We start from the raw sequence: 43341 nt of genomic DNA, 5'->3' as shown, positions 1-43341 counted from the left end.
GGGGTGTTTTTAGGTTATGTTGTCGTTTTGTTTGTGGTTGATTAATTTATTTATTTGGGTGAATTCCTGTGACTTGCTGGGCACGTGCACCTGAGCCGGCAGGCGGAGAACCGTGAAGTTATCGCGGTTGTTATTGACGTAGAACACCAGCCGGGCGCCGGCGCGTTCGATGAATGCCTCCACCTCCGCGATGCCCTTGGTGAGGAACACCGGCAGCGGGGAATCAGGAAGCAGTTCGGCGGCCGTGGCTGGCCGGTGGACCAGAACCGCGACCCGGTGGCGCTCCGCCAGCTTGGCCATGGGAGCCAGCCACTGCCTGACCTGATAGGCGCTGTCCGGGCCGTCAGCGAAGTACAGGACGCAGTCGAACCGGTTACCGGCGTCCCTGTTGGCGTCGGCCAGCCGGGTTCGCACGCGGCGTTCCGTCAGCACGCTGTTGGCCTCGGTGATGATCCGGGCGGCGAGAGGCTGAAGGCGGGACGCGATGGACAACAGTGAATCCTGACGTCGGAGGGGTGGACCTACCTGAACAGCTTAGATCTTTCCCACACTGCGTCCTTTGGCATACCCGTCGTCCGTCATGGCGGTGCCTCGGTAGAGCCACAGGGCGCCGGCGCTGGTTGTGGCCAGAAGGTCCACCTTGTTGTCGGACGTGCTGTCGCCCGGCCCCAGGATTTGCCGGTACTGCTGCCAGCCGCCGATGCCGATTTTCCTTTCCGCGTTAAACCACGCGCCCGAAGCGGTCTTGGCCGCGCGTCCTTGGCGCAGCCAAAGGGAGCCATCGGACTTGCTTGCCACCACGTCCTCCGTACCGTTGCCGTCGTAGTCGCCGACGCCGACGATCTGCGAGTAATGCCAGCCCGTGTCGATACGTGTGCGGGAGCCGTGCTGGCCGTTGCCCGGGCCGGCGTACAGCCAAGCTGAGCCGTCAGAGCGGACGCCGAGCAGATCGTTCCTGCCGTCGCGGTTGACGTCGCCCGTGCCTACCAGTACCTCGAACTGGTTCCATCCGCTGGTCCCGATGTTCACCCTGCGCTTATAGCCTTCGTTGGAACCGCCGACGGTGCCAGTGCCGGCGTAGAACCACAGGGTCCCGTTCGTCTGACGAGCCACGAGGTCGTTCTTCCCGTCCCCGTTGTAGTCGCCGACTCCGAGGACGGAGCTGTAGATGTGCCAGCCGTGCCCGATGCGTTCCGGAGCGCCGTAGTCTCCCTTGCCGGTGCCCCGCAGCAGCCAGAGAGTACCGTCTGGCTTCCGACCAATGAGGTCGCTGCGCCCGTCGCCGGTGAAGTCGCCCGGTGTCACCACCATTTCAAATGGCTTCCAGATGCTGCTGACAAGCGTCCTAGGGATGTAGCCCTCGGAATCTACCATCTGGGTGCCTTTGTAGAAGGTCAGCGCTCCGTCGGGGCGGATGGCGATCACATCGTGCTTCTTGTCCCGGTCATTGTCCCAAGCCCCGAGGATTTCGGCGAAACCCGCCCATCCGTACCCGATCTTGCGGGGAGCCGCGAAGGTGCTCATGCCGGTATTGCCGGTTGCTGCGTGCAACCACAGGGTTCCGTCTGCCTTAGTTGCCAGGACGTCAACGCGCCCGTCGCCGGTGAAGTCACGGGGCGCGGTCAGCTTGGTCTGGCTGCCCCAACCTGTGGCGACTTGGGTACGGCTACCGTGCTGCCCATTGCCGGGCGCCTCGTAGAGCCACATCGTGCCGTCCGACCGCCGGGCCAGGAGGTCGTTGGTGCCGTCGCGGTTGAGGTCGCCGGGGCCGATGATGTGGGTGAAGCCGTTCCAGCCGCTGCTGCCGATCCGCACGCCTGCCTGGAAGTCGCCGTTACCCTTGCCCTTGTACAGCCACAGCGACCCGTCGGTCTGCCGGGCCAGCAGGTCGTTCAACTTGTCCCCGTTATAGTCCCCGGTCCCGATTAGGAGGTTGTAGATTTGCCAGCCGTCGCCGATTCGGGACGGCGACTTGTAGCCGCCCGAACCGTTGCCGGGGTAGAACCAGAGTGAGCCGTCCGTCCGTCGGGAAAGCAGGTCGCCGTTGCCGTCCCGGTTCAAGTCGCCCGGTGCGGCGTAGCGCTGGGTGCGATCCCACGTGATGGTCCGGTTGCGGGCGAAGTTTTGCAGTTCGGTGTAGGAACCCCGCCACACATTCGAGTCGCCCGAGTACGGGCCCGTCGAGCTGTACTGCCAAATGTCGTAGGAAGTCCAGCCGGCCGGCAGCCAGGGGGTGCCGGTGGTGTAGTGCGCGACGTGCAGCGGGTGGTTCTTGAAGGCCGTGCTGTTGCCGGTGCACTTGTTCCACCAGTCCGCGGTGGTGTAGATGGCCGGGAGGCGGCCGGTGCGGGCCTTGATGGTGTTCGAGAAGTCCTTGATCCAGTTGACCATGGCCGTCGGGGACATGCTGTAGCAGGTGTTGCCCAGTTCCGGATAGGGGTTGTACTCGATGTCCAGCAGGGGCGGCAGTGTCTTTCCATCGGCGGACCAGCCGCCGCCGTTGTTCACCATGTAGTCCGCCTGCGCCTTGCCCGACGAGACGTTGGGGATGGCGAAGTGGTACGCGCCCCGGATCATGCCGACGTTATAGGAGCCGGAGTACTGCGACGGGAACAAGGGGTTTTTGTACGACAAGGCCTCGGTCGACTTCACGTAAGCGAACCTGGCGCCGTAGTTCCACTCGGTTTTCCAGTTGACGTTGGGCTGGTGGCTGCTGACGTCCATGCCTTGGACGCCGCTGGGCTTCCATCTGGTGCGGCTGAACGACGGGAGCGCCGCGGGTGCCGCAACACTGGTGCGTTCGATGTCGAGGACTTCCAGTTGGGCGTCGAGTTCTGCCAGCACTTCCGGCTGTTCCAGTTCCCGCTCACGTTCCCGGCGCTGCTGGAGGCCTTGGCCCATGTCGGCGCCGTGTTCGCCCTGTAGGGTCTTCAGGAGTTCAAGGAGTTGCTCCTGGCTGAGCTCCTCGACCGGCACCTCGACGGATTCCGGTTCGTCTTCCGTCGGGGTCGTGTCGCCGGCTTCGGGGGATGGCTGGAGCGTGGCTTTTTCCGTGGCGACGGCGGGGGAGGAAGGTGGTGTGCCCTCAGAAGGCTGTTCGAGGCCCGGCGTCAGTCCGGTTTCGTCGTCGATCTGGGACTCATTGCCAAACGAGTCGCCGGACGCCGGATCTGAGGGCGAAGGCTGTGCTGTTCCCAGACCGGTGGCAGCGGGTGCCTGCAGCAGGGCACCGTCGGGTGTCGACGCTTGCGAGTCCGGCGCTGGCTGCTGCACGTCCTGTGCGGATGCACCGGGGGCCATCAGGAGGCCCACCGCCATCACGACGGCGGTTGCGCTGGCCAAACGAGCAGTGGCTCGCTGGTTTCGTTTGGAAAAGGCTGCGGGGCTGCGGAAGCTGGGCATGAAATGCTCCGGACAATAGGGCACGAACGGGCCGGGTCAAGAGAGCCGCAACCTCCGGTCAGCAAAGGCGAAGCGTCGGCTCAAGGGCGTGGGTTAAACGTTATCAGCCGCAGGGGCAGAAACGCTGAGCGAGAGGGTGCGTTTCCACGAAAGTCGACAACTGTTAGCCCGCTGTTACTGTGTGCTGCTGCCTCTCAGCGGCGCGCCGCCAGGCGGGCGGGAGCCCTGCGCCAGGAGTCGGCGGCGAGCGGCGGTTCAGTCTCGGAGTGCAGCCAGCCATTCTTGCATCTCGAGGATTCCCTCATGAGATGGGAGCCAGTTTCCATGCCAGATTAAGGGTGGTCCGCCGGGAGCGCAGCACCGAGACTTCAGTGCTGCTTTTTAGCGGACCGAATCGCTGTCTCAGCAATTAGTCTGGCTGCAGAAGACTCGTCGATTGCAGACATCATGCGGTCATGTCGTAGGGGCCCGCCAATCCGATTTTTCCCGGCGGATTCGCTCCATGTTCGCGGCCGGCACCCATCTGGGTGTGCATTTCGAAGTCGGCGTCTTGCCAATCTAGGTGCACCTGCTGGTCGGTCCAGCCGATTGCCTTCGCGTCGACTGTCGTCCTCCAGTCGGACTGGAACGTATGGTTCTCGGTTGTAGGGCGCTCTAGTGGCGGGGTGCTTGATAAAGCCGGGAACCCAACCTCTGGTGGGCAGCATGAGGATGGTGGCTTTTGGCGACGTCGACTTTGTTCACAGTCCATTATTCGACGGGTTCGAACACGGACGTGCCGGGGACTAGGCCCCGAACAGTGGCTTACGGCAGGGTGTCCAAGTCGGCCGTAAGGATGCCGCCCCACTGGCTTTCCCAGGCCTCGGGGTCGCCATATTCCTCGGCTGTCGGGCCGATGCCATGAGGTTGCGGGGACAGAAGGATTTTTAGCACCCCGCCGCGGAGGGCTGCCATGTCGTGCCCGGACGGCTCTGCATAGTGAAGGTCCACCCTGGCAAGCGCGATCTCCCGAGGTGCGCCCGGGGTGGACGCGTCGATGGCCCAGAACGTTCCGCGTTTGCCGTCCTTTATGGACCGCCACAACACGTACGTCCTCCCGGTACCAGAGCACACGATATCGGGGCGCCCTACTGTAGCGTCAGTAAGTGTGCCAGTGAGATCCATGCCGTGCGTTCCCGCTGTTACGAACTCGTGCCGCCATGCCGTACCGTCATGCCATAGGTGTTTGCAGTTGTGCGCGCCGGCGGCATCGTAAATAAGGAACGTAATGTGCGGCCGCCCGTCGGCATCAACGTCGCAAGCTGGCATGTTGAGCAGGCCGGAGCCTGAGGCTGCTGTGGGCAGTGCAATCGAAGACTTTGAGTCTGGGGTTAGGGGCGTCGGCAGTTCGTGTCCTGCAATGTCGTGCCAGGAGATCCCGCCGTCCGTCGAACGTACGTAGCACACATCGTGGTTCGTTTGTGGCGATGGGGTGGCCCGCCAGTTGTATGCGAGGTGCAAGCTCCCGTCCCGACCTGGTGCGATTCGGCTGCTATATGCAGATTCGGCTTGGGCACCGGAAAATAGGTGGCAGATGCGCGTCCATGTCTTGGTGGCGGAATCGTAGCGGTTTAGGTACGTTTCTCCCGATCCGGACGTCCCGTTGCGGTAGGAGAACAACAGCCCGTGTTTGGTCAGCACAAATTCGGGGTAGGTGACGTGGTTCTCTTCGGCTCCGACCATTTCTGCGGCAGTAAAGCCGTCGGCGATGCTGTGCGGATGATTGGACTTTGCGTAGAGCAGTTGCGATACGTGCATGTTTCCGGAGATGTGCACGTACCCGTCCCTGTCAACTGCCACCGCGTAATAGTTGTGGCCGTCCTGCGCCTGTGTGCCGAAAATACTGTCCATCGCAACAGGCTCTTCCCAATCGGGGTCGCCTACTGCGCGCCTGGTTATCACCGGCTTGGAGTCGTCGCGCACATAGACTACGTATTCGTGCCCGTTTGCCGTAAATACTTGAGGCCCTGAGTTAAACCCCCACCTGGATGATAGGGGCGTCGGGAGGGTTGTCAGTTTTACACCCGTCGCCGTCCCGGGGGCCCGCCGTTCGAGGGTTCGCGTAAATGACCCCGACACCAACATTGTCGCCCCTGCACCGCCGGCGGCAAGCCCAGCTAATAACAAGGTTCGGCGTGCAATCTTATTTTGAGGGGGCATGTGCTCATTGTCCCTTAACAAGAAATTGGCCCGCCCTCACGGTGGAGGGCGAGGCCAATTTAAATCGCTACTGCAGCGGTGCTTAGCCGGGGATTGGCCCATCGTTCGTAGCCCGGTGCTGTGGCTTGTCTAGGATGACCGGCACGACGTACTGCTTGGGTGTGGTGCCGAGCTCGATCCGGGACAGCAGCGCATTCACACGGGGGAGGGCCGCGATTCGTGCCAGCGCGCCGGCCGCCGGAGTGACGGTTGCGGCAAATCTTGTCGGGGCGTGCCTTGGGGGTGTCGGTCCAACGGTGGGCTATGACGGCAGCGCTGATGCCGATATCCCAAGGGGTTCGTCTCGGAGTCTTGCCACACCTCCGAGTCATGCCACACCTCGTAGCTGCAGGGGACCATGGCAATGCGCGAGTCGGAGTCGCTAAGCCGGTGGTAGGAGGCACAGCTAATGCGGCGGCTGATCCTCGATGCGCGTTCTCCGCGGAGTTGTCGGCGCCGGCGAGGTCCATGGCGCATTCTGCATGTGAATAATGATGGTGCCGGTGGGCTTGTACCCGGCGCGGGACGGGAAGCCGTACTGCGGCCACGCTGCGTTGGGATTGGGATTGTCCAGCAGGGTAGTAGCCGCTGGCCATGGTTCCTCCTAAGGGTGGGCATGAAAAAACCGCCCCGGTAGGAGGCGGTAGATCAGTGGGTGTGCGTGCTTCTATTCCACGTTGACGTAGGGCATGACCGGCGGTTCAACCGGGAGCCGCAGCACTTCTCAGCGGTGGGCGAGGTCGTCCCACGCCTCGGTGGCGGTGCGCCGTGCGGTGCGCAGCATGCCGATTGTGTGTGCAATCTTGGACGCGGATGCGGTTGCCGAGTTCTGCAACCCGGCCAAAAAGCTTCTGGGGTTCCTCGCGTTCGACGCCCAGCTCTCCGCGGAGCCGGTCGACGTCCTCGCACAAATCGTCCGCGACGGCCAGCGTCATCTGCTGTGACTGGTGGGCCGCAGCAATATCCGCGTCCCGTTTCTTGATGGGCGCTTTTTTGCGTGAGCCCATGTACCCCAGAACCCAGCGCCGCCAAGGACTCCGAGGATCCCGGTGATCAGGCCTACGGTGATTGCTTCAGTCACGTGCTCAAGGTCCCCCGTCTGCGTGTTTCGACTCGGCTACGGCGCGGCGGGTGTCGCGCTCGATGAGATTCAGCCATACGACCCGCAGCAGTGACGCGGCGGCGAAGATGATGGGCCACAGCCAAGCGAGGACACTGCCGGGAAGTGCCAGGCGACGGCGATGGCGTAGCAGGTGAGCCCGCCGGTGGTGCCAAGCCATCCGAGCCGTTTCAGCGCCCAGCCCTTGGAGACGGTGTCCCCAGTCCAATGCAGGCCGATGAGAGCGAGGACTCCCCCCATTGCCGATGAACCCGGAAATGATCACCATGATCGGCCACGGCATCCGTGACATCGACGCGGAGGGGTTGAACTCTGGGAACAGCAGAGACAACCCCATGAACGCACCAAAGACCGTCGCAAGCGCGGCTATCACATTGTCCGAAGGGTGAACCAAAACCCGGTCCCACCACGTCGGCGGATTCCGGGCAGGGGGTTGGCATATCGTCCCTTTCGGTGGTGCGTGTTGAAGCCCTGCGGGAACGGCGCAAAGTTCTTCAGTATTGGTTTATCGATGAATTGACTAAACTGGGGCGGTCATTGTCCAAACCCGGGGGATCCATGAGCTTGTCAGCTCCTTTCGAAACGAAGCCACGGCCGAGCAAAGTGTCGGTTGCCAAGAAGCCTTTCAGGGCTGACATTCAAGGGCTCCGGGCCTTCGCCGTTATGGCCGTTATCGCCGACCACTTACTAGGCTGGCCATCGGGTGGCTTCGTTGGCGTTGACATTTTCTTCGTGATCTCCGGATTCCTGATTACCGGACACTTGATGCGCGAGTGGGAGAAGAACGGGCGGATCAGCTTCGTGGACTTCTACAAGCGCCGGGCCAAGCGCATCCTGCCTGCCGCGGCCCTGGTGCTTGTCGTCACGGTTGCCGCGTCCTTCCTGCTGCTCAACAAGGCGCGGGCGTGGTCCATCTTCTGGGATGGGCTCTGGGCATCCCTCTTCGCCGGGAACTGGCGGTTCGCCGCAACAGGCACGGACTACTTCCAAGCGGATGGCCCGGTCTCACCGCTGCAACACTTCTGGTCGCTTGCGGTTGAGGAACAGTTCTACTTCGTTTGGCCGTGGGTCATGCTGCTCGCGCTCATCCTTGTGGCGCGGTCCAGGGCGGGTTGGGCGCGACCACGGATCGTAGCCGCGGGCCTCATTGGACTGATCAGTGCCGCCTCTTTTGTTTGGGCGATGTCGGAGACGGCCGAAGCACCTACGCTCGCGTACTTCTCAACGGTCTCGCGGGCTTGGGAGCTGGGGGTGGGCGCGATGCTGGCGCTTGCGACACCGCTGCTGCTACGAATCCCAAACACGGCACGCCCGTTGATGGCGTGGGCTGGTCTCGCCGGGATGACAGTCTCTCTATTCGCGATCAGCGCCGGCTCCTCTTTCCCCGCCCCAACCGCACTGCTCCCGGTCATCGCTACCGGCTTAGTTATCGCTGCCGGCACCGGAGGGGAACAGCGATTCCTAGCCCCGTTGACCAATCCTGTTGCGGGGTACATTGGCAACATCTCGTACAGCCTCTACCTGTGGCACTTCCCGGTCATTGTCCTGGCCGTGGCAGTCTGGCCCAAACCGGGGGCGCAGGCGTACGTGCTGCTATCAGCGGTGATGTTCCTAGCCTCAGCGACGTCATACCACTTCTGGGAAAACCCGATCCGCAACCACAAAGGTGGACGGCTGCCAAACCCAATCAAGGTCACAGCAGCAAGCGTTGCCGCCCTTGCTGTAATAGTGGGTGCCCTCGCCTTCCCGGGCAACCACTCATCGTCCGAGGCCACCGGAGAGCCGCTGGCAATGGCAGAACTGCAAGCCGAAATCACCGAAGCGCTGGACGCGCCGGAGTGGCCCGTGCTGAACCCATCCTTGGACGAGGCTATTAGCGGCATGCAAGTGCCCGATGACGTCCACGCCTGCGGCAAGGAAGACAATCTCGCCGATCCGACGTCTTGCACTTGGGGTTTCGGCGATAAGACCGCGGTGGTGGTTGGCGATTCGACCGCCCTCACCTACGTCGAAACCATCCGCGAAGCGCTCGTCCCTGCCGGCTGGCGAGTCAACACGCACGCAACCTACTCATGCGCCTTCGCCGACCTTTCCGCGACCGGGCAGCCTGTGACTAACAAGTGCCGGGCACGGAAGGAAGACGCAGTTGACTACATCCAGACTCAGCAGCCAGATGCGGTGTTCGTCATAAACACCTACCAGCCCCGGTCTCAGCCACTTCCTATTAGAGACTGGAGGTCGGCGCTTGAGTCGCAACTGGAACAAATCGCCGATAACGCCGGCGCACTCTACATCGCGTCCCCGCCACCCGCTGAAGCGAACGTTGCCTCCTGCTATACGCTTCTAAGCGCCCCTAGAGACTGCGTGACCCACACCCCTGCTCATTGGCAAAAGATGGCTGAAACGGAACAGCGGGTGGCCGAGAGTTTTGGAGGGAAGTTTATCCATACCGAGCAACTATTCTGCGTGGACGGAAGCTGCCCGGCGTTTGTGGACGGCACCCCAGTGAAGATGGATACCGTCCACATGTCGCCCGCGTACCAAGCGAAAATTGCCCCGGCGTTTGCGGAGCTACTGCACACCGCACAGGACTAATCAGGTCAGTGGCCCGAGTGCGCCTTCATCGTTCGGCGCAACAGTTCGCCCTTGATTGCCGTACCGAGCGTGTCCGCCACATGCTTCTGTCCGGCCTCGTTTGAATGCAAGCCGTCCGCACCCAACATGGCGGCCGGGTACCGCCGGGGGCAGGGTCCGCGACAATCACATGGTCGCCGAACTCCGCCTGGACAGTATCCGGGATGGTCCGCAGGTAGGTTAGCAACGGGCTTGTTGTGTGATGCTTCAGTGACTTGCACAGGCTTTACCAGTATGACGAGCGGCGGGGTGGAGGACTGAGGCAGAACGCAATCGCAGAACCCGAAACCGTTAGGGTCGCGGCTGAGGTATTGGTGCCCGACACCCTCACTGTTGGGGGGGGTCGTTCCTGTTACACGAGACACGACAGGGACGCGGCCTGCTGATGCCCGCGCATCGGTCTTACAGGCCTTGGTGTGTCTCTACTGTGCCGAGCAGGGTACCGCCCTCGCTGACGTTCCACTGGGCACCCTCGACGGTCTGGTCGAAGCCACTGAGCAGGTAGTTCACGCCTCCCCGGCAAGACCACGTCCACATTGGAGCTCGCGACGCCGGGGTTCATCGTCGCGCCTCCGAAGAATGACGCGCTGCCGCCGGAGACATAATCGAAACTCTGCTTACCCCAGCTCGGATTCGTCGAATAGGTGCAAGCGGCGGAGTTGTCCTCGATCCGAGACGCTCCGGAAAGCAGTGCGACGAGTGCCCGCGTTGATTGCAGGGCCGTGTCGCGGTTGCGTTGATCGTCCGGTTCGATCAGGTCGTTCAGCAGGTCGCCGACAATGGGCATGCCCTTGGTGTGCAGCCGTCGAAGAGTCAGGTGTAGAACGAATCCTGTGGGTAAGCGGTGGATTCACTTCTGGTTGCTCCAACGGCAGTGGCTCCGACTGGAAATATCCCTAGTCAGAGCGCCTTTTTGTTGTGCCCCGGACAGGAATCGAACCTGCGACCAAGAGATTAGAAGGCTCCTGCTCTATCCGCTGAGCTACCGAGGCTGATGGCCGTCTACTGTTCACTCGCTTGTCCACTCCCAATTCCGGAGTCTCCAAATGTGTCCAGTTAGTGCCCACTCTCGTGGACGCCAACGCGGCCGGTGCTTAGTCTAGCAATTCGTTCAAGGCCGGGCGCGATGGCGTCCACGGTCGTGCTTCCGTCGTCACCCAGGGCTGCGGCGCACTGCCACGGTAGAGATGGACGTACCGATCTGGGCGCGCACAGACTCCCGCAGCTGGGCGTTCGGCCGGCGCCCAGCCGCGGAAGGAACTTGCTACTGGCCGGTTCCGGCCTCGGCGCCACCATCGACCGTGGCGCCCTGCCCATCCAAACCCTGTTCCGGGATGTCTTCCGGTGCTGGTGTCTGGCTCGGCTCCGGTGTCTGGCTCGGTTGCGGGGCAGGCTCGGCGGACTGGCTTGTGTCCGGGGCAGGGGCAGGGGCCGGGGCCTGATCGGTGCCGTTCGATTCGCTATTTCCAGACTCTTCAGTTTCGGTTGAACTGTTCCCGCCGACCGAGGGATCGTCAGTGGTCGCAGCGTCGTCGGCGGCACCATCTCCAGTCTTCGCGGGCTCCTCGTCCTGCTTGACCGGCTTGTCCGTTCGCTCCTTGGCATCCTGGTCTCCGCCCAGGGTGCCAAGGGTCGTCTTGTGGGCGCTTGAGGCATGGTCGATACCCGTAGTCGAGGCGACCAGACTGGAGATCGGCTGGCTGGTGCCGAGCTCCACCGCGGTGATGCTGACCATCGCGATGGCGAAGGCCGCGGCGCTGGCTAGTCCAACCTTGACCCACGTCATCGGGGCGATGGGCTTTCGGGCGGGTTTAGGCTGCGGTTCGATCGCTTCCGACGGGGCGCTGGCGGCCACCTTTTCGACCTCCCGCAGGGCACCGATTCGAGCCTTAGGGATTTTCTTCATGGCCACGGTGGCGGCCGAACTCAGCGTCCGGGCATAGAGCGCGGCGCCAACGGTGGCGACGATGGAGCCAACTGCGGCGCCGATGAGCGTTCCGGCGACGCCGAGAAAGGACCCCACCAATGCGGAGGTTACCGCGGCCAGCGCCGAGCCAATAGTTTGGGTGCCACTTAGTCCGAGAAGCGGCTTGCGCTTGTCGTCGGCAGCGGAGTCGTCAGCCATTTGATACCTAATCCGGTCGGAGATTATTACGGATAGGTAACGATACCTGCCCGCGGACGGTTCCCGGCACGGCCGTTGTCTGATGGAGACGCTGCTCACACCCGCCCTCCACAAGGACACCGCCCGGCGCCGCGGTGCACATGCCGCGTGGACCGCTTCACCGCAGGTGCTGGAGCGGCGAGGCTCGATGGTGTCGGCAGGGCGCCGGCGCTACAGCGGACGGGAGAAGAGCATGAGCGACTACATTACGGTGCGCGGAACGGTCGGTACCGAGGTGCAGCAGCGGCGCACGCACGGAGGTGATGCCGTGGCGGAGTTCCGGCTGGCTTGCTCGGGGGACTGGCTGAACCGGGAGACCGGCGAGTGGGTCAAAGGGCAGACCAACTGGTACACCGTCCAGGCGTTCCGGGGCCTGGCGGAGAACCTGTGGCGCAGCCTGGCGAAGGGCGATCCGGTGGTGGTCAGCGGCAAGCTCAAGCTGCGGCAGTGGTCAACCGAGGACGGGCGGCGCGGCACCGCTCCCGAGATCGACGCCGACACAGTAGGCCACGACCTGCGGCGCGGCTCTGCCTCGTTCACCAAGATCGCTGTGCCGGCAGCGGCCTCGCGCGAAGCCGCTGAGACCGGGCAGGGCGGCGCCGACTACCGCGCGATGGCCCTGGCCGGTGCCGGCGCCGGGCAATCAACCGACGGAGAGTTCGGCCTCGAGCCAGGCCTGGGCGGCACCGGCGGCCACACCGACGAGGACCGGCAGGAGGAGACGCAACTGCCCCGGGCGAGTTGATCTGTTGCTCGGGTGTACGAGCCGCCGGGACAGGGGATGCGGTGCGGCAGAATATGTGATCGTGGCGCGCAGCGACTAGCCTTGAGAGCATGGCGGAATTCATTTATACGATGTTCAAGGCCCGCAAGGCCGTTGGCGACAAAGTCATTCTGGACGACGTAAGCATGTCGTTCTTCCCCGGCGCCAAGATCGGTGTCGTGGGCCCCAACGGTGCGGGCAAGTCCACGATCCTGAAAATCATGGCCGGCCTGGACACCCCCTCCAACGGCGAAGCCAGGCTCAGCCCCGGTTACACCGTCGGCATCCTGCTGCAGGAGCCGCCGCTGAACGAGGAGAAGACCGTCCTGGGCAACGTCCAGGAAGGCGTCGGCGAGATCTACGGCAAGATCCAGCGCTTCAACGAAATCTCGGAAGAGATGGCCAGCCCGGATGCCGACTACGACGCGCTGCTCGAGGAAATGGGCAAGCTGCAGGAGGCCATCGACGCGGCCGACGCCTGGGACATCGACTCCCAGCTGGAGCAGGCCATGGACGCGCTGCGCTGCCCGCCGGGCGACGCCGACGTCACAGTGCTCTCCGGCGGCGAGCGGCGCCGCGTGGCACTGTGCAAGCTGCTCCTGCAGAAGCCCGACCTGCTGCTGCTCGACGAGCCCACCAACCACCTCGACGCCGAAAGCGTGCTGTGGCTGGAGCAGCACCTGAAGTCCTACCCGGGTGCCGTCCTCGCCGTGACCCACGACCGGTACTTCCTCGACCATGTGGCCGAATGGATCGCCGAAGTGGACCGCGGCCACCTCTACCCGTACGAGGGCAACTATTCCACCTACCTGGAGAAGAAGCGCGCACGGCTCGAAGTCCAAGGCAAGAAGGATGCCAAGCAGGCCAAGCGCCTGACCGAGGAACTGGATTGGGTCCGGTCCAACGCCAAGGGCCGCCAGACCAAGTCCAAGGCCCGTCTGGCCCGCTACGAGGAAATGGCTGCCGAGGCCGAGCGCACCCGGAAGCTGGACTTCGAAGAGATCCAGATCCCGCCGGGACCGCGGCTTGGCCAGCTGGTCATCGAGGCCAAGGACCTGTTCAAGGGCTTCGGCGACCGCGAGCTGATCAAGGACCTGTCCTTCTCGCTGCCGCGCAACGGCATCGTCGGCGTGATCGGTCCCAACGGTGTCGGCAAGACGACCCTGTTCAAGACGATCGTCGGACTCGAACCGCTCGACGGCGGGGAGCTGAAGATCGGCGATTCCGTGAAGATCTCGTATGTGGACCAGTCCCGCGGCGGCATCGACCCGAACAAGACCCTGTGGGAGGTCGTCTCCGACGGGCTCGACCACATCCAGGTCGGCCAGGTCGAAATGCCGTCCCGTGCCTACGTCTCCGCGTTCGGCTTCAAGGGACCGGACCAGCAGAAGAAGGCCGGCGTGCTTTCCGGCGGTGAGCGCAACCGGCTGAACCTGGCCCTGACCCTGAAGCAGGGCGGCAACCTGCTGCTGCTCGATGAGCCAACCAACGACCTGGACGTCGAAACGCTCTCCAGCCTGGAAAACGCGCTGCTGGAATTCCCCGGCTGCGCCGTGGTGGTCTCGCACGACCGCTGGTTCCTGGACCGGGTGGCCACGCACATCCTGGCCTACGAGGGCACCGAGGAAGAGCCGGCGAACTGGTACTGGTTCGAGGGCAACTTCGACTCCTACGAGCAGAACAAGGTCGAGCGGCTCGGCCCGGACGCGGCCAAGCCGCACCGCGTCACGCACCGCCGCCTGACCCGCGACTAGGACGGACACATGGAACGGCCGGGCCCCGCTACGGAGCCCGGCCGTTCTGTTTGGCCGGTTTTTTGTCGCCCGTGAGCCGGGCGACTCCGGCTTACGGAATCCGGATCATGCCTTCCTGGGCGACGGTGGCGACGAGTTCGCCGGCCCGGTTGAAGATCTTGCCGACCGCGAGGCCGCGCGCGCCGGAGGCACTGGGGGAGGACTGCACGTAGAGCAGCCAGTCGTCCACCCGGACCGGGCGGTGCCACCACATGGCGTGGTCCAGGCTGGCGACGCTCATGCCCGGCGTGACCCAGCTGACGCCGTGCTGGCGCAGGATGGGTTCCAGCAGGGTGTAGTCGCTGCCGAAGGCCAGCGCGGCCCGGTGCAGGCCCTGGTCGTCGGGCAGCGGCCCTTTGGTTTTCATCCAGACGGCGTTGACCGCCTGGCGTTCGCCCTTGGCCTGGACATAGAGGGCGTCCTGGACATGGCGGACGTCGAACGGGCGGTGGTAGGCCATGTGCCGGGCCACGGGGTGGTCCACCTTGCCGAGCAAGTCCGCGGTGCTCGGCAAGGTTTCCGGGTCCGGGATTCCGTCGGGGAAGTCTTCCTGGTGTTCGAGCCCCTCGGCCGGGGTCTGGAACGAGGCGATCATGGACAGGATCGGCACGCCGTTCTGATAGGCATGGGTGCGGCGGGCGGAGAACGAACGGCCGTCGCGTAGCCGTTCGACGCCGAAGGTAATCGGCAGGTCGGCGTCGCCGGCGCGCAGGAAGTACCCGTGCATGGAATGGATGGGCCGGTCCGGTTCCACCGTCCGCACGGCCGCGATGACGGACTGTGCCAGCACCTGGCCGCCAAAGACCCGGCCGCGCGGCTGCTTTTCGGAAACGCCGACGAAAATCTCTTCGTCCGTATTCGCGCCGTCGGCATCGGAGAGGTCCAGCAGCTCCAGCAACACCGCCGTCGGATCGACGTGTTCCTCGATGGCGGTCATGTAGTCTCCTTGCCGATTACCCGCGGGTACGAACACTTCCGACAGTAGTTGGCACCGCTCAACCGCTCAACTCCGCGGCGCTCCCGCACGCGGGAGCACGCTATCCAGCCGGCAGCGGGTTAGTTGCCGCTCCCGCGCTTTGAGAGGATGGCATCATGCCTACCGTTCCGCACGATGCCCCGAGGTTCCCGATCCAGCTGAGGTTCAGCGACATTGATTCCTACGGGCACGTGAACAATGTGACCTACCTGGGCTATCTGGAAACGGCCCGGGTGCTGCTGCACCAGCTGCGGCCGGACCTGCCGGCCAACGCCGGCCACAAGCCGGGTGCGACGCTGCGCGAACTCGGCGGGGCCGGAAACCAGACGCTGGTGGGACGGCAGGAAATCGAGTACCGGGTACCGCTGGACTACCGGGCCGAACCGGTCCACGTCGGCGTCTGGGTGACGAGGATCGGTTCTTCGAGCTTCGACCTGGGCTACGCGGTCGTTGATGCCGACATTGGGGAGTCGGGCACCGTGCATGCGCTGGGCGCCTCGACCATGGTGCTGGTTGCTGCCGCGACGGGAAGGCCGGTGCCGCTGCCCGACGCGTACCGCGCCGCCTTGCAACTGTGGGCCGGGCCGCCGGTTCCGTTCCGCAACATTGCCGGCGCAGCTGGCACGAACGAAGAGGCCGCAGAATGACGTCCCCCGGAACACCAGTCCTGCAGTTGGCCGATGTCCAGGTCGCGGCCGACTTGAAGACCTTCGTCAGCCGGTCCCGTGCCGCCGGCGACGGCGCCATCCACCTGCAGGCCTTCGGCAGCGTGCTGGCCGCCTACGTGTGCATGATGCGGCCGCGGATTCTGGGCGAGGCGACGCCGACGATCCTGGGGCTGCGGGTCATGGCGCTGGCGGCGCCGGCCGCCGTCGAGGAGACCGTCACGCTGGCCTCGGTTGGAGACCGGCTGGCCAGGATGGGGAACGAGGAAACCGGCCTGGCCCTTCCGCCCACGACCGTGACGGAATCCTGGACGGGTGTGCTGCCGCCGCGGTCCGGGTGGGAGCGCATCGGCGGCCTGCAGGCCGAGGTGTTGGAGGAGGCAGCCCGGGCGGGCATCCGGGAGATTTCCGAGGCCTTGCCGGACAACCCCGGACAGCTCATCGTCAACAACGCGCGGAGCACCGTCTGGAGCCGGCCGCTGCCCGCGGCCGGCGGACTGCCCGAATCGGTGGAACTCCCGGCCGGGGCGGCGTTTGCCGCCCTCACGCTGGGCTTCCTCGACGGGAACCCGGCGGAGGTGTACCGGAACGGCCGCTGGCTGCGGCTCAGCACCGGCCGCGGCCACGTGCTGGTGCGCAGCGGCGCCTCGCTGTAGCGGGAGCCGGCTGCGTCGCAGGAGCAGGTCAGGCGCTGTTGACCATGGAGTGGGCGGCGCGCTCGAAGTAGTCCCAGAGCGTCTGTTCGTGCAGCGGCGGCAGTTCCAGGGCATCGACGGCGCGGCGCATGTGCTTGAGCCAGCGGTCGCGGGCGTCGAAGTCCACCTTGAAGGGCTGGTGCCGCATCCGCAGCCGCGGGTGGCCACGCTGTTCGCTGTAGGTTCCGGGGCCGCCCCAGTACTGTTCCAGGAACATCCGCATCCGGACCTTGGCCGGCCCGAGGTCCTCTTCGGGGTACATCTGGCGCAGCACGTCATCCTCTGCGATCCCGTCGTAGAAGACATCCACGAGTTTCACGAACGTCTCGTGCCCGCCGACGGCGTCGTAGAAGTTGTCCGTGTACGAGGGCTGCTTGAACGCGTTCGCGGCGGCCGGAGCCGGGGTCAGCGTGGCCAGCGGCTGGCCGAAACGGGATGGAAGGGCCGCGCCGTCGGCTGGCTGCTCCGAACCGGGGCGCGCGGCGGGCTGTCCGGGGGTTTGGGGTGTTTCGCTCATTGATGGTCTCTGTTCGCTGATGCTGTCTTGCACCATTGTCTCAGCCCGCGACGACCCGGGGTTCGTGGTGGACGGGGAAGTTCACGCTGCGCGCAATGAAGCAGACCTTGTTGGCATCCGCATGGAGCCGCTGGGCGAGTTCGGACTGGCCCGGATCGCCGATCGCCACCCTGGGCCGCAGCGTCACGGACGTGAATTCGCCGCTGCCGTCACGGTTCAGGCGCAAGGTGCCCTCGGCGTCGTCGTCGTAGGCCGTTACCACCAGCCCGTTCTTTACCGCGACGTGCAGGTAGGAGAGCATGTGGCATTGGGACAGCGCCGTGAGCAGCAGCTGTTCCGGGTTCCAGCGGTCCTTGTCGCCGTGAAAGGTGGGGTCGGCGGTGCCTGCCAGCTCCGGCAGCCCTGCCGCACGCACCACGTGGTCCCGCCCGTAGCCGCGGTAGCTGGCGGTGCCTTCGCCGCGGTTGCCGGTCCAGTGGAGGGAAACTGCGTAACGGTGCTCGGAAAGGTTCATGCCGCCATTAAACCCCGTGCTCCCGCAGACCGGCGGTACCGGCCGGTTGCACCTACCCGCAGATCGCCTCTGCCGGGCCCGGACGTTCTCAGCGGCAGGCGGTGATTTCATAGAGCGCCGCCGTGCCGTGGGAAGCGACCAGGCGGAAGCCGCGGGAGAAATCGATGTCCTGGAAACCCGGCCATTGGTGTTGTTCGCTGTGCTGGTAGCCGCGGACCGGCTGGTCGTCGTACAGGTGGGTGGCACCGGTGCTGTGCAGCGCGCCGCAGACCTGCGGATCGGACCCGATGTCGCGGAAATAGTGCCGCAGGTAGTCCTTGTCCGCGCTGCCGGCGCTGCTGACGTTCTGGAAATAGACGGTTTGGTGGCCGGTGAGGGAGTAGAGGTAGGGCAGGCCGTTGAAGGGATCGCCGATGACGATCGCGTCGTCGGGCAGCAGCGGTTCCAGCGAGCGGATGAACTCCTGCTCGTCGCCCATCAGCGCGCGCCCGTCGCGGTGTTCGGTGATGCCGTAGCGGATGGAGGCCGCCTCCACCCGGACGTCGTGCCGGAAGCCGCCGGAGGTCACGAAGACGGCGGCCAGGACGGCAAACGCCAGCGCCGCGGCCACCGATTGGCGCCAGCGGGCCTGATTGCGGGTCCGGATAAGCCCGGCCGGCAGCATGCACAGCCGCTCCAGGGCCAGGGCGGCGAAGACGATGCCGAAAGTGTGGACCAGCGGGGCGATCCGGGGCGGGTCGGTGTACCAGAAGCCGCTGAGCCAGCGGAACGGGCGCTCTTCCGGGCCGGCCGCGAGGATGAAGAGCACGGCGGCGGCCGCCATGCCCGCGACGGCGGGCCGGGTGCGGGGGATGAAGCAGGCCCACACGGTTCCGGCCGCCATGAGGAGCCCGACGACGACGGCGTAGCTCTCCGGGGTGGCGTCGTCGCTGTCCGGCTGGCGCGGCAGGTCGAAAAACAGCCACGCGAGGGCGTCGGCCCAGCCCGCAGTCGACCCGCGTGGATACGACAGGACGGCGGCCACGAGGGTGGAGGTGGCGAGGACGAACGCGGCGGCAGCCGCGGCGGCGGCCAGCAGCCCCGCCGCCGCGTAGAAAAGCGCGCGGCGGCTCCGCCAGAGCCGGGCCAGGCGGAGCACTAAGAAGCGCGCCAGGTAGAACCCGCCGAGCACCAGCAGGCTGCCGACGGCGGAGGGGTGGATCCAGGTCGCGCCCAACGCGACCACCGCGAGTGCGGTGAGATCCGCCGTCGTCCTTCTCTGGCCGCTGCGGGACGGGGAACCTTCGCGGGCCACGGCCCCGGTACCGGCCCCAACCCGGGCCGGGGCGCTGTCCGCGGCCTCCGCCCCGGCGGGCAGCCGGTACTGCAGTTCGATGCCGAGCGCGAGGATGGCCGGCAGCAGCGCGGCCGCGAAGCCGTTGGGCCACTGGCCGGCACGGAACATCTGGACAACCGGGAAGGCCAGCATGGAGGAAGCTATCACCGGCGCGATGACCCAAACGAGCGGCCGGGCGGGGAACAGCGCGCGGGCCAGCAGGGCCAGGGCGGCCGGCCACATCAGGCCGCCGATCACCAGGCAGGCCAGGTTCCCCGCCGTCACCACGTCGCCAGGGATCAGCGACACCATCGCATGCCAGCCGGCGGGATAGAACGACGGCGGCGCCCCGCCGAAGATCGGCCAGATGCTCCACGGGCTGGCCTGGCCGTTGTCTTTGATCCATTGCAGGACGTTCACGTGGTAGGTCGGGTCCCAGCCCTGAGAGACGCGGTGGATCGAGCCCATCGCCTCGAGCATGACCCGGCCCAGAATCAGGGCCGTGATGGCCAGCGACGCCGCCAGCAGCCACTTCACCGAGCGCGGGACGGCGAGCCGCGCCGCGGGTGGGGGAGCGATGGCCCGCCCGAGGAGCCAGCACCCGCCGATGCCGAGCGCCGCCAGCAGGATGGCCGAGAGCAGGTTCCAGCGCACGCCGGCCGCCAGGCAAACCATGGTTCCGACAGCCGCCAGCGCCGTCCCGGCGGCCGGGGCCAACACGAGGGAGCGGACGGCGGGCTGGCGCAGCGCCCGGAGGGCCAGGAAGCCGGGAAGGTAGAAGACAGCGAGCATGACAGCCAGCTGTCCGGCAACTGCCATGAGGACTCCCTTGCGCCACCAACCGTTGTGGAATTGTAGATCCGGGGGCGGGCCGTGTAGTACTCCCGCCGCGTGCTCATGGAACCGTAGGGGCGGCAGATGTCGCGGTGGTGAACGAAAGGCGAACCCCGGAGCGGCGGCGGAGGCAGTGGCGCTGGTGTCCGGGCCTTGCCGAGACGGTGCTGCCCGCCGGAAAGGATGTGTTTCGGCGGGCAGCTATGCGTTGAGGGCGCGGGTTACCGGTCGGCGGCCTGGGCCTTCAGTGCGCGGACGACGCCGTCCTTGTTTTCCAGCACCAGCCGGCGCAGGGCGGGGGAGCGGTCCGCCAGGGACTCCAACCAGGCGTCCGTGGCATCCACTGTGGCCTGCGTGGACAGCTGCGACGGGTACAGGCCGACGACGATCTGCTGCGAGAGTTCGTGCGTGCGGGTGTTCCAGATTTCTTCGATGGCGTCGAAGTACTTCTCGGCGTAGGGCTCCAGCAGCGTGGTGTCATGCACGCGGGTGAAGCCGGCGATGACCGACTGCTGGGTGGCATTGGGCAGTTCGCCCTTGACGACGACGGACTCCCAGGCCGCCGCCTTCGCCTCGGCGGTGGGGATGGCGGCCTGCGCCAGGGCGGCGGCGCGCTGCCCGGTGGCCGTCTGGTCCCGCTCGAGTTCGGCATCGATCTCGGCCTGGCCGAAGCGGCCGCCGGCCACCAGCGAGGTGAGCAGTTCCCAGCGCAGGTCGGCATCGACGATCAGCCCCTCCAGCGAGCGCTCGCCGGAGAGCAGCGAGGCCACGGTGTCCAGCTGCCCGCCGGTCTGGGCATGCACGGCGAAGGCCTTGGCGAACTGCAGCTGCGAGTCGGAACCCGCGGCCGCCTCTCCGGCCAATTCCCAGAGCCGGTCGGCTGCGGCGATGGTCAGCCGTTTGCGGTCGTCCGGGTTCACGTAGAAGGTCAGCGTGGTGGCCAGTTGCCGCAGCAGCACCAGGACGACGGAGGAGTCCGTCTCGTAGGCGATGTTGTTCAGCACCAGCTCCACGTATTCGCGGGCCGGGGTCTCGCCGTCGCGGGTGGCGTCCCAGGCCGAGCCGAGCACCAGGGTGCGCGGCAGCGACGCGGTGAAGTCCTTCACGTGGCGTTTAGAGGTGGCCAGGGACACGTCGTCCAGCCGGATCTTGGCGTAGGCCAGGTCGTCGTCGTTGAGCAGCACCAGCGCCGGACGGGCCAGCCCGGCCAGCTGCGGCACCTCGGTGCGCTCGCCGTCCACGTCCAGTTCCTCGCGGTGCGTGCGCACCAGCTTGCCCGCCTCATCCAGGTTGTAGAAGCCGACGGCGAGGCGGTGCGGCCGGATGGTCGGGTAGCCGTCCGGCGCGGTCTGGAGGATCGCGAACGCGGTGATGGCGCCGTCGTCGTCGGTGGAGATTTCCGGACGCAGGGTGTTCACGCCGGCGGTCTCCAGCCACTTGGCGGACCAGTCCTTCAGGTCCCGGCCGCTGGAGGTTTCCAGTTCGCCCAGCAGGTCGGCCAGCTCGGTGTTGCCCCAGGCGTGCTTGCCGAAGTACTCGCGCACGCCGGCCATGAACTCCTCCTGGCCCACCCAGGCCACCAGCTGGCGGAGCACGGAGGCGCCCTTGGCGTAGGTGATGCCGTCGAAGTTGACCTGCACGTCCTCCAGGTCCTTGATTTCCGCGGTGATCGGGTGGGTGGAGGGCAGCTGGTCCTGCCGGTAGGCCCAGGACTTCTCCATCGACGTGAAGGTGGTCCAGGCGTTCTTGTACTCGGTGGCCTCGGCGGCGGCCAGCGTGGACATGAATTCGGCGAAGGACTCGTTCAGCCACAGGTCGTTCCACCAGCGCATGGTCACCAGGTCGCCGAACCACATGTGCGCCAGTTCGTGCAGCACGGTGATGGCCCGGCGCTCCACCATGGCGTCGGTGGGACGGGAGCGGAACACGTAGTTTTCCAGGAACGTGACCGCGCCGGCGTTCTCCATGGCGCCGGCGTTGAACTCCGGCACAAACAGCTGGTCGTACTTCTCGAAGGGGTACGGGGTGCCGAACTGCTGCTCGTAGAACTCGAAGCCCTGCCGGGTGAGGGTGAAGATGTTCTCCGCGTCCATGTACTGCATCAGCGATTTGCGAGCGAACACGCCCAGCGGGATGGTGCGGCCGTCGGAGCTGGTCAGCTCGCTGCGCACGGACTGGTACGGGCCGGCGATCAGCGCGGTGATGTAGGAGGAGATCCGTGGGGTGGGCTCGAACGCCCAGGTGGCGGCCGCACCGCCGTCGTCCGTGGATCCGACGTGCCGGGGCGCCGGGGTGGGGGAGTTAGAGATGACATCCCAGTGCGACGGCGCGGTGACGGTGAAGCGGAAGGCCGCCTTCAGGTCCGGCTGCTCGAACACGGCGAACATGCGCCGCGAATCCGGGACCTCAAACTGGCTGTAGAGGTAGACCTCGTTGTCCACCGGGTCCACGAAGCGGTGCAGGCCCTCGCCGGTGTTCATGTAGAGCGCGTCGGCGTCGATCTCCAGCACGTTGTGCTCCGCCAGGTCCGGCAGCTGGATGCGCACGCCGTCGGAGACCTCGGCCGGATCCAGTGCCTTGCCGTTGAGCGTGACCGAGCGGACGGTGTCCGTGACGGCGTCGATGAACGTGGAGCCGCCCGGAGTGGCGGTGAAGGTGACCACGGTGCGCGAGCCGAACACCTTGTCGCCGCGGGTGAGGTCCAGCGTGACGTCGTACGACTCCACGCGGAGCAGTTCGGCGCGGGCGCGCGCTTCGTCACGGGTGAGATTCAAACCTGGCAAGTTCGCCTCCAGAAGTACTTGGTGCCCCGGCTGCGCGGGACCGGACGGGTGTGCGTGGCGGGACGCGATATGAAACAACCCTTGCACAATGTGGCCATTGTCTCACCGCAGCGGGGTGGCGCGCAGCAGTTGCGGCAAGAAAGGCGAATAGTTGCGGCCGGAGACGGCGGCTGGGCGACCATCGCGGCTAGCCGCCCGCGAGGACCTTGGTCCACGCCGAGACATAGCCGGATTCGTCGAAGCGCTGCAGGGTTTCGCGGCTGGATCGGGCGAACCGCGAGCGCAGTTCCGGGTCGCGCATCAGCGCCAGGATGCCGTCGGCCAGCGCCTGCCGGTCGCCGAAGGGCACCAGGAAGCCGTTCTCGCCGTGCCGGATGACGTCGCGGGGGCCGTAGTTGGCGTCATAGGCGGCGACCGGCACGCCGTAGGACATGCTCTCCAGCAGGATCAGGGGGAAGCCCTCCGACGCCGACGTCAGCACGGTGGCGCAGGCGGTGGCGTAGATGTCGGACGGGCTGTTGGTGAACGACGGGAAACTGACCGCGGCGCCGACGCCCAGTTCGTCGATGAGCTCCCGGACAGCTCCTTCCTCCTCGTCGCCGTAGCCGAAGCCGAAGACCTCCAGCCGGGCCTGCGGGTTGCCCTCGCGCACCAGGGCGAAGACCCGGATCGCCTCGTCCACCCGTTTCTTCGGGTGCAGCCTGGCCACCATCACCAGCCGGTTGGGGTCCGTGGCGTGGCCGGGGGCCGGCTGCTCCGGCGGCGCCAGCTGGCCAATGGTGTGGAGCCGGTCGGCGTGGCCGAACTCGGCGGCGATGTCTTCGCGCTGCGCATCGGTATGCAGGACCACGCCGTCCCAGCTGTCCAGGTTGTCCAGGAGCCGGCGCCAGTTGCGGCTGACTCCGGACCCTGCCACGTACGGGGGCTCCAGGTGGTTGCTGTGCACGGCGGCGATGCGCCGCAGGTTCGGGTGCCTGACGCTGCCGACCACGTCGTCCAGGTTCCGGCCGGGCAGGTTGTTCAGGTTCTCGCGGAATTCCGAGGTCAGCACCGGTGCGTCTTCGCCGGCCAGCAGTTGTTCGAAGGCGTGCCGGTAGAGCTCACCGGGGTCCGCGAAAGTGAGGGCATCGCCGTCGTCGCGGGCCACGCCGTCGAACAGGTAGCTGCGCCCCCACTTGGGCGAGCCGGGGTGGTGCGTGATCGTGAGGAAGCAGCGGCCGTCGCGGCCGATCAGGCGCTGGGCGGTGGGCGTCTTGGACGATTCCTGAAAATGCTGGACCAGCACCAGGCGGCCCTGTTCATCCATCTCCTCCCGGCGCAGCCGGGCGCGGTTGGGAGCCAGCCGTTCGACGGCGGCCACCGTGCCTTCGGGGTGGAACCGCACGTAGGACTCCTGGACCCCATCGCGGAAGTAGCCGAAGGCCAGCCCGGAGTTGCCGACCGGCACGATGTCGTAGTCGTCCTCGGGCGGAGGCCGGACCGGTTGGCGGGTATCGGTCCGGGGGCTCGGATCCAGCCCGTACAGGACGCTGCGGACCCTGACCTCCGGATGCAGGTGGCCGTCCGCCTTGAGGCCGGCCACGTCGCGGGCGAGCCGGTGCTGCAGGCCCAGCACCTCGATCCAGATCTGTTCGGCCGCGCCGTTCCCGGCCAGGGTGTTGGCCCGGGTGCGCACCGCCTTGACCAGGCCGCCGCGCTTGAGCGCCAGGGTGTTGACGGGAAAGTGGACGGTGAGCGGCACGATGGCATCCTGTCGTCAGGGATGCCGCCATTGTTCCGGCCTGCAGGGCGCTAGTAAAGGGGCGGACGACGGCGGATGGCCGCCGGTCAGCCCTGGGCGGCAGTCACCATGCCCGCAGGGCCGCCGGTCAGCCTTGGGCGCCGCCCTACCGCGCGGCCGGTCAGCCTTGGGCGGCCGCCGCGGTGAGGTCGCGTTGTTCGGCGGCGATCTCCAGCAGTCGTTCGGCCAAGCTCAGGGCCGTGCCCGGCGCGTCCCGACGCAGGCGCGCATAGCCGTCGGGCGTGAGGACCTCCACGCAGACCTTCCCCTCGGCGCGCAGCTGGGTCCGGGACGGAGCGCCGCCGAGGCCACCGAAGCTGGTTCCGGCAGTGAAATACCGGGCGGCGTGATCGTCCTCGGCGGCGTGATCGTCCCCCGAGGCGTTGGCAGCCGTGCGTGCCTGGCCCTCCATGACCAGGACCAGGCCCGCGCCTGGTCCGCCCGTGGTAGCGACGGCCGCCCCGTCGTCGTACGTGCGCCGCTCCAGGTATGTCGCGAGCGTCTCGCGCTCGCCGGCGGGCAGGGTCGCCGCCACCGGGTGGTCCTGCAACTGCAGCCGTCCGCCGGTCGCCGGCAGTCCTCCGTGCCGGCCGATGAGGCGGTCTTCGCACCACCGGGCGGCGGCATCCAGGGACGGGAACGCCCGGGGCCGGTCCGCGGTGCCGGCCTCTTCCACGGACAGCAACCCGGCCGGGTCCACGAAGACCAGCAGGCAGGGATCCGAGGTTTCCTGCAGCCGGAGGAACATGGTCTTGGTGCGGCTGCCGAGCTCGTCCAGCCGGCTGATGTCGATCACTAAAACCTCGTGCGCGGCGGCCAGGTCGGCGGACATCCGGATGACTGTTTCCGCCTCGGGGAAGAGCATGTCGCCGTGGACCTCGAGGAAGCGCACCGTGTGGCCGTGTTCGGCCAGCACGGCCAGCTCCGGCGTCGGGCGAACGCGCGGTGAGGGTTTCCCGGCCAGGGTGTAGTCGGCGCGGATCGTCGACCGGGCGCTGCGGGCCGCGTGGATGAAGTGCAGTCCCAGCTCGGCCGACAGCCGGCGGCAGGCCTCGGTGCCGCGGACGCTGTTGCCGTGCTGGTCGAGCCGCGGCGAGAAGACGGCGAGCCCCAGCTGCCCGGGCAGCACCGCCAGGATGCCGCCGCTGACCCCGCTCTTGGCCGGCAGCCCGATGCCCGCCACCCAGTCCCCGGCGTCGTTGTACATGCCGCAGGTCGTCATCACGCTGAGCACGTGTTCGGTGATCCGGGGTGTCAGGACCTCCTCGCGGGTAATCGGGTTGACTCCGCGGTTGGCCAGGGTGGCTGCCATGATCCCCAGGTCGCGGCAGGTGACGCCGAGGGAGTTCTGCCGGAAGTACAGGTCCAGGGCGGCCTCGGTGTCGTGCTCGATCACGCCCTGGCTCTTCAGCAGGTAGGCGAGGGCCCGGTTGCGGTCGCCCGTACGGAGCGCGGACCGGTACACCGTCTGGTTCATGCCCAGGTCGCGTCCGGCGCAGGCCGAATAAATCAGGCGGAGCTGCTCGAAGGCTTCGTCGCCGTAGCGGTCGGCCACCAGGGACGAGGCGGCGATGGCCCCGGCGTTGATCAGCGCGTTGCGCGGCCGCCCGGTATCCGCTTCCAGGCTGATCTCGTTGTACGCGTCCCCGGAGGGCTCCACATCGATCTTCTCGCGCACTTCCTCGAAGCCGTGCCCGGCCAGCGCCATGGCATAGGTAAAGGGCTTGGAGATCGACTGGATGGAGAATTCGGACCGCGTATCGCCGGCCTCGTAGGTGCACCCGTAGGCCATCGTCATGCTCAGCGCGAGCAGATCCGGATCCTCGACCCCGAGTTCTTCCGGATCACCGGCCAGCGACCCCTCGGTGTTGCCGGCGAGGCCGGCAAGGACGGACTCAAGGTAGTCACTGATTACTGGCTCCATAGGGGCACACTATCGACGGCGGCCGTGGCCCGACAGGGGGTGCGGCCCGCCGGAATCCGTTCCGGCCGCACCGCTCCAGTAGGCTGGAAGCCGTTATTCGCCCTCCCGCACGCCACAGAAGGACCGTCCATGCGCGTTCACATTGCCACCGACCACGCCGGCCTGGAACTGAGCCACCACCTGATCAAGCATTTGGCCGGCCAGGGCCACGACGTCACCGACCACGGCCCCACCGCGTACGACCCGGAGGACGACTACCCCTCGTTCTGCATCCGCGCCGCGCTCGCCGTCGTCGAAGACCAGGCCGCCGGCGTGGAGTCGCTGGGCATCGTGCTCGGCGGCTCGGGCAACGGCGAGCAGATCGCGGCCAACAAGGTCAAGGGCATCCGCGCCGCGCTGGCCTGGAACCTGGACACCGCGAAGCTGGCCCGCGAACACAACGACGCCAACGTCGTCGCCGTCGGCGGCCGCCAGCACAGCGTCGAGGAAGCCACCGCCATCATCGAGGCGTTCCTGGCCGAGCCGTTCTCCAACGCCGAGCGCCACGTCCGCCGGATCGGCAAGATCGCCTCCTACGAGACCACCGGCGACATCCCGGCCTAACGGCCGCCGGTCATGCCAGAAGGCCATTCCGTCCACCGCCTGGCCCGCCAGTTCCAGGACGTTTTCGCCGGCCGGAGCCTCGCCGTGTCCAGCCCGCAGGGCCGCTTCGCCGCCGGCGCCGCCCGGCTCGACGGGGCGCGGCTGCTGGCGGCCCGGGCACACGGCAAGCAGCTGTTCCTGGAGTTCGACAACGGCCTCGTCCTGCGCGTGCACCTGGGCCTCTACGGGGCGTGGAGCTTCGGCGGGGACGAGAGCTTTCGCGGCGCCTCCAGCATCGGGGCGCCGCGCCGGGTGGGGGAGCAGGAAACGTACGACGACGACGCGCCGGCCACGTACTCCGGCCCGCCAGAGCCGGTGGGCCAGGTGCGCGTCCGGCTGGTGTCGGCCCACGGCTGGGCCGACCTGCGCGGCCCGACCGCCTGCGAGGTGCTCACGCCCGCGGAGGCGTCCGCCGTCGTCGGCAGGCTGGGGCCGGACCCGCTGCAGGACGCGGCGGACCTGGGTGCCGAGTTCGTCCGCCGGCTGACCGCGAAGCGCACCGCCGTGGGGCAATTGCTGATGGACCAGAACGTGGTGGCCGGGGTCGGGAACGTCTACCGCGCGGAGACCCTCTTCCGCCGCGGCCTGAACCCGTGGCTGTCCGGCCAACGGATCCCGCCGGCGGAAGCGGCGCTGTTGTGGGCAGACATCGTGGACATCATGAGCGACGGCGTCCGCGACGGCAAGATCATCACCACCCGCCCCGAACACCGCGACGCCGAGGCCGCCGGCCGGTCCCTGCCTGTCTGGCCGGACAACGCCCACTACGTGTACAAGCGGCAGGGGATGCCGTGCCGGCTGTGCGGGACGCCGGTCGCCGTCACGGAGATGGCCGCGCGCAAGCTGTACTGGTGCCCAACCTGTCAGCGGGCCTGATTGGGCCTGATTGTTCGGGCCGCAGGGTAGCGTTCGGGCATGGTTGGTCGGGCGGCAGGTTTGCTGCAGGCCTGGTTCGTTGTGCCGCAGCCGGTCTACGCCACCGGCGCGTCCAAGTTGCCCACCCGAATTTTCGGCGAGGGCAGGGTTTATCTGCGAGGGCAGGGTCTATAGCCCCTGCCCTCGCAGATAAACCCTGCATTGGGGGAGTCGGGGTAGGGCGCATGGTTTCCGCCGGTCCGCGGCGCCCGCCTTTCGCCGCGTCGCGGCGCCCGCCTCCGCCGGTCCGCGGCGCCCTCCGATTTGTTGAACGGGCCCGCCCTCGTGCTAAAGTTTCATCGTCCTCGGGGATGTAGCTCAATGGTAGAGCCTCAGTCTTCCAAACTGATTACGCGGGTTCGATTCCCGTCATCCCCTCGCGTCAGGGAGGCGGTCCGGCACGGGCCGCCTTTTCTGTTCGCAGCCGATTTAGTCATGCGACATGTGCTGGCGGCGTCCGGTTGCACGGTGATTGTGCCGCAGGCCGGGAATGCCCGTAGACTTGCGTGTGCACTACGGGGCGTAGCGTAGTGGCTAGCGCGCCTGCTTTGGGAGCAGGAGATCGCAGGTTCGAGTCCTGTCGCCCCGACTCTGTATTCTTGGTGCAGATTTAACCCCAATAGCAATCAGGAGTTCTAACGCTGTGAAGAGCGCTGTCGAAAACCTCACCCCTACCCGGGTCAAGCTCAATGTTGAGGTCCCCTTTGAGGAACTCAAGCCCAGCATCGACGCGGCGTACAAGACCATCGCGAGCCAGATCCAGGTTCCGGGCTTCCGCAAGGGCAAGGTTCCGGCGAAGCTGATCGACCAGCGCGTGGGCCGCGGCTACGTGATCGAGACGGCTATCAACGAGGGCCTGAACGGCTTCTACCAGGGCGCCGTCGAAGAGACCGGCATCCGCCCGCTGAGCCGCCCCGAGGTTGAAATCACCGAGGTTCCCGACCCGGCCGCCACCGAGGGCCAGCTCGCCTTCCACGTCGAGGTCGATGTCCGCCCCGAAATTGAGCTGCCCGAGTACGCCGGCCTCGAGGTCACCGTCGAGGCTACCGAGGCCTCCGAGGAAGACATCCAGAAGGCGCTGGACGACCTGCGCGGCCGCTTCGGCACCCTGAAGTCCGTTGACCGTCCGGCCGTTGCCGACGACTTCATCACCATGGACCTGTCCGCCAAGGTGGACGGCGAAGAGGTGGATTCCGCCGCGGACCTGTCCTACCAGGTGGGCGCCGGCACCATGCTGGAGGGCCTGGACGAGGCAGTCACCGCGCTGAGCGCCGGTGAGGACGCCACGTTCGAGACCAAGCTGGCCGGCGGCGAGCACGCGGGCAAGGACGCCACGGTTACCGTGAAGGTCAAGGCGGTCAAGGAGCGCGAGCTTCCCGAGGCCGACGACGATTTCGCCCAGCTGGCCAGCGAGTTCGACACCATTGCCGAGCTGAAGGAAGACCTGGCCAAGCAGGCCGCCGACGCCAAGATCATGGAGCAGGGCGTCGAGGCCCGCGACAAGGTGCTGGACAAGCTGATGGAACTGGTCGAGGTTCCGGTTCCGGACTCCGTCGTCGAAGAGCAGATGGAACAGCACTTCCGCCCGGAGAACAGCCACGGTGAAGACCACGACACCGAGGAGCACCGCGCCGAGGTCCGCGAGAACACCGAGAAGGCCTTCCGCAACGAAATCGTGCTCGACGCCGTGGCCGACAAGGAAGAGCTGGGCGTCAGCCAGGCCGAGCTGATCGACTACATCGTGTCCTCCGCCGGCCAGTACGGCATGGACCCGAACCAGTTCGCGCAGCTGCTGGACCAGTCCGGCCAGGTCGGCATGATGGTGGGCGAGGTCCGCCGCCGCAAGGCCCTGGCCAAGGTGCTGGAGCTGGCCAAGGTCACTGACTCCAACGGCAACGAGGTGGACCTGAGCGACTTCGTCCGCCCCGCCGGCGAAGAAGAGCCCAACGTCGAAGACATGATCCAGGCCGCCGAGGCCGAGGCTGCCAACGCCGAAAGCGCAGAGAGCGGCGAAGAAGCCGAAGCGGACGCTGCCGACACCGAGTCGATCGAGGACACCGACGCTGCCGAAGAGGCCGCCGAGGACGCACCGAAGAAGTAGTAGCGGCGCTGCCGCTGGACGGACCGCCGGATTCCCTTCACGGGGAACCGGCGGTCCGCCGCTTTAACTCCCGGGAACGACGCCGGCGCCCGGCTCCGGTGCGCGGGTTCCCTCCCGGAGCGGTAGCGCGTGCCGGTGGAACCGGGCCCCGTCCGGGCCGGCCGTGCCCCCCAAAGGCCGCCCCGCCGTCGTTATTTTCTGCTGCCGGCAGAGGTTTTCCCGCGCCATCACGGGCCTGATGCGCCGTCAGCGAACAGCGCGCCGTGCGGGAGGAATCGGGCAGCGGAACACGTTACTGTCCAAGTAGGTAAACGACCTTAGGGCCACCGGTGACGGTACCGCCCGGGGAAGAAGCGAGAGGTATTTCAGCATGTCGAATGAATCCGCCACTCCGAGAATGGCTTCGGTCGAAGCGGCCAGCCGCGAAGACTACATCTACAACCGCCTCCTCAAAGAACGCATCATCTGGCTGGGTTCCGAGGTGCGCGACGAGAACGCCAACGCCATCTGCTCGCAGCTGCTGCTGCTCTCGGCCGAGGACCCGGAGAAGGACATCTACCTCTACATCAACTCGCCCGGCGGGTCGGTGACCGCCGGCATGGCCATCTACGACACCATGAAGTTCATCCCGAACGACGTGGTGACCGTGGCCACCGGCCTGGCGGCCTCAATGGGCCAGTTCCTGCTCTCCTCGGGCACCAAGGGCAAGCGCTACGCCACCCCGCACGCGCGCATTCTGATGCACCAGCCCTCCGGCGGCATCGGCGGCACGGCCTCCGACATCAAGATCCAGGCCGAGCTGATCCTGCACATGAAGCAGGTCATGGCCGAACTGACCGCCGAGCAGACCGGCCAGTCGGTGGAGCAGATCCTGATCGACAACGACCGCGACAAGTGGTTCACGGCCGAGGAAGGCCTGGCCTACGGCTTCTTCGACAAGATTTCGGCCCACGCCGGCGGCGTATCCGGCGGCGGCGGGACCCAGAGCGGCTCCGCCTCCCAGGATTCCTGAGCCCACGCGCCACCGACCCGAATACAAGCAGGAGAATCTCATGGACTACAACTTCGGTGCCGCTGCCGGCGGTTTCGCCGCCAACATGCCGCAGAACCGCTATGTGCTGCCCCAGTTCGAGGAGCGCACGCCCTACGGCTTCAAGCGCCAGGACCCCTACACCAAGCTGTTCGAGGACCGGATCATCTTCCTGGGCGTCCAGGTCGACGACGCCTCGGCCGACGACGTCATGGCCCAGCTGCTGGTCCTCGAGTCGACGGACCCGGACCGCGACATCACTATCTACATCAACTCGCCGGGCGGGTCGTTCACCGCGATGACCGCGATCTACGACACGATGCAGTACATCCGCCCGGAAATCCAGACCGTCTGCCTGGGCCAGGCAGCCAGTGCCGCGGCCGTTCTGCTGGCGGCGGGCACCCCTGGCAAGCGGCTGGCCCTGCCGAACGCCCGCGTGCTGATCCACCAGCCGGCGCTTGGCGGCGGCGAACACGGCCAGGCCTCCGACCTGCAGATCCAGGCCGACGAGGTCATGCGGATGCGCAAGTGGCTGGAGGACGCGCTGGCCATGCATTCGGGCAAGGACGCCGCGCAGGTCAACAAGGACATCGAGCGGGACAAGATCCTCACGGCCGCTGGTGCCTTGGAATACGGGCTGATCGACCAGGTGCTCGACTCCCGCAAGATCCACAAGCCGGCGATCACCAAGTAGATACCGTAAAATAGTCTCAATGCCTGCACTGCCCGTGGCGCGTCATATCGCACCGCGGGCAGTGTTGTTACTGAAACTGTCGGCGCAGTGAATTAGAGTTGTTGTCAGCTGGCCTCGGCGGCGCAGCGCCTGCCCGGCAATAGTCGGGCGGTGCAGCTGCCGCGGCAAGTTGCCGACGTAGACCAAGTAAGGGGACGGATATGGCTCGCATAGGTGAGAGCGCTGACCTGCTCAAGTGCTCTTTCTGCGGCAAGAGCCAGAAACAGGTCCGCAAGCTGATCGCCGGCCCCGGCGTGTACATCTGCGACGAATGCATCGAGCTCTGCAACGAGATCATCGAAGAGGAACTGGCCGAGGTGTCGGACCTGGGCAGCTTCGAACTGCCCAAGCCGCGGGAGATCTTCGACTTCCTGCAGGAGTACGTGATCGGCCAGGAGCCCGCCAAGCGGGCGCTGGCGGTGGCGGTCTACAACCACTACAAGCGGATCCAGTCCGGGCACGCGCCCAAGGGCACGGCCAACCTCTCCGATGCCAGCCCGCTGGAGGACGTGGAAGTCTCCAAGTCCAACATCCTGCTGATCGGGCCCACCGGCTGCGGCAAGACCTACCTGGCGCAGACGCTGGCCCGGCGGCTGAACGTGCCGTTCGCCGTCGCGGACGCCACGGCGCTGACCGAAGCCGGCTACGTGGGCGAAGACGTGGAGAACATCCTGCTCAAGCTCATCCAGGCCGCCGACTACGACGTGAAAAAGGCCGAGCAGGGCATCATCTACATCGACGAGATCGACAAGATCTCGCGCAAGAGCGAGAACCCGTCCATCACCCGCGACGTCTCCGGGGAGGGCGTCCAGCAGGCGCTGCTGAAGATCCTCGAGGGCACGGTCGCGTCCGTGCCGCCGCAGGGCGGCCGGAAGCATCCGCACCAGGAATTCATCCAGATCGACACCACCAACGTGCTCTTCATCGTCGCCGGCGCCTTCGCCGGGCTGGAGGAGATCATCGGTTCGCGGGCCGGCCGCAAGGGCATCGGCTTCGGCGCCCCGCTCAAGGACGCGGCGGGGGAGAAGGACAGCTACGGTGAGGTCATGCCCGAAGACCTGCTGAAGTTCGGCCTGATCCCGGAGTTCATCGGCCGCCTGCCGGTGATCACCACGGTGTCCAACCTGGACCGACCGGCCCTGATCAAGATCTTGACCGAACCCAAGAACGCCCTGCTGCGCCAGTACCAGAAGATGTTCCAGCTGGACGGCGTGGAACTGAGCTTCGAGCAGGAGGCGCTGGAGGCCGTGGCGGACCTCGCACTGGAACGGGGCACCGGCGCCCGCGGGCTGCGCGCGATCATCGAAGAGACACTGCAGCCGGTAATGTTCGACCTGCCCAGCCGCGAGGACATCGCCTCCGTCGTGATCAGCGCGGACGTGGTGCTGAACAAGGCGGAGCCGACGCTGATCTCCCACGACGTGGTCGCCAAGCGCCGGAACAAGTCGGCCTGACACTGCACTGCTCCGGACCGCCGGACGATCGATCGAGGACCAGACAAGGGGACACACTATGGCCCGGACCGCCGGAAGCGCAGAGCTGCTCACGTGCTCGTTTTGCGGAAAGAGCCAAAAGCAGGTGAAGAAGCTCATCGCCGGCGGCGGCGTGTACATTTGCGACGAATGCGTCGGGCTGTGCAACGAACTGCTGGAGGAAGAGTTCGGCGCCGGTGCCGCCTCCGAACTGCTGGAGCTGCCCAAGCCCCGGGAAATCTACGGCTTCCTGCAGGAGTACGTGATCGGCCAGGAACCGGCCAAGCGTGCCTTGGCCGTGGCCGTGTACAACCACTACAAGCGCATCCGCTCCGGCCACGCTGCCCCGGGCAGCGCCGGCCTGGCTGCCGCCGGCGGGCTCCAGGACGTGGAGATCGCCAAGTCGAATGTCCTGCTGATCGGCCCCACCGGCTGCGGCAAGACCTACCTGGCCCAGACGCTGGCCCGCCAGCTGAACGTGCCGTTCGCGGTGGCGGACGCCACGTCGCTGACCGAAGCCGGCTATGTGGGCGAGGACGTGGAGAACATCCTGCTCAAGCTGATCCAGGCCGCCGGCAACGACATCAAGAAGGCCGAGCAGGGCATCATCTACATCGACGAGATCGACAAGGTGACCCGCAAGAGCGAGGGCCCCTCGATCACCCGCGACGTCTCCGGTGAAGGGGTGCAGCAGGCCCTGCTGAAGATCCTGGAAGGAACCGTGGCTTCGGTGCCGCCGCAGGGCGGGCGGAAGAACCCGCAGCAGGAGTTCCTCCAGATCGACACCACCAACATCCTCTTCATCGTGGCCGGGGCCTTCGCCGGTCTGGAAGAAATCATCGGCTCGCGGGCCGGACGCAAGGGCATCGGCTTCGGCGCCCCGCTCAAGGACGCCGTCGCCCAGCAGGACAACTACGGCGAAGTCATGCCCGAAGACCTGCTCAAGTTCGGGCTGATCCCGGAGATCATCGGCCGCCTGCCGGTGATCACCACCGTGGCCGAACTCGACAAGCCAGCGCTGATCCGGATCCTCACCGAGCCGAAGAACGCGCTGATCCGCCAGTACCAGAAGATGTTCCAACTGGATGGCGTGGAGATGTCCTTCGAGCAGGACGCCTTGGAAGCGGTGGCCGAGCTGGCGCTGGAACGCGGCACCGGCGCGCGGGGCCTCCGGGCGATCATGGAAGAAACGCTGCAGCCGATCATGTTCGACCTGCCCGGCCGCGACGACATCGCCACCGCCGTGATTACCGCGGAGACGGTCCTGACCGGGGCTGACCCCACCCTGATCCCGCACGACGTCGAAGCCCTCCGCCGCCGCGATTCCGCCTGACCGGCCGGGTCCGGGCGCCGTCGCGCGCTGACGTGCCGGGTCCGCGGAACAAAACCGCCGGCGGGGCAGTTACCCACAACAGTACGTATAACCAGTCCTCAAGAAGGAGCTCTTGCCGAATGTCTGAAAGCGCTGCGCCGTCCACCGTTGACTTCTGGTTCGATCCGGCCTGTCCGTTCGCCTGGATCACGTCCCGCTGGATGCTGGAGGTGGAGAAGGTCCGCGACGTCAAGGTCGACTGGCACGTGATGAGCCTGGCCGTGCTCAACGACGGCCGCGACGAGCTGCCGGAGGAGTACAAGGAATTCCTGAAGAAGGCGTGGGGCCCGGTCCGCGTGATCATCGCCGCCCGCGAACTGCACGGCGAGGCCTACGTAGGGAAGCTCTACGACGCCATGGGCACCCGCATCCACAACGAGGGCAACAAGGACTATGAGTCCGTGACTGCCGCCGCGCTGGAAGAGGTCGGCCTGCCCGCCGACCTGGCCCGTTTCGCCACCTCCGACGAATATGACGAGCAGCTGCGCGCCAGCCATGAAGAGGGCATCTCCAAGGTGGGCGACGAAGTCGGTACGCCCGTCGTGGCCTTTAACGGCACCGCCTTCTTCGGCCCGGTGCTGACCCGCATCCCGCGCGGCGAAACCGCCGGAAAGATCTTCGACGGCGCCGTGGCGCTGGCCGAGTTCCCGTACTTCTACGAGATCAAGCGCTCCCGGACGACCAGTCCCGAGTTCGACTAGCCGGCATGGTCCCGGCCGCACGCCTGAAGCGGGCGTCCTCCGCGGGACCCTGAGGCCGCCTGCCGGCACGCCGTGGTTTCGGAAAACATTTTCGCGAAACTATGGCGTGTCGGCTTGCGCAGGAGTATAAATATCTATACGCATCCTCCAAAAGATGCGGGACCGAACACCAAAGATTCAGTGACAAGTAGTGGACCAGTTCCACAAACTGCCAGCCTGTGACGAGGCTCGGAAGACCTGAAGATCAGCGGAGTTCGCGAGACCCAAAGCGTCACCTTTGGATCAAAAGAGTCGAAGCCCCACCAACGGCGAAACGCTGATGGGGCTTCCCCTCGTTAACGGGCCGGAACCGGCTGCTGCCGGGCCGGACTTGGCCCAGCTGCCCGGCAGGCCCCAGACGCTGCTACTCGGCCGGGGCCTCAGCGGCCGCCAGCTCGACCTTCGCGACCGTCAGCTCGCCCTCCGCCTCGCTCAGCAGGACCTCGCGCGCATTGCCGGCGGCCTTCAGGTCGCCGAGCCCGGCCTCGAGTTGGGCCACCTGCGCGGCCGATCCGGTGATGGTCGCGGTGAGGACCTCGGTACGCTGCTTGACCTTGGCCTCGGACTTGGCCTTGCGGATGCCGCCCAGCGCCTGCCCGACCGTCCCGAGCAGCCCAGTGTCAGCGGCGGAGGCAATCGAGGCGAGCCCCGCCGTCGTCGGCCATTCGGCGCGGTGCACCGAACCGGCGCGCCACCAGCTCCAGACCTCTTCGGTGGCGAAGGGCAGGAACGGTGCGAAGAGACGCAGCAGGGCGTCGAGCGTGGTGGCCAGCGTGGCCAGGACCGAGGCCTGCTCCGCCTCGCCGGCGGCACCGTAGGCGCGGTCCTTGATCAGCTCGACGTAGTCGTCGGTGAACGACCAGAAGAAGCTTTCGGTGCCCTGCAGGGCGCGCGCATGGTCGTACTTCTCGAACGCGGCCGTCGCGGTCTCCACCACCTCGGCCAGCTGGCCCAGCAGCGACTTGTCCAACGGGTTGGTGACCACGGCGTCGTCGTCGGCAAGCACCGACGCCTCGGTGGCACCCAGGTTCAGCACGAACTTGGAGGCGTTCAGCAGCTTGATGGCCAGGCGGCGGCCGATCTTCATCTGCGCGACCTCGTAGGCGGTGTCCGCCCCCAGCTTCGCGGATGCCGCCCAGTAGCGCACCGCGTCCGCGCCGAACTGGTCCAGCACGTCGGTGGGGACCACCACGTTGCCCTTGGACTTGGACATCTTCTTGCGGTCCGGGTCCAGGATCCAGCCCGAGAGCGCCGCGTGCTTCCACGGCGCGCAGCTGTTCAGCGAGTCGCCGCGCACCACGGTGGAGAACAGCCAGGTGCGGATGATGTCGTGGCCCTGCGGGCGCAGGTCGAACGGGAAGACGTTGTTGAAGAACGACTCGTCCCGGCTCCACTTGCCCACGATCTGCGGCGACAGCGAGGACGTGGCCCAGGTGTCGAGCACGTCGGCGTCGCCGATGAAGCCGCCGGGCTGGTTGCGCTGCGACTCCTCGTAGCCGGGAGCGGGGTCAGCGGCCGGGTCCACCGGCAGCATCTCGTCGGAGGGCACCACCGGGTTGTCATAGTCGGGGTTGCCGGAGGCGTCCAGCGGGTACCAGACCGGGATCGGCACGCCGAAGAAGCGCTGGCGGGAAATGAGCCAGTCGCCGTTGAGGCCTTCGATCCAGTTTTCGTAGCGCGAGCGCATGAACGCCGGATGGAACTCGATTTCCCGGCCCCGGCTGATCAGCCGTTCCCGCCGGTCCGCGTCCCGGCCGCCGTTGCGGATGTACCACTGCCGCGAGGTGACGACTTCCAGCGGCTTGTCGCCCTTTTCGTAGAAGTTGACCGGGTGGGTCATCTTCTGGGGCTCGCCGTCCAGTTCGCCGGCCTCGGACAGCAGCTCCACGATCTTCTCCTTCGCGGAGAAAACGGTCTTGCCGGCCAGCTCGGCGTAGTTCGCCTTGCCTTCATCGGTGGTGATCCACTCCGGGGTGTCGGCCATGATGCGCCCGTCGCGGCCCACGATGGAGCGGGTGGGCAGCTGCAGCTCCCGCCACCACGTCACGTCGGTGAGGTCGCCGAAGGTGCAGACCATGGCGATGCCGGCGCCCTTGTCGGGCTTGGCCAGCGGGTGGGCCTTGACCTCCACCTCCACGCCGAACAGCGGGGACTTCACGGTGGTGCCGAACAGCTTCTGGTAACGCTCGTCGTCGGGGTTGGCCACCAAAGCCACGCAGGCGGGCAGCAGCTCGGGGCGGGTGGTCTCGATGTGGACCTTTTCGCCGTCGGCGGTTTCGAAGGCGTAGCGGTAGTAGGCGCCGGGCATCTCCCGGTCCTCGAGCTCGGCCTGCGCCACGGCGGTGCGGAACGTGACATCCCAGAGCGTGGGGGCCTCGGCCATGTAGGCGTCGCCGGAGTTCAGGTTGGCCAGGAAGGCGCGCTGGGAAACGGAGCGGGACACATCGTCGATGGTCCGGTAGGTCAGGTCCCAGTCCACGGACAGGCCCAGGGTGCTGAAGAGGTTCTCGAAGACCTTCTCGTCCTCCACGGCCAGGGTCTCGCAGAGCTCGATGAAGGTCCGGCGCGAGACGACGTCGAAATCGCGCTGGTTCTTCGCCGGCGTGGCCGGCGGCTGGTAATCCGGGTCGTACGCCACCGACGGGTCGCAGCGGACGCCGTAGTAGTTCTGCACCCGGCGCTCGGTGGGCAGGCCGTTGTCGTCCCAGCCCATCGGGTAGAACACGTTCTTGCCGCGCATCCGCTGGTAACGGGCCAGCACGTCGGTCTGGGTGTAGGAGAACATGTGTCCCACATGCAGCGAGCCCGACGCCGTCGGCGGGGGAGTGTCGATCGAGTAGACCTGCTCCCGCGTGGTCTCGGGATTGAACTTGTAGGTCCCCTCCTCGCGCCAGCGCCGGGTCAGGGCATCCTCAAGGCCTTCGAGGGCGGGCTTGTCGGGAACGTTAACGGTAACGGGCGTGTCTGTGCCCGGGGTATGTTCAGCCATGCTGGCCATTCTTTCATGCCGGGCACGGAATGAAGATTCTGGACGACGGCGGCGCAGCACCTGGTTGCCCCGGCTCGCCGCGAAGGCGGGGGACGGCGCCCAGACCTACCCGCCGCATCGGGTCATGCGTAGGATGCGCCCATGGCGAACGTTCACATCAAGCGCGTCTACGAACCCGCAGACGACGGCGACGGCTACCGGGTGCTGGTGGACCGGATCTGGCCGCGGGGCATTAAGAAGGACGGCGCCGGGGTGGACCTCTGGCTGAAGGAGGCGGGAACCTCGGCCGAGCTGCGCAAGGAGTTCAGCCACCGGCCCGAGAAATTCGACGCCTTTGCCGTGGCGTACCGCCATGAACTGGACGGTTCGGAGGCGCTGGAGCGGCTGGTGGAGCTCGCGCGCGAGCAGCCTAAGCTCTGCCTGCTGTACGGGGCCAAGGACAAGGAGCACAATCAGGCCGTGGTGCTGCGCGGGATGATTTTGGAGCACCTCGGTGTGGCATCCGGCTGACGTAACGCGGAACCCCCGGGGCTCAAGGAACAGCCGGGGCTTACGGGGCCAAGGCGGGGGCGACGGCGGGGCGCCTCCGGTCAGGAGGCACCGTGCCGGGGGCCTCGCCGCCTTTGCGCTGTCGGCTGCTGCGGGGCTGGCCGTTTCGGTGTCGGGGTGCGGTGCCTCCACGGGGCTTGGGGCGGCACCACCGTGTCTCCCGCCGGAATATTCAGTCAGTCCGACGGAAGCCCGGCCGGGACAGACCGTCACCGTGGCGGCTGCGGACGCCGACTGCAATCCCCGCTACGGCAGCAATGCGCAGATCGAAGTGACAGTAGTGGACGCGGCGGGAGCGGAAATCGTCAACGCCACCGCCCCTATGAACGACGGCGGCGGCTTCAGGTACGCGTTCGTCATCCCGGAACAGGCGGCCGCCGGCGAGGCGGGCGTGACGGCCATGCCCCGCGGCATCGACTGGTGCGATGACACCGGCCGGAACAACAGGGTCGCAACGGTTGCCGGCGACCAACTGAAAAGGGCGGCCTGTGCGCTCCCCCTGAAACCGCTTACCATCGGGCGGTGAAGTCGCCCGTCGTCAAGCGTTGAATGCCGCCTCGGAACCACTTTCTTTGTCGGCAGCTACGCTGTGATTCATGACCAGACGCGCAATAGTCACCGGAGCAAGTTCGGGTATCGGGGCAGCTACCGTTCGGGCGCTGCGGGGAAGCGGTTGGGACGTGGTGGCAGTTGCCCGCCGCGCCGAGCGGCTGGCCGCCCTCGCCCGGGAGACCGGCGCCGTCGCCATGCCCGCGGACGTCACCGACCAAGCTTCAGTGGACCGGCTCGCAGCTGCGGTCTTGTCCGACGGCGGGATTGACGCGCTGGTCAACATCGCCGGGGGAGCCTTCGGCGTGGACACCATCGGGGAGGGAAAGCCGGCCGATTGGCAGAAGATGTACGAGGTCAACGTCCTCGGCTCCCTGCGCATGATCCAGGCTTTTCTTCCGGCTTTGCGCGATAACGGTGAAGGATCGGTAGTGCTGCTGACGTCAACGGCCGGACTGGTGGCCTACGAAGGCGGCGGAGGCTACGTAGCAGCCAAGTTCGCCCAGCACTCGCTGGCGAATACCCTGCGCCTGGAAGAAGCGGAACACAACGTGCGCGTGATCGACATTCTTCCCGGCCTGGTGCAGACGGAGGAATTCTCGTTGAACCGGCTCGGCGGTGACCGGCAAGCGGCCGAGAACGTCTACGCCGGTGTGGAGAAACCGCTGCTGGCCGAGGACGTAGCCGGCGTCGTGGCGTACTCGCTCAACCTGCCGCATCACGTCAACCTTGACCAGATCGTCATGCGTCCCGTGGCCCAGGCCGCCGCGCACAAATTGATCCGGAAGTAGCAACCGCGAAAGACCGGGATTCCCCTCTGTAGCGTGGACGTTTGAACTAGGAACGCCGGATTCTCACTCATGCTCCAAAGGAGCCCGCATTCTCCAGCAGCGCTCCTTTGTCGTCGAAACATGCCGACTCTCCCTCCACAGGCGTGCAGCGGCGGGGAGTTTTGCACTTACGTCGAAGCTTTGTTCTACCCCGGATACGCGGTGCGTAGCGTTGAAGTATGGCAGCGGATCCGTCGGACGAGGCACAGGAGCCGGAGGAACAACCCGGCGCTCCTGCCCTGCCCGAGGGCGGCCCTGCCGTACCCGGTCCCGCCGGCCCTTCGGCACCCGGTATCGTCGGCCCAGCAGAATCGGCGGGCGCGGAGCTTGATGAAACCGTGTCCGAGGGCGGGATAGGGCCGGAACCTGCGGGACCCTCACCGGATTTATCACTGCCTGCCCGTGAGCTGTGGGCGGAGGAATGGCAGGAGCTGGGTCCGGCGGAACTGGCCGGTCTGCTCGCCGGGACGGACCCGGGAACCTTGGATGACTGGTCCACCTTGGAGTACCTCAAAGCGGTCCGCAAGCATGAGGCCTGGACCCAGTCGCGGCGGTTGCGGGCAGTGCACCGCATGGCGGCGCTGCGCGCGGCCACCGGCGCCGATACCGGAGCACCGGACGGGATTTCCCGCCACGCCGCCGCCGAACTCGCACCTATCCTTGCCGTGCGTCGCGAGCGGGCGGCTGCCGAACTGGCCGACGCGCAGCAGATCGGCAGGTACCTGCCCGCCACTCTCAGTGCCTTGGACGCCGGCGAGATTGATTTGTCGCGGGCAGTGGTGATCGCCCGGAAGGGCATCGACCTGGCGCCGGCCGCCCTTGCCGACTATGAGGCGAAGGTCGTCCCCGGCGCCGGGACCATCACGCTGGAATCCGTCCAGGCCCGGGCACGCACCGTCCGCGACCGGCTACACCCCGAACCCCTCGAGACCCGGCACCGGGCCGCGATGGAACGCCGCACCGTCCACTACCAGCCCCAGGACGACGGGATGGCCGAACTCTACATCCGCACCAGCGCCGACAAAGCCCTGCTCGCCTACAAACTGATGCAGGCCCACGCCCGCAAACTCCAAACCGTTGACGAAACCCGCACGCTGGGCCAACTCCGCGCCGGACGTCTTCACCGACATGCTCCTGCGCTACCCCGGCCACGCCTACCAGCCCACGGCCGCAGTACAAGGAAGCGACACCGCCGCCTCGACGGCAATGGCGGAAAACTCCGCGGACGCAGCCGCCGGGACGTCAAGGCAGGGGCCCTGTACCTGCGGTTCCGGGAACGTGACCGCCTCCGTCGCCGTGACCGCGCCCCTGGACACCCTGCTCCGGCTCGCCGAAGAACCCGGCGACCTCACCGGGTACGGGCCCATCCCGCCCGGCATAACCCGCGACCTTGCCGCGCTGGCCAAGTCCTGGTTGATCGTACTCACCGATGACTATGGCAAGGCAGCCGCCGTCGCCAAAGACTTGCGCCACCCGCCCGAATGGCTCAAACGCCTCGTCCGGCTACGCGACCGGCACTGCCGCGACTTCGGTTGTACAGTCCCGGCTGACCAGTGCGAGATCGACCATACGATCGCCTGGGAAGACGGCGGCAAAACAGTCATGGAAAACCTCAGCGCCAGGTGCAAGCCCGGGCACAAAACCAAACACCGCGGTGGCGGAACCGTCAGACAGGATCCCGACGGGACCCTGCACTTCACTACCCGCTCCGGCCACACCCACAGCACCACCCCCGACGAAGATTGGTCACTGACCTTCCCAACAGCATCCGGATGCGGTGACACTGCCGCGGACGGACATGCAACCGCCGCCGCGGACGGACATGCAACCGCCGCCGCGGAGGGACATGAAGCCGCCGGCGCGGACGCGATGGAAGCCGGGGGAGAGAACAGACCTGAGAACGGAGAAGAAGGCACCGGCGCGAACGGGAAGGAAGCCGGAGGAGAGAACAGACCCAAGAACGGAGAAGAAGGCACCGGCGCGAATGGGAAGGGAGCCGGGGAAGAGAACGGAGCCGAGAACCGGAAAGAACAGGGTCCCCCGGACGACTCCCCGCCACCACCCTTCTGAGGGCGTCACAGCAGCACCCGCCCGGGCCGGACTTACAGGCCTGAAATGGCGCTGATCCGAAACTTGACGTCGCTTCACGACAGCGGCGCATAGGGGCGCAAAGACGCGTCCGCCAACCACGGGACGAACACAACGTCCGCCAACAAAGCCGGCTTTTCGCCCGCGTTTCGACAGCCGCGCCGCCGTGGCCGTAAACTTGAGTCATCAGCGCTGACCCGGCCATCACCGGTGAGCTTCCGGAAGAACAGCCCAGGCCAACATCCCGGGCCCAGTAGAACCGGACGGGTATGCCCGTCACAGCAGCGAATGAGTGGCTGTCCCTTTGCACCGGTTCCGGCGCATCAGGCCAGCAAGTGAGGTGGTACCGCGGGTTCCGCCCCGGCAGCACGGTGAGGCTTTCCAGCCGCACCGGTGGCACCGGAGCAGGGCACGTCCTCGCAGAAGTACCCACACTTGCCGAGCTGTCTTTTCAGGATGACGAACATGCCACAGATTTATCCCAAGGCTTCCACCGCCGGCGCTGCCGCTGCCGAGAGCTCGCCTAAGTTCCCCGAGATCGAGGAGCTGGTGCTCAAATATTGGCAGCAGGACGGAACGTTCCAGGCCTCCGTCGACGGCCGCGATGCCGGCAGCGACGGCAGCAACGAGTTCGTCTTCTACGACGGCCCGCCCTTCGCCAACGGCCTGCCGCACTACGGCCACCTCCTCACCGGTTACGTTAAGGACCTGGTGGCCCGTTACCAGACCCAGCGTGGCCACAAGGTGGAGCGCCGCTTCGGTTGGGACACGCACGGGCTGCCGGCCGAGCTGGAAGCCATGAAGCAGCTGGGCATGACGCACAAGCAGCAGATCCTGTCCATGGGCATCGACAAGTTCAACGACGCCTGCCGCACCTCTGTCATGAAGTACGCCGACGAATGGCAGAACTACGTCACCCGCCAGGCCCGCTGGGTGGATTTCGAGAACGACTACAAGACGCTCAACGTCGAGTACATGGAGTCGGTCCTCTGGGCCTTCAAGCAGCTGCACGAAAAGGGTCTGACCTACCAGGGCTTCCGCGTGCTGCCGTACTGCTGGCGGGACGAAACGCCGCTGTCCAACCACGAGCTGCGGATGGACGACGACGTCTACAAGATGCGCCAGGACCAGACGGTCACGGTCACCTTCCCGATCCGGGCGGACGGCTCGGAGAACCCGCTGGCCGCGGAGTTGGCCGGCGTCAACGCACTCGC

31 protein-coding genes, 3 tRNA genes and 1 pseudogene (1 of these 35 cut by a window edge) are annotated in these 43341 nt (G+C 66.5%); 22 read left to right on the top strand and 13 right to left on the bottom strand.

Annotated features, from left to right (window positions below):
* Positions 1 to 9 precede the first annotated feature (9 nt).
* The 3 genes from AC5RVZ_RS29625 to AC5RVZ_RS29615 form a co-directional block, all read right to left on the bottom strand.
* Positions 10 to 492, bottom strand: coding sequence for a hypothetical protein (locus tag AC5RVZ_RS29625; protein WP_494069188.1), 483 nt, complete (start codon positions 490 to 492; stop codon positions 10 to 12).
* 42 nt (positions 493 to 534) lie between these two features.
* A complete protein-coding gene (locus AC5RVZ_RS29620) occupies positions 535 to 3402 on the bottom strand; it encodes a GH25 family lysozyme (protein ID WP_494069187.1) in 2868 nt (955 codons plus the stop codon).
* An 804-nt stretch (positions 3403 to 4206) separates the two neighbouring features.
* Positions 4207 to 5526: a BNR repeat-containing protein gene (locus AC5RVZ_RS29615; protein ID WP_494069193.1), complete on the bottom strand. Its 1320-nt coding sequence runs from the start codon at positions 5524 to 5526 to the stop codon at positions 4207 to 4209.
* 905 nt (positions 5527 to 6431) lie between these two features.
* On the opposite strand from AC5RVZ_RS29615, the gene AC5RVZ_RS29610 reads away from it, so the two are divergent.
* Both AC5RVZ_RS29610 and AC5RVZ_RS29605 read left to right on the top strand, forming a co-directional pair.
* The gene (locus AC5RVZ_RS29610) at positions 6432 to 6584 is read left to right on the top strand and encodes a hypothetical protein (protein ID WP_494069186.1); all 153 of its coding nucleotides are present in this window, start codon (positions 6432 to 6434) and stop codon (positions 6582 to 6584) included.
* A gap of 629 nt (positions 6585 to 7213) precedes the next feature.
* Complete coding sequence (locus AC5RVZ_RS29605; RefSeq protein WP_494069185.1) at positions 7214 to 9355, top strand: acyltransferase family protein; 2142 nt, start codon at positions 7214 to 7216, stop codon at positions 9353 to 9355.
* Between the two features lie 958 nt (positions 9356 to 10313).
* Here the strand turns inward: AC5RVZ_RS29605 and AC5RVZ_RS29600 are convergent.
* Together AC5RVZ_RS29600 and AC5RVZ_RS29595 are read right to left on the bottom strand one after the other, a co-directional pair.
* Positions 10314 to 10386 (bottom strand) — tRNA-Arg (locus AC5RVZ_RS29600).
* Positions 10387 to 10658: 272 nt separating this feature from the next.
* Entirely contained in the window at positions 10659 to 11519 is an 861-nt protein-coding gene (locus AC5RVZ_RS29595; RefSeq protein WP_494069184.1) for a hypothetical protein, read from the bottom strand.
* An 82-nt stretch (positions 11520 to 11601) separates the two neighbouring features.
* Here AC5RVZ_RS29595 and AC5RVZ_RS29590 point away from each other — a divergent pair, with 82 nt between their 5' ends.
* The gene (locus AC5RVZ_RS29590) at positions 11602 to 12303 is read left to right on the top strand and encodes a single-stranded DNA-binding protein (protein ID WP_494069183.1); all 702 of its coding nucleotides are present in this window, start codon (positions 11602 to 11604) and stop codon (positions 12301 to 12303) included.
* An 89-nt stretch (positions 12304 to 12392) separates the two neighbouring features.
* Positions 12393 to 14075, top strand: a complete 1683-nt coding sequence (ettA, locus tag AC5RVZ_RS29585; protein WP_494069182.1) for an energy-dependent translational throttle protein EttA — start codon at positions 12393 to 12395, stop codon at positions 14073 to 14075.
* Positions 14076 to 14166: 91 nt separating this feature from the next.
* On the opposite strand, the gene AC5RVZ_RS29580 is transcribed toward ettA, so the two are convergent.
* Positions 14167 to 15051 carry an acyl-CoA thioesterase gene (locus AC5RVZ_RS29580; protein ID WP_493999890.1) on the bottom strand — a complete coding sequence of 295 codons (885 nt, stop codon included), beginning with the start codon at positions 15049 to 15051 and terminating at the stop codon, positions 14167 to 14169.
* Positions 15052 to 15206: 155 nt separating this feature from the next.
* On the opposite strand from AC5RVZ_RS29580, the gene AC5RVZ_RS29575 reads away from it, so the two are divergent.
* Both AC5RVZ_RS29575 and AC5RVZ_RS29570 read left to right on the top strand, forming a co-directional pair.
* Positions 15207 to 15737, top strand: coding sequence for an acyl-CoA thioesterase (locus tag AC5RVZ_RS29575; protein WP_494069181.1), 531 nt, complete (start codon positions 15207 to 15209; stop codon positions 15735 to 15737).
* Positions 15734 to 16411 carry a DUF8185 domain-containing protein gene (locus AC5RVZ_RS29570; RefSeq protein ID WP_494069180.1) on the top strand — a complete coding sequence of 226 codons (678 nt, stop codon included), beginning with the start codon at positions 15734 to 15736 and terminating at the stop codon, positions 16409 to 16411. Before AC5RVZ_RS29575 ends, AC5RVZ_RS29570 begins: the two co-directional genes overlap by 4 nt.
* 28 nt (positions 16412 to 16439) lie before the next feature.
* Here AC5RVZ_RS29570 and AC5RVZ_RS29565 read toward each other — a convergent pair whose 3' ends face one another.
* The 6 genes from AC5RVZ_RS29565 to glsA form a co-directional block, all read right to left on the bottom strand.
* Positions 16440 to 16967, bottom strand: a complete 528-nt coding sequence (locus tag AC5RVZ_RS29565; protein ID WP_494069179.1) for a globin — start codon at positions 16965 to 16967, stop codon at positions 16440 to 16442.
* 40 nt (positions 16968 to 17007) lie between these two features.
* Positions 17008 to 17481, bottom strand: coding sequence for an OsmC family protein (locus tag AC5RVZ_RS29560; protein WP_494069178.1), 474 nt, complete (start codon positions 17479 to 17481; stop codon positions 17008 to 17010).
* An 88-nt stretch (positions 17482 to 17569) separates the two neighbouring features.
* A complete protein-coding gene (locus AC5RVZ_RS29555; RefSeq protein WP_494069177.1) occupies positions 17570 to 19615 on the bottom strand; it encodes a DUF6541 family protein in 2046 nt (681 codons plus the stop codon).
* A 236-nt stretch (positions 19616 to 19851) separates the two neighbouring features.
* A complete protein-coding gene (gene pepN, locus AC5RVZ_RS29550) occupies positions 19852 to 22404 on the bottom strand; it encodes an aminopeptidase N (RefSeq protein ID WP_494069192.1) in 2553 nt (850 codons plus the stop codon).
* A 196-nt stretch (positions 22405 to 22600) separates the two neighbouring features.
* On the bottom strand, positions 22601 to 24154 hold the full coding sequence (locus tag AC5RVZ_RS29545; protein WP_494069176.1) for a glycosyltransferase: 1554 nt from the start codon (positions 24152 to 24154) through the stop codon (positions 22601 to 22603).
* Between the two features lie 160 nt (positions 24155 to 24314).
* On the bottom strand, positions 24315 to 26117 hold the full coding sequence (gene glsA, locus AC5RVZ_RS29540; protein ID WP_494069175.1) for a glutaminase A: 1803 nt from the start codon (positions 26115 to 26117) through the stop codon (positions 24315 to 24317).
* Positions 26118 to 26246: 129 nt separating this feature from the next.
* Here glsA and AC5RVZ_RS29535 point away from each other — a divergent pair, with 129 nt between their 5' ends.
* The 10 genes from AC5RVZ_RS29535 (at position 26247) to AC5RVZ_RS29490 (ending at position 35083) form a co-directional block, all read left to right on the top strand.
* The gene (locus tag AC5RVZ_RS29535; protein WP_494069174.1) at positions 26247 to 26720 is read left to right on the top strand and encodes a ribose-5-phosphate isomerase; all 474 of its coding nucleotides are present in this window, start codon (positions 26247 to 26249) and stop codon (positions 26718 to 26720) included.
* 12 nt (positions 26721 to 26732) lie between these two features.
* Positions 26733 to 27635 carry an Fpg/Nei family DNA glycosylase gene (locus AC5RVZ_RS29530; RefSeq protein WP_494069173.1) on the top strand — a complete coding sequence of 301 codons (903 nt, stop codon included), beginning with the start codon at positions 26733 to 26735 and terminating at the stop codon, positions 27633 to 27635.
* 346 nt (positions 27636 to 27981) lie between these two features.
* A tRNA-Gly gene (locus AC5RVZ_RS29525) sits at positions 27982 to 28052 on the top strand.
* A 138-nt stretch (positions 28053 to 28190) separates the two neighbouring features.
* Positions 28191 to 28263, top strand: a tRNA-Pro gene (locus AC5RVZ_RS29520).
* Positions 28264 to 28317: 54 nt separating this feature from the next.
* A complete protein-coding gene (tig, locus tag AC5RVZ_RS29515) occupies positions 28318 to 29775 on the top strand; it encodes a trigger factor (protein WP_494069172.1) in 1458 nt (485 codons plus the stop codon).
* 397 nt (positions 29776 to 30172) lie between these two features.
* Positions 30173 to 30787 (top strand): ATP-dependent Clp protease proteolytic subunit, encoded by a 615-nt coding sequence (locus tag AC5RVZ_RS29510; RefSeq protein ID WP_494069171.1) that lies wholly within the window; start codon positions 30173 to 30175, stop codon positions 30785 to 30787.
* Between the two features lie 40 nt (positions 30788 to 30827).
* Positions 30828 to 31499 (top strand): ATP-dependent Clp protease proteolytic subunit, encoded by a 672-nt coding sequence (locus AC5RVZ_RS29505; protein ID WP_493977440.1) that lies wholly within the window; start codon positions 30828 to 30830, stop codon positions 31497 to 31499.
* Positions 31500 to 31699: 200 nt separating this feature from the next.
* On the top strand, positions 31700 to 32992 hold the full coding sequence (gene clpX, locus AC5RVZ_RS29500) for an ATP-dependent Clp protease ATP-binding subunit ClpX (protein ID WP_494069170.1): 1293 nt from the start codon (positions 31700 to 31702) through the stop codon (positions 32990 to 32992).
* A 58-nt stretch (positions 32993 to 33050) separates the two neighbouring features.
* On the top strand, positions 33051 to 34343 hold the full coding sequence (gene clpX, locus AC5RVZ_RS29495) for an ATP-dependent Clp protease ATP-binding subunit ClpX (protein ID WP_494069169.1): 1293 nt from the start codon (positions 33051 to 33053) through the stop codon (positions 34341 to 34343).
* A 119-nt stretch (positions 34344 to 34462) separates the two neighbouring features.
* Positions 34463 to 35083: a mycothiol-dependent nitroreductase Rv2466c family protein gene (locus AC5RVZ_RS29490; protein WP_494069168.1), complete on the top strand. Its 621-nt coding sequence runs from the start codon at positions 34463 to 34465 to the stop codon at positions 35081 to 35083.
* Positions 35084 to 35486: 403 nt separating this feature from the next.
* On the opposite strand, the gene valS is transcribed toward AC5RVZ_RS29490, so the two are convergent.
* Positions 35487 to 38111: a valine--tRNA ligase gene (valS, locus tag AC5RVZ_RS29485; protein ID WP_494069167.1), complete on the bottom strand. Its 2625-nt coding sequence runs from the start codon at positions 38109 to 38111 to the stop codon at positions 35487 to 35489.
* Positions 38112 to 38252: 141 nt separating this feature from the next.
* On the opposite strand from valS, the gene AC5RVZ_RS29480 reads away from it, so the two are divergent.
* The 6 genes and pseudogenes from AC5RVZ_RS29480 to ileS form a co-directional block, all read left to right on the top strand.
* Positions 38253 to 38621, top strand: coding sequence for a DUF488 domain-containing protein (locus tag AC5RVZ_RS29480; protein ID WP_494069166.1), 369 nt, complete (start codon positions 38253 to 38255; stop codon positions 38619 to 38621).
* A gap of 253 nt (positions 38622 to 38874) precedes the next feature.
* A complete protein-coding gene (locus AC5RVZ_RS29475; protein WP_494069165.1) occupies positions 38875 to 39186 on the top strand; it encodes a hypothetical protein in 312 nt (103 codons plus the stop codon).
* 70 nt (positions 39187 to 39256) lie between these two features.
* Entirely contained in the window at positions 39257 to 40000 is a 744-nt protein-coding gene (locus tag AC5RVZ_RS29470; protein WP_494069164.1) for an SDR family oxidoreductase, read from the top strand.
* Between the two features lie 218 nt (positions 40001 to 40218).
* Positions 40219 to 41088: pseudogene (locus AC5RVZ_RS29465) on the top strand (DUF222 domain-containing protein); the annotation flags it as partial.
* A gap of 229 nt (positions 41089 to 41317) precedes the next feature.
* Positions 41318 to 42109, top strand: a complete 792-nt coding sequence (locus tag AC5RVZ_RS29460; RefSeq protein WP_494069163.1) for an HNH endonuclease signature motif containing protein — start codon at positions 41318 to 41320, stop codon at positions 42107 to 42109.
* Positions 42110 to 42592: 483 nt separating this feature from the next.
* Positions 42593 to 43341, top strand: the beginning of a protein-coding gene (gene ileS, locus AC5RVZ_RS29455; protein ID WP_494069162.1) for an isoleucine--tRNA ligase. The gene runs 2533 nt beyond the window's last position; only the first 749 of its 3282 coding nucleotides appear in the window; the start codon lies at positions 42593 to 42595; its stop codon lies off the right edge, out of view.

Source organism: Arthrobacter sp. Cza30 (assembly GCF_059090765.1).
The sequence above is the reverse complement of the archived record's forward strand: the minus strand, read 5'-3'. Positions and strand labels throughout refer to the sequence as shown.

Excerpts from the sequence above, each read along its gene's own strand:
- AC5RVZ_RS29580 (WP_493999890.1), bottom strand. The coding sequence starts at position 15,051 with ATGACCGCCATCGAGGAACACGTCGATCCGACGGCGGTGTTGCTGGAG.
- AC5RVZ_RS29535 (WP_494069174.1), top strand. The coding sequence starts at position 26,247 with ATGCGCGTTCACATTGCCACCGACCACGCCGGCCTGGAACTGAGCCAC.
- glsA (WP_494069175.1), bottom strand. The coding sequence starts at position 26,117 with ATGGAGCCAGTAATCAGTGACTACCTTGAGTCCGTCCTTGCCGGCCTC.
- AC5RVZ_RS29595 (WP_494069184.1), bottom strand. The coding sequence starts at position 11,519 with ATGGCTGACGACTCCGCTGCCGACGACAAGCGCAAGCCGCTTCTCGGA.
- AC5RVZ_RS29530 (WP_494069173.1), top strand. The coding sequence starts at position 26,733 with ATGCCAGAAGGCCATTCCGTCCACCGCCTGGCCCGCCAGTTCCAGGAC.
- AC5RVZ_RS29470 (WP_494069164.1), top strand. The coding sequence starts at position 39,257 with ATGACCAGACGCGCAATAGTCACCGGAGCAAGTTCGGGTATCGGGGCA.
- valS (WP_494069167.1), bottom strand. The coding sequence starts at position 38,111 with ATGGCTGAACATACCCCGGGCACAGACACGCCCGTTACCGTTAACGTT.
- clpX (WP_494069170.1), top strand. The coding sequence starts at position 31,700 with ATGGCTCGCATAGGTGAGAGCGCTGACCTGCTCAAGTGCTCTTTCTGC.
- AC5RVZ_RS29480 (WP_494069166.1), top strand. The coding sequence starts at position 38,253 with ATGGCGAACGTTCACATCAAGCGCGTCTACGAACCCGCAGACGACGGC.
- AC5RVZ_RS29505 (WP_493977440.1), top strand. The coding sequence starts at position 30,828 with ATGGACTACAACTTCGGTGCCGCTGCCGGCGGTTTCGCCGCCAACATG.
- AC5RVZ_RS29565 (WP_494069179.1), bottom strand. The coding sequence starts at position 16,967 with ATGAGCGAAACACCCCAAACCCCCGGACAGCCCGCCGCGCGCCCCGGT.
- AC5RVZ_RS29575 (WP_494069181.1), top strand. The coding sequence starts at position 15,207 with ATGCCTACCGTTCCGCACGATGCCCCGAGGTTCCCGATCCAGCTGAGG.
- AC5RVZ_RS29590 (WP_494069183.1), top strand. The coding sequence starts at position 11,602 with ATGGAGACGCTGCTCACACCCGCCCTCCACAAGGACACCGCCCGGCGC.
- AC5RVZ_RS29570 (WP_494069180.1), top strand. The coding sequence starts at position 15,734 with ATGACGTCCCCCGGAACACCAGTCCTGCAGTTGGCCGATGTCCAGGTC.
- ettA (WP_494069182.1), top strand. The coding sequence starts at position 12,393 with ATGGCGGAATTCATTTATACGATGTTCAAGGCCCGCAAGGCCGTTGGC.
- AC5RVZ_RS29620 (WP_494069187.1), bottom strand. The coding sequence starts at position 3,402 with ATGCCCAGCTTCCGCAGCCCCGCAGCCTTTTCCAAACGAAACCAGCGA.
- AC5RVZ_RS29560 (WP_494069178.1), bottom strand. The coding sequence starts at position 17,481 with ATGAACCTTTCCGAGCACCGTTACGCAGTTTCCCTCCACTGGACCGGC.
- clpX (WP_494069169.1), top strand. The coding sequence starts at position 33,051 with ATGGCCCGGACCGCCGGAAGCGCAGAGCTGCTCACGTGCTCGTTTTGC.
- AC5RVZ_RS29490 (WP_494069168.1), top strand. The coding sequence starts at position 34,463 with ATGTCTGAAAGCGCTGCGCCGTCCACCGTTGACTTCTGGTTCGATCCG.
- AC5RVZ_RS29555 (WP_494069177.1), bottom strand. The coding sequence starts at position 19,615 with ATGGCAGTTGCCGGACAGCTGGCTGTCATGCTCGCTGTCTTCTACCTT.
- AC5RVZ_RS29615 (WP_494069193.1), bottom strand. The coding sequence starts at position 5,526 with ATGTTGGTGTCGGGGTCATTTACGCGAACCCTCGAACGGCGGGCCCCC.
- AC5RVZ_RS29510 (WP_494069171.1), top strand. The coding sequence starts at position 30,173 with ATGGCTTCGGTCGAAGCGGCCAGCCGCGAAGACTACATCTACAACCGC.